The organism is Streptomyces sp. NPDC058671, assembly GCF_042716475.1.
Classification (GTDB): domain Bacteria; phylum Actinomycetota; class Actinomycetes; order Streptomycetales; family Streptomycetaceae; genus Streptomyces.
This window is the reverse complement of sequence record NZ_JBHXSA010000013.1, coordinates 140,903-198,573: the sequence shown is the minus strand read 5'-3', so window position 1 is coordinate 198,573 and position 57,671 is coordinate 140,903. Positions and strand designations below refer to the sequence as shown.

At 72.1% G+C, this 57,671-nt stretch carries 44 protein-coding genes, 1 tRNA gene and 1 pseudogene (2 of these 46 running past the window's edge); 25 read left to right on the top strand and 21 right to left on the bottom strand.

Annotation, left to right across the window (positions count from 1 at the left end; translation table 11 throughout):
• On the bottom strand, positions 1–2,095 hold the 5' portion of the coding sequence (uvrA, locus tag ACFWV2_RS18590) for an excinuclease ABC subunit UvrA (protein ID WP_384406095.1). The gene continues 935 nt to the left of window position 1, outside the view; only the first 2,095 of its 3,030 coding nucleotides appear in the window; its start codon is at positions 2,093–2,095; the stop codon falls past the left edge of the window.
• 168 nt (positions 2,096–2,263) lie between these two features.
• Here uvrA and ACFWV2_RS18585 point away from each other — a divergent pair, with 168 nt between their 5' ends.
• The 3 genes from ACFWV2_RS18585 (at position 2,264) to ACFWV2_RS18575 (ending at position 5,063) form a co-directional block, all read left to right on the top strand.
• Positions 2,264–2,947 carry a maleylpyruvate isomerase family mycothiol-dependent enzyme gene (locus tag ACFWV2_RS18585; RefSeq protein WP_384406094.1) on the top strand — a complete coding sequence of 228 codons (684 nt, stop codon included), beginning with the start codon at positions 2,264–2,266 and terminating at the stop codon, positions 2,945–2,947.
• Between the two features lie 19 nt (positions 2,948–2,966).
• Complete coding sequence (locus ACFWV2_RS18580) at positions 2,967–3,623, top strand: MBL fold metallo-hydrolase (RefSeq protein ID WP_384406093.1); 657 nt, start codon at positions 2,967–2,969, stop codon at positions 3,621–3,623.
• A gap of 150 nt (positions 3,624–3,773) precedes the next feature.
• On the top strand, positions 3,774–5,063 hold the full coding sequence (locus tag ACFWV2_RS18575) for an MFS transporter (RefSeq protein WP_384406108.1): 1,290 nt from the start codon (positions 3,774–3,776) through the stop codon (positions 5,061–5,063).
• A gap of 89 nt (positions 5,064–5,152) precedes the next feature.
• On the opposite strand, the gene ACFWV2_RS18570 is transcribed toward ACFWV2_RS18575, so the two are convergent.
• From ACFWV2_RS18570 to ACFWV2_RS18550, 5 genes are all read right to left on the bottom strand, one after another.
• The gene (locus ACFWV2_RS18570; protein ID WP_360784971.1) at positions 5,153–6,142 is read right to left on the bottom strand and encodes a TerC family protein; all 990 of its coding nucleotides are present in this window, start codon (positions 6,140–6,142) and stop codon (positions 5,153–5,155) included.
• 250 nt (positions 6,143–6,392) lie between these two features.
• Positions 6,393–8,471: a TerD family protein gene (locus ACFWV2_RS18565; RefSeq protein ID WP_384406092.1), complete on the bottom strand. Its 2,079-nt coding sequence runs from the start codon at positions 8,469–8,471 to the stop codon at positions 6,393–6,395.
• A gap of 116 nt (positions 8,472–8,587) precedes the next feature.
• Complete coding sequence (locus tag ACFWV2_RS18560; protein WP_360782813.1) at positions 8,588–9,166, bottom strand: TerD family protein; 579 nt, start codon at positions 9,164–9,166, stop codon at positions 8,588–8,590.
• 141 nt (positions 9,167–9,307) lie between these two features.
• Entirely contained in the window at positions 9,308–11,443 is a 2,136-nt protein-coding gene (gene uvrB / locus ACFWV2_RS18555; RefSeq protein ID WP_384406091.1) for an excinuclease ABC subunit UvrB, read from the bottom strand.
• A gap of 40 nt (positions 11,444–11,483) precedes the next feature.
• A complete protein-coding gene (locus ACFWV2_RS18550) occupies positions 11,484–12,383 on the bottom strand; it encodes an MHYT domain-containing protein (RefSeq protein WP_384406090.1) in 900 nt (299 codons plus the stop codon).
• A gap of 268 nt (positions 12,384–12,651) precedes the next feature.
• On the opposite strand from ACFWV2_RS18550, the gene ACFWV2_RS18545 reads away from it, so the two are divergent.
• Together ACFWV2_RS18545 and ACFWV2_RS18540 are read left to right on the top strand one after the other, a co-directional pair.
• On the top strand, positions 12,652–13,218 hold the full coding sequence (locus ACFWV2_RS18545; RefSeq protein ID WP_384406089.1) for a methylated-DNA--[protein]-cysteine S-methyltransferase: 567 nt from the start codon (positions 12,652–12,654) through the stop codon (positions 13,216–13,218).
• Positions 13,219–13,316: 98 nt separating this feature from the next.
• The gene (locus ACFWV2_RS18540; protein WP_384406088.1) at positions 13,317–14,627 is read left to right on the top strand and encodes an MFS transporter; all 1,311 of its coding nucleotides are present in this window, start codon (positions 13,317–13,319) and stop codon (positions 14,625–14,627) included.
• A 456-nt stretch (positions 14,628–15,083) separates the two neighbouring features.
• Here the strand turns inward: ACFWV2_RS18540 and ACFWV2_RS18535 are convergent, their stop codons facing one another.
• Positions 15,084–15,440, bottom strand: coding sequence for a cupin domain-containing protein (locus ACFWV2_RS18535; RefSeq protein ID WP_384406087.1), 357 nt, complete (start codon positions 15,438–15,440; stop codon positions 15,084–15,086).
• A 274-nt stretch (positions 15,441–15,714) separates the two neighbouring features.
• Here ACFWV2_RS18535 and ACFWV2_RS18530 point away from each other — a divergent pair.
• Positions 15,715–16,617 (top strand): annotated as a pseudogene (locus ACFWV2_RS18530) (pseudouridine-5'-phosphate glycosidase); the annotation flags it as partial.
• A gap of 230 nt (positions 16,618–16,847) precedes the next feature.
• On the top strand, positions 16,848–17,762 hold the full coding sequence (locus tag ACFWV2_RS18525; protein WP_384406086.1) for a carbohydrate kinase family protein: 915 nt from the start codon (positions 16,848–16,850) through the stop codon (positions 17,760–17,762).
• A 91-nt stretch (positions 17,763–17,853) separates the two neighbouring features.
• On the opposite strand, the gene ACFWV2_RS18520 is transcribed toward ACFWV2_RS18525, so the two are convergent.
• Positions 17,854–18,498 (bottom strand): uridine kinase, encoded by a 645-nt coding sequence (locus ACFWV2_RS18520; RefSeq protein WP_384406085.1) that lies wholly within the window; start codon positions 18,496–18,498, stop codon positions 17,854–17,856.
• A 363-nt stretch (positions 18,499–18,861) separates the two neighbouring features.
• Positions 18,862–19,506 carry a winged helix-turn-helix transcriptional regulator gene (locus tag ACFWV2_RS18515; protein WP_384406084.1) on the bottom strand — a complete coding sequence of 215 codons (645 nt, stop codon included), beginning with the start codon at positions 19,504–19,506 and terminating at the stop codon, positions 18,862–18,864.
• 91 nt (positions 19,507–19,597) lie between these two features.
• Here ACFWV2_RS18515 and ACFWV2_RS18510 point away from each other — a divergent pair, with 91 nt between their 5' ends.
• The 3 genes from ACFWV2_RS18510 to ACFWV2_RS18500 all read left to right on the top strand — a co-directional run bounded on the left by ACFWV2_RS18510 (position 19,598) and on the right by ACFWV2_RS18500 (position 22,076).
• Complete coding sequence (locus ACFWV2_RS18510) at positions 19,598–20,809, top strand: pyridoxal phosphate-dependent aminotransferase (protein WP_384406083.1); 1,212 nt, start codon at positions 19,598–19,600, stop codon at positions 20,807–20,809.
• A gap of 106 nt (positions 20,810–20,915) precedes the next feature.
• A complete protein-coding gene (locus ACFWV2_RS18505) occupies positions 20,916–21,374 on the top strand; it encodes a hypothetical protein (RefSeq protein ID WP_384406082.1) in 459 nt (152 codons plus the stop codon).
• A gap of 12 nt (positions 21,375–21,386) precedes the next feature.
• A complete protein-coding gene (locus ACFWV2_RS18500) occupies positions 21,387–22,076 on the top strand; it encodes a DUF2293 domain-containing protein (protein WP_384406081.1) in 690 nt (229 codons plus the stop codon).
• Between the two features lie 47 nt (positions 22,077–22,123).
• On the opposite strand, the gene ACFWV2_RS18495 is transcribed toward ACFWV2_RS18500, so the two are convergent.
• From ACFWV2_RS18495 to ACFWV2_RS18485, 3 genes are all read right to left on the bottom strand, one after another.
• The gene (locus ACFWV2_RS18495) at positions 22,124–22,933 is read right to left on the bottom strand and encodes a chaplin (protein WP_384406080.1); all 810 of its coding nucleotides are present in this window, start codon (positions 22,931–22,933) and stop codon (positions 22,124–22,126) included.
• Positions 22,934–23,059: 126 nt separating this feature from the next.
• Entirely contained in the window at positions 23,060–24,319 is a 1,260-nt protein-coding gene (locus ACFWV2_RS18490; RefSeq protein ID WP_384406079.1) for an SWIM zinc finger family protein, read from the bottom strand.
• 58 nt (positions 24,320–24,377) lie between these two features.
• A complete protein-coding gene (locus tag ACFWV2_RS18485) occupies positions 24,378–27,260 on the bottom strand; it encodes a DEAD/DEAH box helicase (RefSeq protein ID WP_384406078.1) in 2,883 nt (960 codons plus the stop codon).
• Positions 27,261–27,433: 173 nt separating this feature from the next.
• Between ACFWV2_RS18485 and ACFWV2_RS18480 the strand changes: the two genes are divergently transcribed.
• Both ACFWV2_RS18480 and ACFWV2_RS18475 read left to right on the top strand, forming a co-directional pair.
• On the top strand, positions 27,434–27,769 hold the full coding sequence (locus ACFWV2_RS18480) for a hypothetical protein (RefSeq protein WP_384406077.1): 336 nt from the start codon (positions 27,434–27,436) through the stop codon (positions 27,767–27,769).
• Between the two features lie 138 nt (positions 27,770–27,907).
• Entirely contained in the window at positions 27,908–28,177 is a 270-nt protein-coding gene (locus ACFWV2_RS18475) for a DUF6343 family protein (protein WP_384406107.1), read from the top strand.
• A 15-nt stretch (positions 28,178–28,192) separates the two neighbouring features.
• Here ACFWV2_RS18475 and ACFWV2_RS18470 read toward each other — a convergent pair whose 3' ends face one another.
• The 3 genes from ACFWV2_RS18470 to ACFWV2_RS18460 form a co-directional block, all read right to left on the bottom strand.
• Positions 28,193–28,561: a tetratricopeptide repeat protein gene (locus ACFWV2_RS18470; RefSeq protein WP_384406106.1), complete on the bottom strand. Its 369-nt coding sequence runs from the start codon at positions 28,559–28,561 to the stop codon at positions 28,193–28,195.
• Between the two features lie 82 nt (positions 28,562–28,643).
• Entirely contained in the window at positions 28,644–29,249 is a 606-nt protein-coding gene (gene coaE / locus ACFWV2_RS18465; protein WP_384406076.1) for a dephospho-CoA kinase, read from the bottom strand.
• Positions 29,250–29,280: 31 nt separating this feature from the next.
• The gene (locus ACFWV2_RS18460; RefSeq protein ID WP_384406075.1) at positions 29,281–30,219 is read right to left on the bottom strand and encodes a PAC2 family protein; all 939 of its coding nucleotides are present in this window, start codon (positions 30,217–30,219) and stop codon (positions 29,281–29,283) included.
• Positions 30,220–30,447: 228 nt separating this feature from the next.
• Between ACFWV2_RS18460 and ACFWV2_RS18455 the strand changes: the two genes are divergently transcribed.
• Positions 30,448–31,395, top strand: coding sequence for a right-handed parallel beta-helix repeat-containing protein (locus ACFWV2_RS18455; RefSeq protein WP_384406074.1), 948 nt, complete (start codon positions 30,448–30,450; stop codon positions 31,393–31,395).
• Positions 31,396–31,556: 161 nt separating this feature from the next.
• Here ACFWV2_RS18455 and rpsA read toward each other — a convergent pair whose 3' ends face one another.
• Entirely contained in the window at positions 31,557–33,065 is a 1,509-nt protein-coding gene (gene rpsA / locus ACFWV2_RS18450; RefSeq protein WP_360782863.1) for a 30S ribosomal protein S1, read from the bottom strand.
• A 344-nt stretch (positions 33,066–33,409) separates the two neighbouring features.
• Between rpsA and ACFWV2_RS18445 the strand changes: the two genes are divergently transcribed.
• Both ACFWV2_RS18445 and ACFWV2_RS18440 read left to right on the top strand, forming a co-directional pair.
• Positions 33,410–34,249, top strand: coding sequence for a class I SAM-dependent methyltransferase (locus ACFWV2_RS18445; protein WP_384406073.1), 840 nt, complete (start codon positions 33,410–33,412; stop codon positions 34,247–34,249).
• Positions 34,250–34,336: 87 nt separating this feature from the next.
• Entirely contained in the window at positions 34,337–37,066 is a 2,730-nt protein-coding gene (locus ACFWV2_RS18440; RefSeq protein ID WP_384406072.1) for an ATP-dependent RNA helicase, read from the top strand.
• A 233-nt stretch (positions 37,067–37,299) separates the two neighbouring features.
• Here the strand turns inward: ACFWV2_RS18440 and ACFWV2_RS18435 are convergent, their stop codons facing one another.
• On the bottom strand, positions 37,300–39,126 hold the full coding sequence (locus tag ACFWV2_RS18435; protein ID WP_384406071.1) for a lytic transglycosylase domain-containing protein: 1,827 nt from the start codon (positions 39,124–39,126) through the stop codon (positions 37,300–37,302).
• Positions 39,127–39,364: 238 nt separating this feature from the next.
• Here ACFWV2_RS18435 and ACFWV2_RS18430 point away from each other — a divergent pair, with 238 nt between their 5' ends.
• Positions 39,365–40,270, top strand: coding sequence for a DUF4184 family protein (locus tag ACFWV2_RS18430; RefSeq protein WP_384406070.1), 906 nt, complete (start codon positions 39,365–39,367; stop codon positions 40,268–40,270).
• Between the two features lie 152 nt (positions 40,271–40,422).
• Here the strand turns inward: ACFWV2_RS18430 and polA are convergent, their stop codons facing one another.
• Positions 40,423–43,134: a DNA polymerase I gene (gene polA / locus ACFWV2_RS18425; protein WP_384406069.1), complete on the bottom strand. Its 2,712-nt coding sequence runs from the start codon at positions 43,132–43,134 to the stop codon at positions 40,423–40,425.
• A gap of 143 nt (positions 43,135–43,277) precedes the next feature.
• Between polA and ACFWV2_RS18420 the strand changes: the two genes are divergently transcribed.
• The 7 genes from ACFWV2_RS18420 to ACFWV2_RS18390 all read left to right on the top strand — a co-directional run bounded on the left by ACFWV2_RS18420 (position 43,278) and on the right by ACFWV2_RS18390 (position 52,597).
• Positions 43,278–45,560, top strand: a complete 2,283-nt coding sequence (locus ACFWV2_RS18420; RefSeq protein ID WP_384406068.1) for an FdhF/YdeP family oxidoreductase — start codon at positions 43,278–43,280, stop codon at positions 45,558–45,560.
• Positions 45,561–45,641: 81 nt separating this feature from the next.
• Positions 45,642–46,145 carry a PaaI family thioesterase gene (locus tag ACFWV2_RS18415; protein ID WP_384406067.1) on the top strand — a complete coding sequence of 168 codons (504 nt, stop codon included), beginning with the start codon at positions 45,642–45,644 and terminating at the stop codon, positions 46,143–46,145.
• Positions 46,146–46,723: 578 nt separating this feature from the next.
• Positions 46,724–47,965 (top strand): branched-chain amino acid ABC transporter substrate-binding protein, encoded by a 1,242-nt coding sequence (locus ACFWV2_RS18410; RefSeq protein ID WP_384406066.1) that lies wholly within the window; start codon positions 46,724–46,726, stop codon positions 47,963–47,965.
• 98 nt (positions 47,966–48,063) lie between these two features.
• Positions 48,064–48,993 carry a branched-chain amino acid ABC transporter permease gene (locus tag ACFWV2_RS18405; protein WP_360782889.1) on the top strand — a complete coding sequence of 310 codons (930 nt, stop codon included), beginning with the start codon at positions 48,064–48,066 and terminating at the stop codon, positions 48,991–48,993.
• Positions 48,990–50,825 (top strand): branched-chain amino acid ABC transporter permease, encoded by a 1,836-nt coding sequence (locus tag ACFWV2_RS18400; protein WP_384406065.1) that lies wholly within the window; start codon positions 48,990–48,992, stop codon positions 50,823–50,825. The genes ACFWV2_RS18405 and ACFWV2_RS18400 overlap by 4 nt, the downstream gene beginning before the upstream one ends.
• A 3-nt stretch (positions 50,826–50,828) precedes the next feature.
• Positions 50,829–51,884: an ABC transporter ATP-binding protein gene (locus tag ACFWV2_RS18395; RefSeq protein WP_384406064.1), complete on the top strand. Its 1,056-nt coding sequence runs from the start codon at positions 50,829–50,831 to the stop codon at positions 51,882–51,884.
• Complete coding sequence (locus ACFWV2_RS18390) at positions 51,881–52,597, top strand: ABC transporter ATP-binding protein (RefSeq protein WP_360782896.1); 717 nt, start codon at positions 51,881–51,883, stop codon at positions 52,595–52,597. The genes ACFWV2_RS18395 and ACFWV2_RS18390 overlap by 4 nt, the downstream gene beginning before the upstream one ends.
• A 76-nt stretch (positions 52,598–52,673) precedes the next feature.
• Here ACFWV2_RS18390 and ACFWV2_RS18385 read toward each other — a convergent pair whose 3' ends face one another.
• Positions 52,674–53,327 carry a response regulator gene (locus ACFWV2_RS18385; RefSeq protein ID WP_360782899.1) on the bottom strand — a complete coding sequence of 218 codons (654 nt, stop codon included), beginning with the start codon at positions 53,325–53,327 and terminating at the stop codon, positions 52,674–52,676.
• A 115-nt stretch (positions 53,328–53,442) separates the two neighbouring features.
• On the opposite strand from ACFWV2_RS18385, the gene ACFWV2_RS18380 reads away from it, so the two are divergent.
• Positions 53,443–53,515: transfer RNA gene (locus ACFWV2_RS18380), tRNA-Leu, on the top strand.
• 59 nt (positions 53,516–53,574) lie between these two features.
• On the opposite strand, the gene pyk is transcribed toward ACFWV2_RS18380, so the two are convergent.
• Positions 53,575–55,002 carry a pyruvate kinase gene (pyk, locus tag ACFWV2_RS18375; protein ID WP_384406063.1) on the bottom strand — a complete coding sequence of 476 codons (1,428 nt, stop codon included), beginning with the start codon at positions 55,000–55,002 and terminating at the stop codon, positions 53,575–53,577.
• A 145-nt stretch (positions 55,003–55,147) separates the two neighbouring features.
• Positions 55,148–55,831, bottom strand: a complete 684-nt coding sequence (locus tag ACFWV2_RS18370) for an SIMPL domain-containing protein (protein WP_384406062.1) — start codon at positions 55,829–55,831, stop codon at positions 55,148–55,150.
• A 149-nt stretch (positions 55,832–55,980) separates the two neighbouring features.
• Here ACFWV2_RS18370 and ACFWV2_RS18365 point away from each other — a divergent pair, with 149 nt between their 5' ends.
• Positions 55,981–57,671 carry the 5' portion of a bifunctional metallophosphatase/5'-nucleotidase gene (locus tag ACFWV2_RS18365; protein WP_384406061.1) on the top strand. Its footprint extends 106 nt past the window's final position, so the window shows 1,691 of its 1,797 coding nt (coding positions 1–1,691); it begins with the start codon at positions 55,981–55,983; its stop codon lies beyond the right edge, outside the window.

Sequence of the window (57,671 nt, the reverse complement as noted above, 5' to 3'; positions counted from 1 at the left end):
CGATCGGGGACTGGTCGACGTGCACGACCTTGTCGACGAGATCGTCGCCGTCCACGCGCGTGTGCCGTCCGGGCACCGACTTGGCACCGTTCAGCTCGCGCGCCAGGTGGGTGTAGAGGATGTCGTTGACCAGGGTCGACTTGCCGGAGCCGGAGACGCCGGTGACGGCGGTGAGGACACCGAGCGGGAAGGAGACGTCGATGTCCCGCAGATTGTTCTCGCGGGCCCCGTGCACGGTGAGCCGCCGCCCGGGGTCCACCGGGCGGCGGATCTCCGGCGTGGGGATCGCCCGGCGCCCGGACAGGTACTGCCCGGTCATCGACTCCTCGTTGGCGAGGAGCTCCTTCAAGGTGCCGGAGTGGACGACCTTGCCGCCGTGCTCACCGGCGCCGGGGCCGATGTCGACGACCCAGTCCGCGACCTTGATGGTGTCCTCGTCGTGCTCGACGACGATGAGCGTGTTGCCCATGTCCCGGAGCCGGACGAGGGTCTCGATGAGCCGGTGGTTGTCGCGCTGGTGCAGGCCGATGGACGGCTCGTCGAGCACGTACAGCACGCCGACCAGACCCGAGCCGATCTGGGTGGCGAGCCGGATGCGCTGGGCCTCGCCGCCGGAGAGGGTGCCGGCGGCCCGGTTGAGCGAGAGGTAGTCGAGGCCGACGTCGACGAGGAAGCGCAGCCGCTCGTTGACCTCCTTGAGGACCCGCTCGGCGATCTTCTTGTCGCGCGCGCTGAGTGTCAGCCGGCCGAGGAACTCGGCGCAGTCGCTGATCGACATTCCGGAGACCTCGGCGATGGACTTCTCCATCACCGTGACCGCGAGGACGATCGGCTTGAGGCGGGTGCCCTCGCAGGTGGGGCAGGGCACCTCGCGCATGTAGCCCTCGAAGCGCTCCCGGCTGGAGTCGCTCTCGGCCTCGGTGTGACGCCGCTTGACGAAGGAGACCGCGCCCTCGAAGGCCGGGGTGGTGTACGCCCGCTCCCGCCCGTAGCGGTTGCGGTAGCGGACCTCGACCTGGGTCTTGTGGCCGTGCATCAGGGCCTTCTTGGCGCGCTGCGGCAGCCCCGCGTACGGGATGTCCGTGCGGAAGCCGAGCGCCTGGGCGAGCCCGCCGATGAGCCGGCCGAAGTACTCCTTGGTGTGTCCGTGCGACCAGGGATGGATGGCGCCCTCGTCGAGGGACTTGTCCTCGTCGGGGACGATCAGCTCGGGGTCGACCTCCATGCGGGTGCCGATGCCGGTGCAGTCGGGGCAGGCGCCGAAGGGCGAGTTGAAGGAGAAGGAACGCGGCTCCAGCTCCTCGAAGGACAGGTCGTCGTACGGGCAGTAGAGGTGCTCCGAGTACATCCGCTCGCGCTCGGGGTCGTCCTCCGGGAGGTCGACGAAGTCGAGCACGACCATGCCGCCGGAGAGTCCGAGCGCGGTCTCGACCGAGTCGGTGAGGCGGCGCTTGGCGCCTTCCTTCACCGTCAGGCGGTCGACGACCACCTCGATCGTGTGCTTCTCCTGCTTCTTCAGCGTCGGCGGTTCGCTCAGCTGTACGGTCACGCCGTCGACCCGGGCGCGGCTGTAGCCCTTGGTCTGGAGGTCGGCGAAGAGGTCGACGAACTCGCCCTTCCGCTCGCGCACGAGCGGGGAGAGCACCTGGAAGCGGCTGCCCTCGGGCAGCTCCAGGACGCGGTCCACGATGGCCTGCGGCGACTGGCGGGAGATGGGCCGGCGGCACTCGGGGCAGTGCGGCTTGCCGATGCGGGCGAAGAGCAGCCGGAGGTAGTCGTAGACCTCCGTGATGGTGCCGACCGTCGAGCGCGGGTTGCGCGAGGTCGACTTCTGGTCGATGGAGACGGCGGGCGACAGACCTTCGATGAAGTCGACGTCCGGCTTGTCCATCTGACCGAGGAACTGCCGGGCGTAGGAGGAGAGCGACTCGACGTAGCGGCGCTGCCCCTCGGCGAAGATCGTGTCGAACGCGAGGGAGGACTTGCCCGATCCCGAGAGCCCGGTGAAGACGATCAGGGAGTCACGCGGGAGGTCGAGCGAGACGTTCTTGAGGTTGTGCTCACGAGCGCCACGGACGATGAGACGGTCGGCCACGCCGGTCCGCACCTTTCTTCAGAGAGCGGATGTGCCTGACACACCCAACAACCAAGGATGCCGGATGCTTCCTCCGAGCGTATAGCACGCACATTCGATTTCCGGCCTCGTGGAGACCGCTTCACCCGAACGAGTGGCGAGACCCCGGTCGGCACTAGGGTCGGCGCCATGATCGACCACGAACGCGACCTTGCTCACCTCCGCGCAGCGACCGAAAGACTGCTGGACGCGGCCGCCTCCCTGGACAACGCGGCGACGTCCGCGCCGTCACGGCTGCCCGGCTGGACCCGGGGCCACGTGCTCGCCCACGTCGCCCGTAACGCCGACGCCCTGGTGAACGTCCTCCAGGGCCGTCCCATGTATCCCGACGCCGCGACCAGGGACGCCGACATCGAGCGCGACTCCGCCCGGCCGCCGGCCGTCCACCTCGCCGACCTGCGCGAGACCGCCGCCCGCTTCGCCGCCGTGGGCGCCGAGCCCGCCGACTGGAGCCGGACGGTCGAGCTCCGCAACGGCGTCACCGACAGCGCCTCCCGGATCCCCTTCCGCCGCTGGGTGGAGGTGGACCTGCACCACGTCGACCTGGGCGTCGGCTACGAGCTCGAAGACCTGCCCGAGGAGTTCGTCACCCGCGAGATCGCGTTCCTCGCCGACCGCTTCAGCGGCCTGGAGAGCGTGCCCGCGACGGTCCTCAGGTCCGACGACGGCGGGACGTGGACGACCGGCGGCCCGACCGGCGACGTCACCGTCACGGGCCCGGCCCCCGACCTCCTCGGCTGGCTCGCCGGCCGCCGCGACGGCTCCGCGCTCACGACGGAGGGCGGCCCGCTGCCGACGCTCCCGGCGCTCTGAACACCCCTAAGCTGAACACATGACGTACAGCGGAGTGGTGAAGGTCGGCGGACCGGCGGACGTGCACGAGCTGACGGACCTGATGATCTCGAAGGTCGCGGTCGGCCCGATGGACAACAACGCGTATCTGCTGCGCTGCCGGGCCACCGGCGAGCAGCTCCTGATCGACGCGGCCAACGACGCCGACACGCTGCTCACGCTGATCGGTGACGACGGTGTCGGAGCCGTCGTCACCACCCACCGGCACGGCGACCACTGGCAGGCGCTCGCCGAGGTGGTCGCCGCGACCGGCGCCGTGACCTACGCGGGGGCGTACGACGCGGAGGGCATCCCGGTCGCGACCGACGTGCCCGTCGAGGACGGCGACACGATCCGGGTGGGGCGGGTGGAACTGACCGCGCGCCGCCTGGTCGGCCACACCCCGGGCTCGATCGCCCTCGTCTACGACGACCCGCACGGCCACCCGCACGTCTTCACCGGCGACTGCCTGTTCCCCGGCGGCGTGGGCAACACCCGGAAGGACCCGGAGGCCTTCGCGAGCCTCCTCCACGACGTGGAGACCAAACTGTTCGCGGCGCTCCCCGACGAGTCCTGGATCTATCCGGGCCACGGCAAGGACACCACGCTCGGTGACGAGCGCCCGTCCCTGGCGACATGGCGCGAGCGCGGCTGGTGATCCCCGGCGGGACCGAGAGCGCGCGGCCGAGCAGCGTCGCACTCCCGCACGCCCCCGTAACCGGGAGGTCGGCCGGGTAGTTGGCGCCACATGCGCCTCAGTCACTCTCCGTCGCCTCCCGCTCCCCCCGCCGCCCCCGCCGCCCCGTCGATGGCGCGGGTCGCCGCGGCCTCGCTCGTGGGCACCGCCATCGAGTTCTTCGACTTCTTCGTGTACGGGACCGCCGCCGCCCTCGTCCTGGGTCCGCTCTTCTTCCCGACCTTCTCCCCGCTCGCCGGGACCCTCGCCGCCTTCGGCACCTTCGCCGTCGGCTTCGTGGCCCGTCCGCTCGGCTCGATCCTCTTCGGCCACGTCGGCGACCGGTACGGCCGGCGCCCGGTCCTCATGGTCTCCCTGCTCCTGACCGGCTGCGCCACGGTCGCGGTCGGCTGCGTCCCCACGTACGCCACGCTCGGTATCGCCGCCCCCGTGCTGCTGCTCCTCCTGCGCTTCCTCCAGGGCCTGGGGCTCGGCGGCGAGTGGGGCGGGGCGGTGCTGCTCACCGCGGAGCACGCCCCGGCGCACCGGCGGGCGCTCTGGTCGAGCTTCCCTCAGATCGGCCCGGCGATCGGCTTCCTCCTGGCGAACGGGGTGATGCTGGCGCTGTCCGCGGGCCTCAGCGACGCGGAGTTCCGGTCCTGGGGCTGGCGGGTGCCGTTCTGGGCGGCGGGCCTGCTCGCGGCGGCGGGACTGCTACTGCGTTCCTCCCTCGCGGAGACCCCGCAGTTCGAGGAGCTGGCCGCGGCGGGGAAGCGCTCCGGCGCCCCGCTGGCCGAGGTCGCCCGCGACCACTGGCGGCTCGTCCTGCTGACGGCCGGCGCCCTCGCGGTCGGATACGCCACCTTCTACACGGTCTCCACCTGGGCCCTGGCCTACGGCACCGAGCACCTCGGGGTGAGCAGCACGGTGATGCTGACCTGCGTGATGGCGGCGGTGGCGATCAAGGGTGCGGCGACCCCCTTCGTGGCGCTCCTGGCCGACCGCTGGGGCCGCCGTCCGCTCTGTCTCGCGGGGTGCGCGGCCTCCGCGCTCTGGATGTTCCCGCTGGTGGCGCTGTTGCACACGGGACGGCCGTTCCTGATGTTCCTCGGTTTCCTGGGCGCGCTGCTGGCCTTCATCACCATGTTCGCGGTGGTCGCCGCGTACCTCCCGGAGCTGTACGAGCCCCGCGTCCGCTGCACCGGCGCGGCCGTCGGCTACAACCTCGCCGGGGTGCTCGGCGGCGCGCTCACCCCGCTCGTCGCCACCGCCCTCTCCGACGGCGGTTCAGGACCGCCCTGGAGCGTGGCCGCGTATCTGACCGTGGTGGCGCTCGTCAGCCTGGGCTGCTTCGCCCTCCTCCCGGAGACCCTGCCGGCGCGGGCCGTCCCGGAGCCGGTGGCCGATCTGGATCCGGTGTAGACCCGTAGCGGCCCCGTGCGGGGCCGGGGACACGGCGACGGCCGGCCCAGGGAGCTCTCCCCGGGCCGGCCGTCGCCGTGTGCGCCGCGTCAGGCGCCGATGCTGTCCTTCTCGGCTCCGTCGGCGTCGGCCGCGCTCTCGGCGGCTTCCCGCTCCGCCTGCTTCTTGGAGGCGATGAGGCTGGTGATCGTGGTGATGACCAGGACACCGCAGATGACCGCGAGCGAGAACGGGATGGAGATCTCCGGGACGTGCACCCCGGACTCGTGCAGGGCGTGGAGCACGAGCTTGACGCCGATGAAGCCGAGGATCACCGACAGGCCGTAGCTGAGGTGGACCAGCTTCTTGAGCAGGCCGCCGATCAGGAAGTACAGCTGCCGCAGACCCATGAGGGCGAAGGCGTTGGCGGTGAAGACGATGTACGGGTCCTGGGTGAGGCCGAAGATCGCCGGGATGGAGTCGAGGGCGAAGAGGATGTCCGTGGTGCCGATGGCGAGCATGACGACCATCAGCGGGGTCATGATCCGCTTGCCGTTGTTCCGGATGAACAGCTTGGTGCCGTGGTACCGGTCGGCCACGCCGAACTTCTTCTCGACGGTCTTGAGGAGACGGTTCTCCTCAAACTCGTCCTCCTCGTCGTCGGAGCGCGCCTCCTGGATGAGCTTCCAGGCGGTGTAGATCAGGAACGCGCCGAAGATGTAGAAGACCCAGGAGAAGCTGGCGATGATCGCCGCGCCCGCGGCGATGAAGATCGCACGGAGCACCAGGGCGATCAGCACGCCCACGAGGAGCACGCGCTGCTGGAGGTGCGAAGGGACCGAGAACTTCGCCATGATCAGGACGAAGACGAAGAGGTTGTCGACGCTGAGCGACTTCTCGGTGATGTAGCCCGCGAAGAACTCGCCGGACGCCTGGCTGTTGCCCCAGATCAGCAGGCCGATCCCGAAGAGGGCGGCCAGGACGATCCAGACGATGGTCCAGATTCCGGCTTCCTTGACCGACACGTCATGGGGCTTGCGCCCGATGAAGAAGTCGGCACCGATCAGGGCACCCAGACCGAGAATGGTCAGGACCCACATGGTCATTGAAACGTCCACTGCGCCTCCGGCGTCGTACGGCTACTGATCAGCGTCGTCGCTGCCGGAGGTCTCTTCCACCCGGGCGACGGACGAACGCCGCCGGGCCGACGCCCCGGGATCGGATCACCGTGGATCCGTCCGTACTGACGGGTACGCCGCGCTTGGGGAGTACTCCCCTCCGCACCAAGAAGACTACCCGAATACCCAAGAGAAGGTAAAGGGCAGGGTAAAGAGTAGCCAAAAGAGCAGGTCAGGGACGCTTTCCATGGCGAGCATCGGCCACCTGCGCGAGCACCTGACGGAGCACCCCGCTACCCGGCGGAACGAGCGGCGGCTCGTACGACCAGGCGTGGCCCACCCAGGGATCGGCGAGGTGGTCGTCCGGGACGGGGGTGAGCCGCAGCAGCGAACGCCACAGGGGGTCGAGCAGGGGCCCGTACGCCGCCGCGTCCTCCCGGTCCGCGACCATCAGCAGATGGACGCCGACCGACGGTCCCTCGTCGGCGAGATACCGCAGCCGGGTGACCGCCCTGTCGTCGAAGCCGTGCGGGAAGTCGTGCACGAGCAGAAGCTGCCGCGCCGCGTCCAGACCGGGCGGCAGGGCGTCGGCCGCCCCGGCCCGCACCGCCATCTGCAGCAGGTCGACCCGGTCGGTGAGCTGCTCGAGGACCGCGGAGACGCCGGCCGCGCCCCGGGCCGGCGGGGCCGCGAGGACACCCGACTCCACCAGCGGCGCGAGCGAGGTGGCGCCCGCGCCCGCCGGGTCGACGACATGGAGGGCGAACGCCCCTGCCGGGTGCGCCGCGAGCAGCCGGGCCGCGTGCGCGACCGCGCTGTCCAGGGCGAACCGCCGCAGCTCGGTCTCGTCGAGGAGACCGGCGGCTTCCGAGTGCCCACGGCCGCTGTCCACCCAGAGGCCGCGCTCGAGGGGGAGCCGGACGAGCATGGGGATCCGCAGATCCGTCCGCTCGGGGAGGTGGAGGTCGCCGAGCCGGACGGCCATCGGCTCCTCGGCCGGGACGCGGTAGGCCTGCCAGACCGGGTTGTCCCAGCGGGCGTACGCGGCGGGAAGCGCCGGTTCGACGACCTCGGACTCGGCCACGAGCTGCGCGAGGTCCCGGTCCAGGACCGCCTGGGCCCGCTCCACCAGCTCGTCGTGCCGGGCGCGGGCGGCCGCGCGGGCCGCGTCGTTGGCGCTGTCGGCGCGGGCGCGGTAGTCGGAGAGGGTCTGGTCCAGCTCACGGTCGAGCCGGGACTCCGCGAAGTCGCAGGCGCTGCGGTAGGCGGCGGCCGTACGGGCCAGGTCCTCGAACATGCCCCACACCTGGTTGTACAGCCGCTCGTCCATGGACCAGCCCGACGCGTCCCCGGCGACCGGCGCGGGCGGGGCCTGCCGGGGCTCGGTCGTGGGGGCGGTCCGGCGGCGGGGGTGGGCGTAGTCGATGGGGCCGCCGGTGTGGGTGCCCGTCGGGTGCGCGGGCCCGGGCGCGGGAGCCGCCGGGTCGGTGACGGGTGCGGTCGCGTCGGTGCCCGCCGTTGGCACGGGCGGGCCGCTGCCCGTCGTGGGTGCCGCGGGGTGTGCCGCGGGCGTGGGCGCGGCCGTGTGGGTGGCCGGCGCGGTCGCGCCCGTGCGCGTCGTGGGTGCGGTGGTGCCGGTGTCCGGCACGGTGGCGGGCGGTGGCGGTGTCGCCGGGGTGGTCGGGGCCGGGTTCGTGGCCGGCACCGGTGCCGTGTGGCGTACGCGCTCCGTCTCGGGGGCGCGCTGCGGCGGCGCCGGAGCCGGCGCGACCGTCTCCAGGATCGCCGCCGCCAGATCGGCGGCCCGTTCCAGGCCCTGGTCGCCGAGGAGCGCGGCGAGACCGCCCTCGTACCCCTGGCCCATGGCACGGACCTTCCAGGCGCCCTGCCGCCGGTACAGCTCCAGGGCGACGACGGCGGACTCGCTGTCGAGACCGGTGATCGTGTAGCTGGCGATCTCGGCGCCGTCGGCGCCGGCGACGGCGACGAAGGGCGCGGCGACTGCTCCGAACCGAGCGGCTCCCTCGGTGCGCGCCGCCGGCAGGGCCAGGAGCACCGAGACGCGGTGGACGGTGCCGGGGACCGCCTCCAGGTCGACGGTCAGCCGGTGGTCGGCGGCGGCCTCGCGGGAGACGTCGACGCCGGGGAGGGAGGGCGAGCCGGGGTGGGCGATCCACTCCCCGCCCGGGACCCTGCCCCGCTCGTCGCCGAGGGTGGCTCCGGCGAGGACGGGGTGACCGGCCGACACCCGGATCTCAAGGCGGGTGTCGGGCAGGGGGTGGTTCTGCCCCCGGACCAGCTCGGCCGTCATCGACTCTGTCCCCTCAGCGTTACCGGGCTCGGTGTGAAGCGATCGTGTGGTTCATGCGGGACAGCTCCCGGTGGCCTGTCGCCTCCGGGAGCTGTGGTGCGTGCCGCGCGGGCCGTCTACAGGTGCGGCAGGATGGCGGGCATCAGGTCCTGGAAGGTGCGCCCGTTGGCCGGGTTGCCCAGGGCGGTCATCTGCCAGCCGGTGCCGACCCGGTGGACCTTCGCCATGATCTGGGCGGTGTAGTTGCCGCCGCCGTCGAGGGTGTAGCGCGCGAGCTCCTGCCCGTTCGTCTCGTCGACGATGCGGCAGAAGGCGTTCTGCACCTCCTGGAACGTCTGGCCGGTGAAGGAGTTCACCGTGAAGACGATCTGGTCGATGTGGACCGGGACCCGCTCCAGGTCGACGAGGACCGCCTCGTCGTCGCCGCCCTGGCCGGCGCCGCCCACGAGGTTGTCACCGGTGTGCTTGACCGAGCCGTCGTCACTGACCAGGTGACGGAAGAAGACCACGTCGACCGGCTGCTTGTCGGCGAAGAGGACAGCCGAGGCGTCCAGGTCGATCTCCCGGGTCCGCGAACCGAAGAGACCGCGGCGCGGCGCGGCCTGCCAGCCGAGGCCCATCCGCACCTGGGTGAGGTTGCCCCCGCCCTTCTTCTCCAGGCTGATGGCCTGCCCCTTGGTCATGTTGACCGACACGCGTATGCCCCTCTCGTTAGCGTTCCCCGCGCCCGCTGTTCCGGTGCGTGCGGTTGTCCGTCACCCTACGCAGCACCACTGACACCGAGGAGGCGCGGTCCGGTTTCGTGTCGGTCTTGCAACACACCGGACCGCGTCCGGTCAGGCGAGTCCCGCCTCCTTCATCTGGCGCAACTCCTTCTTCAGGTCTCCCACTTCGTCACGGAGCCTGGCGGCCACCTCGAACTGCAGCTCGGCGGCGGCGGCGCGCATCCGGGCGGTCATCTCCTCGATGATCGCGGCCAGTTCCGTGGCGGGCCGGTCTCCGAGCTCCACCGTCGATCCGGCCTTGCCTCTGCCCTTGCCCTTGACGCCGTGGGCGGCGAGCGCGGGGACGGGGGCCTTGGCGCCCTTGCCCTCCTTCGCCTGGCGGTAGCCGCTGCCGAGCAGTTCCTCGGTGTCGATCTCCTCGCGCGCGATGGTCGCGACGATGTCGTTGATCTTCTTGCGGAGCGGCTGCGGGTCGATGCCCCGCTCCGTGTTGTACGCGATCTGCTTCTCGCGGCGCCGGTTGGTCTCGTCGATGGCCTGCTCCATCGCCGGGGTGATCCGGTCCGCGTACATGTGGACCTGGCCCGACACGTTTCGGGCGGCGCGGCCGATCGTCTGGATCAGGGAGGTCCCGGAACGCAGGAAGCCCTGCTTGTCGGCGTCGAGGATCGCCACGAGCGACACCTCGGGGAGGTCGAGGCCCTCCCGGAGGAGGTTGATGCCGACGAGGACGTCGTACTCGCCGGCCCGCAGCTCGCGGAGCAGCTCGATGCGGCGCAGGGTGTCGACGTCGCTGTGCAGGTAGCGGACCTGGATGCCGAGTTCCAGGAAGTAGTCGGTCAGGTCCTCTGCCATCTTCTTGGTGAGGGTGGTGACGAGGACCCGCTCGTCGCGCTCCGTGCGCAGCCGGATCTCGTGGACCAGGTCGTCGATCTGCCCCTCGGTGGGCTTGACGACGACCTCGGGGTCGACGAGGCCGGTGGGGCGGATGATCTGCTCGACGAAACCGTCGCCCCGGGACAGCTCGTACGTCCCCGGGGTCGCGGAGAGGTAGACGGTCTGGCCGATCCGCTCCTGGAACTCCTCCCACTTCAAAGGGCGGTTGTCCAGGGCGGACGGCAGCCGGAAGCCGTGGTCGACCAGGGTCCGCTTGCGGGAGGCGTCGCCCTCGTACATGGCGCCGATCTGCGGCACGGTGACGTGCGACTCGTCGATGACGAGCAGGAAGTCCTCGGGGAAGTAGTCGAGGAGGGTGTTGGGCGCGGTGCCGGGCCCGCGGCCGTCGAAGTGCATCGAGTAGTTCTCGATGCCGGAGCAGGAGCCGATCTGGCGCATCATCTCGATGTCGTACGTGGTCCGCATGCGCAGCCGCTGCGACTCCAGGTGCTTGCCCTGCTTGTCGAGCTCGGCGAGGCGGCCCTCCAGCTCGCGCTCGATGTCGTTGACCGCGCGCTCCATGCGCTCGGGGCCCGCGACGTAGTGGCTGGCGGGGAACACGTACAGCTCGCGGTCCTCGCTGATGACCTCGCCGGTGAGGGGGTGGAGGGTGGAGAGGGCCTCGATCTCGTCGCCGAACATCTCGATGCGGACGGCCAGCTCCTCGTACACCGGGAAGATCTCGATGGTGTCGCCGCGGACGCGGAAGGTGCCGCGGGTGAACGCCAGGTCGTTCCGTGTGTACTGGATGTCGACGAAGCGGCGGAGCAGCTTGTCGCGGTCGAACTCCTCGCCGACCTTCAGCGGGACCATCCGGTCCACGTACTCCTGTGGCGTGCCGAGGCCGTAGATGCAGGAGACGGAGGCGACCACGATGACGTCCCTGCGGGTGAGCAGGGAGTTCGTCGCGGAGTGGCGGAGACGCTCCACCTCCTCGTTGATGGAGGAGTCCTTCTCGATGTACGTGTCCGACTGCGGCACGTACGCCTCGGGCTGGTAGTAGTCGTAGTACGAGACGAAGTACTCCACCGCGTTGTTCGGCAGGAGCTCGCGGAACTCGTTCGCCAGCTGGGCGGCCAGCGTCTTGTTCGGCGCCATCACCAGGGTGGGGCGCTGGAGCTTCTCGATCATCCACGCGGTGGTGGCGGACTTTCCGGTGCCCGTGGCACCGAGGAGCACGACGTCCTTCTCCCCCGCGCGGACACGCCGCTCGAGGTCGGCGATGGCCGCGGGCTGGTCACCGCTGGGCTGGTAGGAGCTGACGACCTCGAAGGGCGCCACCGAACGTTCGATCTTGGAAACGGGCCGCATGCAACCACCGTACGACCCGGCACCGACAGCCGGGCGGTGATCACCAGTCCTGGGAGCGGTGGCCGCCCCGGGCGGCGGTCCTGCGGGCGGCGCGGCCGGCGGGCCGGGACGTCCAGTTGGCGGGCTCGCCGTAGGACGGGACGTGGCGGGGGGCCGGCACGCCGGGGCGGTGCGGGGTCCGGGCCGCGGGCCCCTGCCAGTCCGGGTCGCCCATCACGAGCAGCGGGTCGAACATGACGACGACGGCGGCGAGGATGAGGAAGACCGCCGGGCCGAGCAGCATCGGCAGCAGGAGCGAGGTGGCGGCGTCACCGGTGTTGGTGGCGGGTTCGGTGCTGTGGAGACGGACGCTGACCGCCGCCATGGCGGTGTAGTGCATCCCGCTGACGGCGACGCCCATCACGAGGCTGGCACCGAGGCTGGCCAGGAATCCCCGCACGGAGACGGCCGCCCAGAGGGCCACGGTGGCCGCCACGACGGCGATGACCACGGAGAGGGCGACGGTGGACGTGTCGTACTCGATCCGCCCCTGAAGACGCATTCCGGCCATGCCCAGGTAGTGCATGGTGGCCACACCGAGACCGGTGATGGTGCCGCCGGTGACCAGGGTGAGGGCCGTGGCCCCCCGGTAGCCCACGATGAAGATGCCGATACCGACCATCAGGACGGCGACGCCCAGGCTGGCGAAGGTGATCGGGCGGTCGTAGTTGATGGGTGCCTGGTGGACGGAGAAGCCCATCATGGCGATGAAGTGCATGGTCCAGATGCCGGAGCCGATCGACGTGGCACCGAGCGCGAGCCAGCCCGCCTTGAAGCTGTCACGGTGGCGGAGCGATCTCGTGGTGCACCGGAGGCCGAGAGCGCCGCCGAGGCACGCCATGAGAAAGGCGGCCACCGGCGTGACCAGGCCGTAACTGAATCCGTCGACCGTGCCGTGCATGAGCGTGTGTCCTCCACCCCTGGTGCCACGTCGTCCGAAAACAGTCGGTACCGCTGGGTAGTACTACCGGGCGAGATTATGGCGCGCCGCAGGCCTCCGGACCACGTGACCGGGGAATTACCGGTCGTGAGATCGGAGCGGTGCCGGGCCGTGACCTCCCTGGCGGGCCGAAGCGGCGCGCGTGCGGCGACGGCGGGAAAACGTTCTCCACCGGTCCGGCGAGCCGTTCCCCTCCGGGCTGTCAGTGGCGGGTCGTACCGTGGGCGGCATGGACATCGAAGCGGGGCCGACGGGCGGCGGGCGGGCCGTCCCCGCGGAGTGGACCGTCGTGGAGAGCGCCATCGGGCCGCTCTTCCTCGCCGCCACCGCGCGGGGGCTCGTGCGGGTGGAGTTCCACGCCGACGCGGCGCGCCGGGAGCAGATGCTCGCCCGCCTGGCGGGTCAGCTCGGGGCGGAGCCGGTGGAGCGTGCCTCGGGGCTGCTCGCGGGCGCGATACGTCGGCTGGACCGGTACTTCGCGGGCGAGCCCGGCGATGTGGGACTGCCGCTGGACTGGAGCCTGACGGCCGGGTTCAGCCGGCAGGTGCTGCGTGCGCTGGCGTCGACCGTGCCGTACGGGACGGTCGTCGGGTACGGGGAGCTGGCCCGGCGCGTGGGGCAGCCGGGGGCCGCGCAGGCGGTCGGGGCGGCGATGGGCTCCAATCCGCTGCCCCTGGTGGTGCCGTGCCACCGCGTGGTGGAGAGCGACGGTGGCCTCGGCGGCTTCGGGGGCGGCCTGGAGACCAAGCGACAGCTGCTGGCCCTGGAGGGGGTGCTGCCCGCCCCGCTGTTCTGAACGGGGTGGGCGTCCCGAGAAGCGGGGCGGGCGTCCCGAGAAGCGGGGCGGTCGGTGGACCGGGGACGTTTCCCTCGGGTGGGGTCGCTGGCACACTCATGTCAGTGACCAAGACCCCCGACGCCCCTGACGCTGATGACTCCGTCGCCGCCTCCTCTCCCGAGCGCCTCGCCGTCGTCGGCGCCGCCCTGCCCGCGGTCCGCCGCCGGATCCAGGCCGTGCTCATCGCCACCCAGGTCCTCGGGGGTCTCGGCATCGCCACCGGCGTCGCCCTGTCCGCCGTCCTGGCCAGGGACGTCAGCGGTTCCGAGGCCCTCTCCGGTCTGGCGTCGACGGCGACGGTGGCCGGTCCCGCGCTCCTCGCGATGCCGCTGGCCGCCCTGATGGCCTCGCGGGGCCGCAGAGCCGGGCTCGTCCTCGCGTACCTCATCGGAGCGCTCGGGGCCGGGGTCGCGGTCCTCGGGGCCGTCGTCGACAGCTTCCCCCTGCTTCTCGTCGGGCTCGTGGGCTTCGGCGCCGGGTCCTCGGCGAACCTGGCGGCCCGCTTCGCCGCCGCCGACCTGGCCGAACCGGACCGCAGGGCTCGGGCCATCTCCACGGTGGTGTGGGCGACCACGATCGGGGCGGTGCTCGGACCGAACATCGCCGCGCCGGCCGGGGAGAGCGTCTCGGGCCTCGGGATACCGGCCACCGCCGGGCCCTTCGTCTGGGCCGCCGGTGTCTTCGTCGTCGCGGCGGCCGTGGTGGCGACGCTGCTGCGCCCCGATCCGCTCCTCACCGCCCGCGCGCTGACCGACACCGACGCGCGCGAAGAGGCGGAAGGGCGCTCGCTCCGCGCCGGGATGCGGGTCGTCCGGGAGTCCCCCCGGGCCCGTCTCGCCCTGGTCACCGTCGCCGCCTCGCACACCGCGATGGTGTCGATCATGTCGATGACCCCCGTGGCGCTCACCCACCACGGGGCGGACATCCAGCTGGTGGGGCTGGTGATCAGCGGGCACATCGCCGGCATGTACGCCTTCTCGCCCGTGATGGGCTGGCTGTCCGACCGGCTGGGACGGCTGTCGGTGATCGGGCTCGCGGTCGGGCTGATCGCCGTGGCGGCGCTCGTCGCGGGCACGGCGGGAGCCGACCACGGCCGGACCGCCCTGGGGCTCTTCGTCCTCGGCCTGGGCTGGTCGGCCGGTCTGGTGTCGGGCTCGGCGCTCCTCACGGACTCGGTGCCGCAGGCGGCGCGGGCGGCGGTCCAGGGGCTCTCCGACTTCGTCATGAACACCTGCGCCGGTATCGGCGGCCTGGCGGCGGGCCTGATCGTCGCGAAGGCGGGGTACGGGCCGCTGAACGCGATCGCCGCGTGCCTGCTGCTGCCGATGGCGGCGCTGGCGATCCGCGGCTCGTCGCGAAAGGCCTGACCCGCCGGGTCCGTACGGAACCGGGGGGAGGAGGCCGCGCGGGCGAGGCGACGCGGGGCCGGTCGACTTCTGCCCGCCTCGCGCGCGAGGCGGAGGCCGAGGCGGGAGCAGGCGGAGAGGCTGTACACCGGTGCGGCGCATCGGACCGCGTGCGCGCCGTGGATCGGGCGCCCGCGTCACGGGCGGGGGCACGAGCGACCGGCCGGGTGGCGATTCGGGGCGCCGCGCGGCGGGGTGATAACGGGCGGCTGGGTCCAAGCTCTCACTGAGCGCGTCACGCCGGTGGGGACGGGCGCCGCCCCCCGGCCGCTGCCCGGGAGGCCGGCCGACAGGCAGGTTGCCTCCCGGACCCGGAACCACCCCGGTCCCCCCCCGGGACTTCGAGCGTCTTCCGAGGGGCCTGCAGGGGCGGTCCCGACGAACCGGGGGCGGCCTCGCGGAAGGTTTCGTCAGGCCTCAGAGGCTGATGTGGTACGCCTTGCGGAGGGTCTCGTGGACGGTCCACGTCGTACGGTCGCCCTCGCGCAGCACACAGGCGTCACCCGGGCCGATCTCCAGGGTGTCCCCGCCCTCGACGGCCACGGTCGCCCGGCCGGAGACCACCACGAAGAGCTCGTCGGCCTCGGTGTCGGTGACGACGCCGGGCGTGATCTGCCAGATGCCGCGCAGCTGCTTGCCGTCGGCGGACTCCCACAGCAGCTTGCCCGTCACCTCGGGCGTGCCGGAGACGATCTGGCCGGGGTCGAGCGGCTCCGCTTCGAGCTCCTCGTCGGGGATGTGCACGGCGAAGGAGGGCTGGTCGTGTGTCGTCATGGGCGGTGACTGTAGCGGGGTTCCGAGGCGGCCCCGAGGCCGGGACCGGGTGGATGAACACCCTCCGCTTCGCCTCCCACCAGGCGCGATGCCCGAATCGTGCGACGACGACGAAATCCGTACCGCCCCTTCGGCACGGTACCCGGCGGGTGCGGCGGCCGACTCGGACGACGCCGCCGGGCCCGCCGTGACGGATTCCGAAGGCGCCGGCCTGCGGGTGGCGGGTGCTCGCCGAGGAGGTTTGCGAGGCCCACGGTCGCGCCAGGAATGGGACATGTCCACACAGGTGTCCGAAGAGGTAAGGGAAGCGCTTCACGAGGGGCGTCCCGTCGTCGCGCTGGAATCGACGATCATCGCCCACGGCCTGCCGCGCCCGCGCAACCTCGCCGTCGCCCTGGAACTGGAGGCGCTGGTACGGGCCGGGGGCGCCGTCCCCGCCACCGTCGCCGTGGTCGACGGCACGGCCAGGGTCGGCCTGGACCGGACGGCCCTGACCCGGATCGCCGAGGACCCGGCGGTACGCAAGCTCGGCCACCGCGATCTGGCCCCGGCCCTGGCGTCCGGCGCGACCGGGGCGACGACGGTCTCGGCGACGGCCCGGCTCGCGGACGCGGCCGGCATACGGGTCTTCGCGACCGGCGGCCTCGGCGGCGTGCACCGCGAGTGGGCCGAGACCCAGGACGAGTCCGCCGACCTGCGGCTGCTCGCCCGCGTCGGGATCACGGTCGTGTGCGCCGGGGTCAAGTCGATCCTCGACGTGCCCGCGACGCTCCAGCGCCTGGAGACCCTGGGGGTGACGGTCGTCGGGTACGGCACGGAGCACTTCCCCGGCTTCTACCTCTCCTCCTCGGGCGAGCCGGTCGACTGGACACTGCGGACCCCGGAGGAGGTGGCCGGGGTGATACGGGCGCAGGACCGGCTGGGCGAGCCCCGGGCGGCACTCGTCGTCGCCAATCCCGTGCCGGAGTCGGACCAGCTGGATCCCGCGCTCCACGACCGGGTGCTCGCGGGCGGCCTGGCGGCGGCGAAGGAGAAGGGGATCGTGGGGCAGGGGGTGACGCCGTTCCTGCTGGAGTACCTGACGGTGCACACGGAGGGGGCGTCCCTGGAGGCCAATCTGGCGGCGGTACGGGGCAATGTCCGGCTGGCGGCGAGCATCGCGGGGGCGTACGGAGCGGGGGAGGCGGCGGGCGCCGGGGCGTCAGCGGGCGGGGCGTCGGTCGGCGCGGGGAAGGCGGCCGAGGCGGGGGCGCGAGGCGGCGACGCGGGGGCGAGACCCGCGGCGGGGACGCCGACCGATGCCGCGGTGGGGTCGGGCAAGGCGGGCTCAGGGCCCGGGGACGCCGTGGCGAAGCCCGGCCCGGGGACCGCGCCCGGCGGCGGGACCGTACGCGGTTCGGTCGGTCGGTGAGCGGGGCGCCCGGCGCGCTGCTCGTCGTCGGGGACGTGGTCACGGACGTCGTCGCCCGGCACCGGACCCCGCTCGCCCCCGCCACGGACACGGCGGCGACGATCCGGACCCTTCCGGGGGGCGCGGGGGCCAACGCGGCCTGCTGGGCGGCGCGTTCCGGGCGCGGGGAGGTGCGGCTCCTCGGCCGGGTGGGCGCGGACGCGGCGGCCTGGCACGAGCGGGCACTGCTCCGCGCGGGCGTGCGCCCCCTGCTGGTGCCGGACGCGGAGGCGGCGACGGCCACCGTGATCGCGCTCGTGGACGCCTCGGCGGAGCGCACCTTCCTCACCGACAGCGGCGCCGCCCTGCGCCTCTCCCCCGGCGACTGGTCCGCCGCGCTGCTCGAGGGCGTGACCCGGCTGCATCTGTCGGGTTACCTGTTCTTCGCCGAGCCGAGCCGCGAGACGGCCGTGCGTGCGCTGCGGGACGCACGGAACGCGGGCGTGCCGGTGAGCGTGGACCCGGCCTCGGCGGGATTCCTCACGGAACTGGGGGCGGACCGGTTCCTGACGTCGGTGGAGGGCGCCGAGACCCTGCTGCCCAACGCCGACGAGGCCCGGACGCTCACCGGCCATCGTGCACCGGAGGCGGCGGCAGCCGAGTTGAGCCGCCTCTTCCCGCTGGTCGTCGTCACCCTCGGGGCGGCGGGCGCGCTGGTCGCCGAGGGCGGGGCGGTCACCACGCGGGTGGCGGCGCCCCCGGTGCGGCCGGTGGACTCGACGGGCGCGGGAGACGCGTTCGCCGGGGCGTTCCTGGCCGCGCGACTCGCGGGCGCGGATCCGGCGCAGGCCGCCGAGGCAGGCTGTCGCGCGGGCGCGGAGGCGGTCACCGTGGTCGGCGGCCGCCCACCGGACCGGATGCCCGGCGACTGATGTCTCCAGGCAGCCGGACGACCCCCGGACGTCCCCGCCGCGCGCCCCTCGCCCGAGGACGAGAAACCGGGGGGACGTACCGCCGGAGGACCTACTGCCCGAGGCCCGTCCAGGCCGGGTGGCGGGGGTCGTCGGCGCGTACGACGGCGTCGGCGGTCGCGCCGGGGTCGACCTCCGACTCGTACCGTGCGAAGGCCGGCAGGGTCCAGGCGTCCTCGGTGCGCCGGGCGAGGGCGGCGGCCGAAAGACGCAGGTGCACGGTGAGGTCGAAGGGGAACCAGTGGCCGAGCAGGAAGGGCCCGTGCACCACCAGGATCCCGCCCGGAGGCAGCGTGACGTACGGGCTGCGGGTCGCGCGGTCCCGTACCGGGTCCCACAGGTCGGGCAGCACGCGCCCGGAGCCGCCCGGCTCCAGCGGGCTGAACACCTCCCGCCACAGGGCCCCGATGTCGGTCCACCCGTCGTAGTACGCGTCGGGGTCCCGCTTCCCGTACTCGAACCGGAGGGACGCGGGCCGCAGGAAGCCGACCGTCCCCACGACGTGGACCGCGCGCCCGCGCGCCCGCAGCGCCTCGGCGAGCAGGGCGGCGAGTTCGCCCCCGGGGGCGGCGGCCGGTCCGTCGACGCCGACCTTGAGCCACTCGCCACCGTCGCCGGGGGTGGACGTGTCGAGGTGCCCGGCGAGCGCCTCCGCCAGCCGTTCCCAGGTGATCGCCTCGTATCGTGTCCCGCTCACCCCCTCATCCTGCCCGCAGCGGCCACGGCGCGGGCGCCGGGGCGTACGCAACGGCCCGACCTCGTCACCGGCCTCACGGTTCGACCCTCGGCCCATGCCACTGTCAGCCGCAGGGAGGCGCCGTCACTGGAGGCCGCCGAGGGGTACCCCCGGGGGCCCAGGGCTGGTCGTCACGCGCCGGCGACGATCGGGCGGCGCGGCCGGCCGACTCCTTCCAGCGTGCGACCTGGAGCGCCCTGGCGTCCCTGACCCGTGCGAGCCCGGAAGGCGGCGGGCAGCGACCGGCCCCGGCAGCAGGCGGTCGGCGGCCCGCGACCGGCCCCGGCGGCCGGCGGTCAGCAGCCGACGGCCAGCGGTCGGCGATCAGCGGACCCCGACAGCCGAGGCCCTCCGTACGAAAGTCGCGCGGCCCGCCTCGATCGCCTCGGTGAGCGTCAGTTCTCCGCCCGCGAGGGCCCGGCAGGTCGCCGTGTCGGTCCGGAGCCGCGCGTCCGGCTCCCTCGCCGTGCCGGCGCCGTACACGCCGTCCCCGTACGCGACGCTCCCGTCGTCCCCGACCCGTACGTGGAACTCGCCCTCGTCCAGGGTCACCTGCACGACGCCCTCACCCAGCCCGGCGAGCACCCCGAGGAGCGGAATCGCGTACCAGTGCGCGCGGACGGCGTCGGTGGGCCGGGGTTCGCCGAGTTCCGGCGCCCCCCAGGCGGCGAGGGCGCGCAGCACCGGCTGCAGCTCGCGTCCGCGCGGGGTGAGTTCGTACACGAACGCCGAGGCGGGCGGCGGCAGTCGGCGTCGGGTGACGAGCTCGGCGGCCTCCATGTCCTTGAGGCGGCCGGCGAGCATGTCCGTGCTGACGCCCGGCAGATCGGCGTGGAGGTCGGTGTAACGGCGCGGCCCGGCGAGGAGTTCGCGGACGACGAGCAGGGTCCAGCGGTCGCCGACGAGGTCGAGGGCGCGCGCGGCGGCGCAGTGCTGGTCGTAGCTGCGGCGGCGTGGCTGACGTGGCATGCGACGCAGTCTAGACATGTTGTTGGACTTTCCAAGCTCGAACTTGGTAAAACCAAGCAACACTGTTTCCGGGGACTTGGGGAGGTCGGACATGGAGTTCCGGCAGTCGAGCAAACTCAGCGAGGTCTGTTACGAGATCAGGGGCCCGGTCATCGAGCACGCCAACGCGCTGGAGGAGGCGGGCCACAGCGTCCTGCGCCTCAACACCGGCAATCCGGCGCTGTTCGGGTTCGAGGCGCCCGAGGAGATCGTCCAGGACATGATCAGGATGCTCCCGAAGGCCCACGGGTACACCGATTCCCGCGGCATCCTCTCCGCCCGCCGCGCCGTGGCCCAGCGCTACCAGGCCATGGGGCTGCCGGAGGTCGACGTCGACGACGTCTTTCTCGGCAACGGTGTCTCGGAACTCGTCTCCATGGCCGTGCAGGCCCTCCTGGAGGACGGCGACGAGGTGCTGATCCCGGCCCCGGACTTCCCGCTGTGGACGGCGGTCACCACCCTCGCGGGCGGCAAGGCCGTGCACTACCTGTGCGACGAGTCGGCCGACTGGTACCCGGACCTCGACGACATGGCGTCCAAGATCACCGACCGGACCCGTGCCGTGGTCATCATCAACCCCAACAACCCCACCGGCGCGGTCTATCCGAAGGAGATCGTCGAGGGCATCCTCGATCTCGCCCGACGCCACGGCCTGATGGTCTTCGCCGACGAGATCTACGACCAGATCCTCTACGACGAGGCCGTCCACCACCCGGCCGCCTCCCTCGCCCCCGACCTGGTCGTCCTCACCTTCGGCGGGCTCTCCAAGACGTACCGGGTGGCGGGCTTCCGCTCCGGCTGGCTGGTCGTCACCGGCCCGAAGCAGCACGCCAAGAGCTATCTGGAGGGCCTCACCATGCTGGCCTCCATGCGGCTCTGCCCCAACGCCCCCGCCCAGTACGCCATCCAGGCCGCGCTCGGCGGCCGCCAGTCGATCCACGAGCTGACCGCCCCCGGCGGCAGGCTCCGCGAACAGCGCGACCGGGCCTGGGAGAAGCTCAACGAGATCCCCGGCGTCTCCTGCGTGAAGCCGAAGGGAGCCCTGTACGCCTTCCCACGCCTCGATCCCGCCGTGCACAGGATCCACGACGACGAGAAGTTCGTCCTCGACCTGCTCCTGCGCGAGAAGATCCAGGTCGTCCAGGGAACCGGCTTCAACTGGCCGCGCCCGGACCACTTCCGCATCCTGACCCTGCCGTACGCCGATGACCTGGACGCCGCGATCAGCCGCATCGGCCGCTTCCTGAGCGGCTACCGGCAGTGACGTCCCGCCCCTTGACTGTCATGATCTGAAGGTCCGAAGGATCTTCGGACCCGACGGGGGAACCGGCCGCGGACACGGCCGGAGGAGACGGGAGGGGCGGCCGGTCATGGATGTGGCGCTGATAGCGGTGGCGGGAACCCTGTTGGGTGTCATCGCCACCCACTGGTTCCAGGCCCGGGCCACGGAGCGCACGGCCTCGCTCGCCCGCACCGAACAGCTCCGCCAGGAGCGGATCGCGACCTACAGCGCCTACGCGGGCGCGGTCGTCGACTACCGGCACAGCCAGAACGACCGCTGGTTCCGGGCCGCGGAGGAGCCCGGCTCCGCGGAGGCCGAAGAGTCCCGCCACGCCTCCTACCGGCAGCGGACCAACGCGCGACAGGCGCTCTTCCGCGTCCAGTTGGTGTGCGACGACGCCCACGTCCGCCGCCTGGCCGAGGCCGCCTTCCTGGAGACCCACTGCATGCACGAGGCGGTGGGAGAGACGGAGCGGGCCCGCCGCTCCGAGCAGGCGAAGGAAGCGCTCGCCCGCTTCGTCTCCGCCGCCGCGCCCGGCGTCCGCTGAGCGGGGGCGGCCATGGACCTCGTCGCGCCCGTCGTCGTCGAACCGCTCAGACGCCCCCGCTGCTCGGAGTGCCGGCAGGGGCCGCTGGAACGCATGATCGTCGAGTTCGGTGCGCCGGTCTGCCTGGACTGCGCCGACCTGGGACATCTGGTCTTCCTGCGCCGGGGCGACACGGCGCTGACCCGCCGCGCCCGCGAGGGCAGTGCGCTGTGGGCGGTGGTGGTACGGCACAACCGGCGCCGTACACGGTACGAGCGTCAGGGCCTCCTCGTGGAGGAGGCGGCGCTGGCCGAGGCGGAGTCGGCCTGCCTGGCCGACGCCGAGGCGCGGGCCAGGCGCCGGGCCAGGGACGCGGTGCGGCGCGCGGCACTCGACGAGGAGATCACCGAGGTCCTCCGGGCGGAGATCCTGCGGCTCTTCCCCTCCTGCCCGGCGGACCGGGCCACCGAGGTCGCCGTCCACGCCTCCGCGAAGGGCAGTGGGCGGGTCGGGCGCACGGCCGCGGGCCGCTCGCTCGACCGAGGCGCCGTCACGGCGGCGGTACGCGCCTCCGTACGGCACGTCGACACGCCGTACGACACGCTGCTGATGCGCGGGGTTCCTCGGCACCAGGCCCGGACGAGGGTCGCACCCGCCATCGAGGCGGTGCTCCGGGCCTGGCGTAGCGGCGGCGAGAACGCCGTCGGCAGGGGACGCGGCTGACGGCTCGGGTGTCAGCGCGCCTCGGCCGGACCGCGAGGGCGGGACCTTCAGGCCTGGTCTCCGGCGCGGCGCGCGCGACGGTACAGCAGGGCGCCACCGAGCAGCAGCGCGGCGCTCGCGCCGGCGGCGTAGCCGAGGGTGTCCGCACCGGTGGCGGCCAGCGCGACCGGGCTCGTCTCACCCTGCGGCGCGGGGGCCGGAGCGGGCTTCTCCGCCTCGGGCTCCGTCTCGGTCTCCGTCTGCGGGACCGGCACGTTCCGCACGGGGGTCTGCGGGCGCGGCGTCGGCTTCTCGATCGGCTGCGCCGGCTTCGCGGGGCCGTTGACCGCCGTGTTGCCGAAGACCGGGTTGAGCAGGCCGACGACGTTGACCGAGTTCCCGCTGACGTTCACGGGGAGATCGACCGGCAGCTGGAGCCCGTTCCCGGAGAGGACTCCGGGAGAGCCCGCGGCGACGCCCTCGGCCGTGGATCCGCCGCCGGTGGACGAACCGGCCCCCGGCCCGCCACCGTGGGAGCCGCCGGCCTGCTCGCCACCGCGCGGGGTGCCGGGCAGGTCCTTGTGGGACCGGCCGCCGCCGTCCTCCGACCCGTAGCCCTTGGGCTCGGGCGCGGCGGAGCGGTTGGCGCAGCTGTTGCCGAAGGCCGGGTTGAGCAGACCGACGACGTTGACCGTGTTCCCGCAGACGTTGACCGGCACGTGCACCGGCAGCTGAACCGTGTTGCCTGAGCCGACGCCCGGCGAGCCGACCGCGGCGCCCTGTGCGCCGGAGTCGGCGTGCGCGGCGCCCGCCGAGAGCGCGAGCGCCCCACCCGTGACCAACAGTGTGGCCAGACCACTTCGGCGAATCTGCCTCATGGCTTCCTGCCTTCCGGAGGTGTGCACGGGCAAGTGCCCGTACCCGAATCAACGCGACAAACACACGTGCCGGATCCGGCCGTTGAGTTGATTCACTCCATCGAGTGGGGCCTGTTCGAGTGTCGGTCAGCGTCCCAGCAGGTCGGTGAGGGCCCCGACCGGGTCCGGATCGGGGGCGCCGCGCGGCCACCAGTCCTCGCGGCCGGCGTCCGACTCGTAGCCGTACCAGAGGCCGTCGCGGCCGAGGCGGAGCTGGAGGGACTCGGTGGAGAGCCGGTTGCGCCAGGGTCTGAAGGCGGGGAAGTCGGCTGCGATCAGCGCCGGTCGGGCGCGGTCGAACGGTCCCGCCGGCGGATCCCAGGGCGCTTCGAGGACGGCGAGCCCCGCGGCTCCGCCCTGACGCCAGGCCGCGACGGCGCGGGCGAGGTCCGTGGGGGTGCGGTCGAGCGCGTACGCCAGGTCACGGTAGAGGGCGCGGGTCGAGGCGGTGAGCCCGGAGCCGGGGTGCGCGGCGGCGAGCCGGACGGCGTCCTGCCAGGGGGTGAGCGCGGCGACCGGGTCGCGCCCGGTGCTGAGGAACACGTGGGCGCGGGCGGCGGCTTCGGTGGCGAGGAGGTCGAGGGCGAGCGGGTCGGGGGCGGCGGGGTCGGGCGGGAAGACGGCGGGGCGTCCTGGGCGGTCCGGAAGCGGCAGGGGCGGGGGCAGCGGCGGCGCGGGCCGGTCCGTCGCGTCGAGTACGGCACGGGCGGGGACCGTGGGCATCGGGGGCGCGGCCGCGATCGTCTCGGCGGCGGACCGGGCCGCGTTGCGCCGGGTGAGTTCGGCGAGGAGCTCCTGCTCTCCGCGGCCGCGCATCAGGAAGAGGACGAACGGGTCCTCGTCGAGGAGCCGCGCCGCCTGGTAGCAGAGGGCGGCGGCGTGCTTGCAGGGATAACCGTCGTCCGGGCAGGTGCAGTCGGGGACGAGGTCGCCCGGCGCGGGCAGCAGCCCGGTGATCGCCCCCAGTGCGTGCGGCACGTCCTTGTCGAGGAGGGCGGCGATGTGGTCGGGGCGGGCGGTGGCTTCGTCGAGGAACCGCTCCCAGCCGTCGTCGCCGAGCGTCCGCATCCGGATCTCGGCGCGGTACGGGCGGGCGCGGCTGCCGTGGACGTACGCGACGACCCGGCCGGGGGTGACGGTGATCGCGTCGACGTGGCCGCGTCCCGCGTACGCCTTGCCGCGGGCGAGGCGGGCCGGGTCGAGGGCGGTGTCCTCCAGTGCGTCGACCCATGCGTTGCCCCACCAGGTGGCGGCGAACCGTCCGTCGGGGGTCTCGCGCGGCGCGACCTGCGGGAAGCTGCGGCGGCGCTCGTCGTGGCGGGGGGCGGCTCCCCTGGCGCTGTTCACGCAGGCCTCCTCGGGGACACGAAGGGCCTCCTCAGGCTCAGCGACGGCCTCCTCCGGTTCACGAGGGCCTCCTCAGGGACACCAGGTCGGCGAGCTCCCGGTCGGTCAGCTCGGTGAGGGCCGCCTCGCCGGAGCCGAGGACGGCGTCGGCCAGTGCCCGCTTGGCGCGGAGCATCTCGGCGATCCGGTCCTCGACCGTGCCCTCGGCGACGAGCCGGTGGACCTGCACCGGCTGGGTCTGTCCGATGCGGTAGGCCCGGTCGGTGGCCTGCTCCTCCACGGCCGGGTTCCACCAGCGGTCGTAGTGGACGACATGACCGGCCCGGGTGAGGTTGAGGCCGGTGCCCGCGGCCTTGAGGGAGAGCAGGAACACCGGGACCTCGCCGGCCTGGAAGCGGTCGACCATCCGCTCCCGCTCCGCCACCGGGGTGCCGCCGTGGAGGAGTTGGGCCTGGATGCCGCGCGCGGCCAGATGGTCGGCGAGGAGCCGTGCCATCGACACGTACTGGGTGAAGACGAGCACCGACCCGTCCTCCGCGAGGATCGTGTCGAGGAGCTCGTCGAGCAGTGCGAGCTTCCCCGAGCGGCCGGCGAGCCGTGCGGTGCCCCTGCCGGAGGGCGCCTGTTCCTTCAGGAACTGCGCGGGGTGGTTGCAGATCTGCTTGAGGGAGGTCAGCAGCTTCATGACGAGGCCTCGGCGGGCCATGCCCTCGGCCTCCTCGATCCGCGCCATGGTCTCGCGGACGACCGCCTCATAGAGCGAGGCCTGTTCCCGGGTGAGGGCGACGGGATGGTCGGACTCCGTCTTCGGCGGCAGCTCGGGGACGATGCCGGGGTCGGACTTGCGGCGGCGCAGCAGGAAGGGGCGCACGAGCCGGGCGAGTCGCTCGACCGCCTCCTCGTGCTCGATCTCCTCGTGGTTCTCCACGGCGCGGGCGTGCCGGGAGCGAAAGGCCTTGAGCGGGCCGAGGAGACCGGGTGTGGTCCAGTCGAGGAGCGCCCAGAGTTCGGACAGGTTGTTCTCCACGGGGGTGCCGGTCAGAGCGACCCGGGCGGGGGCGGGGATCTCGCGCAGCGCCCGCGCGGTCGCGGAGAACGGGTTCTTGACGTGCTGGGCCTCGTCGGCGACGACCATCCCCCACTCCTGCTCGGCCAGCCGGGCGGCGCTGGTGCGCAGGGTGCCGTACGTGGTGAGGACGAAACCGCCGTCGACGCCGTCGAGGTCGCGGTCGGCGCCGTGGAAGCGCCGCACGGGCACGCCGGGGGCGAACTTCCCCACCTCCCGCTGCCAGTTGCCCAGCAGGGACGCGGGGCAGACGACGAGGGTCGGGGCGCGGCGGGCACGGCGCAGATGGAGGGCGATGAGGGTGACGGTCTTGCCGAGGCCCATGTCGTCGGCGAGGCAGCCGCCGAGACCGAGCGAGGTCATCAGGTCGAGCCAGGCGAGGCCGCGCAGCTGATAGTCGCGGAGGGTGGCCGTGAGTCCGGGCGGGGCCTGCACGTCCTCGGGCCCGGCGAGCAGCCGGTCGCGGAGCGCGGCGAGCGCGCCGACGGGGACGGCGGGCACGGTCTCGCCGTCCACCTCGGCGGTGCCGGTGAGGGCGACGGCGAGGGCGTCGACCGGTTCGAGCAGGCCCAGTTCCCGCTTGCGCGCCTTGCGGACGAGGTCGGGGTCGACGACGACCCACTGGTCACGGAGGCGCACGATGGGCCGGTGAGCCTCGGCAAGCCGGTCCATCTCGCGCTCGGTGAGCGGGTCGCCGTCGAGGGCCAGCTGCCAGTTGAAGCGGAGGAGTTCCTCGCTGTCGAAGAAGGCCGTGCCGTCGGTCGCGGAGCCGGGTGCGGTCCGGTCGGCCCGGACGACGGCGGAGGCACTGAGCGAGCGGGCAAGCTCACGAGGCCAGTGGACGGCGACTCCGGCGTCGGCGAGCCGGGCGGCGGCGGGGCCGAGCAGCTCGTACAGCTCGTCCTCGGTGACGGCGAGGACGTCGGGCACGTCCCGCTCCAGGAGCCGGCCGAGCGGGGGCCAGACCCGGGCGGCACGGCGCAGCGCGAGGACGGCGTCGATCCGGGCGCGGGGTCCGAAGTGCTCCCCCTCCCCCGCCCACAGGGCGGTGGCGTCGATGACGAGGGTCGGGTCGGCGAGGCTGTGGACCTGGAGGAGCGCGGCGGCCGCGCGGCGCCCACCTCCGCGTTCCGCGCCCTCGCCCTCGCCCTCGCCCTCGCCCTCGGAAGGTTCGGTGCCGGCGGCCGCGTCGAACAGCTCGGACGGCGAGAGGTCCAGGCGGAGCGAGACCCGGACGCCCGCGTCCATCCCCGCCGCCGCCTCGGCGGCCCAGGCACGCGCGCGGGGCAGGTGCTGGGGCGCACGGGAGGCGAACGGCGCTCCCACCGCGTGGGCGGCGGCCGGGGTGCGGGGCAGCACGTCGGCGACCGCGTCGAGGAACGCGCGCACGAGCGCCTCGGGATCGGGCAGACGCAGCGGCCCCGGTCCGGGCACGGGCACGGCGTGCGCCTCGTACGGGAGGGCCGCGGCGACGGCCCGCAGGTGGGCGATGTCGTCGGCGTCCAGGGGCCCCGCCCGCCAGGCGTCCAGGTCGTCGGCGGTCAGGCCCGGCAGCATCCGGCCGCGGGCCGTCAGGTGCAGTGCGTGGAGGGCGGCGGCGCCCCAGCCCGCGGTGGCGGGGTGGGCTGCAGGGTGGCGGCGGGCCGCGACGAGATGGGGCAGGGCGGCGTCGACGGGGAGGGACAGGGCGGGCACGGCACGGCCGCGGGCGCCGCTGCCGTGCCGCCGGGCGACGGTCAGCTCGACACGCTCCGCTCCGCTGTCCGCCGGGTCCGGCAGCGCCCCGCCGTCGGGGGTCCAGAAGGCGACCCGCCCCTCCCGGGGCAGGGCGGCCGGAAGGAACACGGCGGCGCTGGTGATCCAGGTGTGTGTCACTGCTCCGCGCTCCTTCCACCGGTGACGGATGTCGACTGGAACTCCGACCTTACGGGCGGGGTCTGACAACGCCCGTCGGGCACGCTCCCCCGGGCGGCCCAGCAGCGGATGACACCCGGCTCCGGGGGCGGGAGGGTGGCGGGGAACGCCTCCACCACAGAAGAGGATCCGCCATGTCCGTTCGCCGGCGTCTCACGACCGCCACCGGGGCCGTGCTGCTCACTCTCGCCGTCGCGGGTTGCTCGGGCCTGGGGCGCACCGCCGTGGGCACGATCGAGTATGAGACGGAACGTGAGGCGGCGGTCATGGTGACGAGCCCGCTGGTGAAGGGCTGCCACCGCCTGGCGCCGGCCGGCGCCACCAAGGTCGAGAACAACACCCTGGTCGACATCGTGCTGTACCCGACGCGCGACTGCGAGGGCAAGGACTCCACCTACCTCCCGAGCAACAGCGGCGACGGGATCGTGCCCGGCAGCCCGCCGTGGCGCAGTTACAGCGTCGTCCACTAGCCGCGCGTCCGACGGCACGCGCCCGGCCGCTTGTGGTGGACGCACACCCCGGGCGCCCGGTCCGGTTCCCCTCCCCCGTCCCGGGGTCCATCCTGGAAGTGCCTCCAGCTGCTTCGACGGGGAGGGTGGGTGACCGTCATGCGTACCGGGAACGAGCCGGCGACCGCGCGCAGCGCCCTGCGGTTGCGGTTCTGGCTGAGCGTGTGGGGTCTGCTCTGGGCCGCCTTCGGTACGGCCGCGTTCGCGCTGGTGGGCCGCCCCGGCTGGGCCGTGGCGTGCGGCGTGCTGTTCCTGGTGGTCACGTTCGACCTGGTGATGGTGGTGCTCCGTCTTCACCAGGGCCCGCACTGGCAGCCCGGCCGGAACGTCCCCCCGTACGAACCCGATCACGGCGGCACCGGACGATGAGCGCCTCGGTCCGCCTCACTTCTCGGTGTCGAACCCCGCCGCCTGGAGGTACTCCGGCTTCGGGTCGAGAGCGGCGGCGAGGCGGAAGTGCCGGGTGGCCCGGGCCGTCTGGCCCGATCGCTCGTAGGTGCGGGCCAGCGCGAAGTGCGCGAAGGCGTTGTCCGGTTCCCGCTCGAGGACCAGCTCGAACTCGAGCTGCGCCGGACGCAGCTGCGCGGCGGCGAAGAACGCACGGGCCCGCAGCAGACGCGCCGCGGTGTTCTCGGGATGCGCGGCGATCACCGAGTCCAGCAGCTTCACCGCACCCCGGGGGTCCCGCGCGGCCAGCAGGTGTTCGGCGGCGCGGAAGTCGATGACGTGCGTTTCCGGGTTTCTGTCGGCCACCATGACATCCTTCCCACTCGGTCCGGTGGTTGAACACCGGACCCGGCAGCCGCATTCCCCCGCGGGTGCCCGCGGCCAGGCGCTACGCGGCGCCCGCGGCCCTGCGCTCCAGCTCGTCCCAGACCTTCCGCACCTGCGGTTCGAGGGCGTCGAGCGGGCCGTCGTTGTCGATCACGAGATCCGCGACGGCCAGCCGCCGCGCGCGTGTGGCCTGCGCCGCCATCCGGGCCGCCGCCTCGGACTCGGCCATGCCGCGGAGCCGTACGAGCCGGTCGCGCTGTGTCTCCGGGGACGCGTCCACGACCACGACCAGGTCGTACAGAGGGGCGAGCCCGTTCTCGGTGAGCAGGGGTACGTCGTGGACGACCACGTCCCCTGCCTCGGCGCGGCCCTCCAGCTCGGCCGACCGGGCTCCGACGAGGGGGTGGACGATGGCGTTCAAGGTGGCCAGGCGGTCGGCGTCGGCGAACACGATGGATCCGAGCTTCGGCCGGTCGAGCGTGCCCTCCTCGGTGAGGATGCCGTCCCCGAAGGCCTCGACCACGGCCGCGAGACCCGGCGTCCCGGGCTCGACGACTTCACGGGCGATCCGGTCCGCGTCGATCAGCACGGCGCCGTACGAGACGAGCAGCCGTGACACTTCGCTCTTGCCGGCGCCGATCCCGCCGGTCAGGCCCACCTTCAGCATGAGCGGCAGCTTAGGGCCTGGCGAGGAGGGGTCAGGAGTCGCCCTCCCGCTCGGCCAGGAAGCGCTCGAACTCCCGGCCCAGCTCGTCCGCCGACGGCAGGTCGACCGGCTCGGCGACCAGACTGCCGCGGGTCTCGGCTCCGGCCACCGCGTCGTACTGGTGCTCGAGGCCCTGCACGAGGGCGACCAGTTCCTCGTCGCCCTCGCCGATCTGGCGGTCGATCTCGGTCTGGGTGCGCCGTGCCTCCGTCCGCAGGGAGTGGGCGACGGCGGGGAGGACGAGTCCGGTGGCGGCCGTGATGGCCTCCAGGGTGGCCAGAGCCGCGTCCGGGTACGGGGAGCGGGCGACGTAGTGCGGCACGTGCGCGGCGACACCGAGGGTGTCGTGCCCGGACTCCGTGAGCCGGTACTCGACGAGTGCTTCGGCGCTGCCGGGCACCTGGGCCTCGTCGAACGGGCTCCGGTGTCCGGGCATGAGGTCGGTGCGGCTGCCGTGCGGGGTGAGTCCGACGGGGCGGGTGTGGGGCACGCCCATGGGGATGCCGTGGAAGTTGACGGCGAGGCGCACGCCGAGGCGCTCGATGATCTGCCGGACGGCCGCGGCGAACCGCTCCCACTCCACGTCGGGCTCGGGGCCGGACAGGACGAGGAAGGGCGCCCCGGTGGCGTCCTGGACGAGACGGACCTCGATGGAGGGGGTCTCGTACGCGGTCCAGCGGTCGCGCTGGAAGGTCAGCAGGGGGCGGCGGGCGCGGTAGTCCACGAGCCGGTCGTGGTCGAAGCGGGCCACCAGCTGGTGCGGCAGCGTGTCGAGCAGGCGCTCGATGATCTGCTCACCGGTCTCGCCCGCGTCGATGTAGCCGTCGAAGTGGTACAGCATGACCAGCCCGGCCGACTCCTGCGCCAGGGCCAGGTCGACGACGGCCAGGCCCTTCGGGTCCCATTCGTACAAATCCTGGGGCTCAAGCACGATTACCGCTCCTCCTCGTGTTCTCTCTGGGAACGTCTCGGGCGGCACCGCCATTCCCGTGGCATGCGATCTTCCGGTGAGGAAGGGGACGGTTTCGGGGCACTGGTCCAGACCTTGACATGACCATCACCTCTCCCTACCGTCTCGGGACAGCATCGCGTTCAGCATCTCGGCCATCGTGCACATACAGGAACCGCCCTACTCCCCCACCGCACGGAAGGGATCCCCATGCGCACCCGGACGCTGCTCCTCCCCCTCCTCCCGGCGCTCCTCGCCGTCCCCCTCGTCACCACCCCCGCCTCGGCCGCGACCGTCGACGTCTCGACCGCCGCCCAGTTGAAGACGGCGCTCGTCAACGCCCGCCCCGGCGACACGATCCGCCTCGCGGACGGCACGTACACCGGCAACTTCAAGGCCACGACCCCCGGAACCCCCTCCGCCCGGATCACCCTGACCGGCTCCTCGCGCGCGGTCCTGACCGCCGGCGGCGGCTACGGACTTCACCTCAACGGCGCCTCGTACTGGACGGTCGCGGGCATCACCGTGACCGGCGGCCAGAAGGGGATCATGACGGACACCGCGAACGACGTGGTGATCGACGGCGTGACCGTGCACGGCCTGGACATGGAGGGCGTGCACTTCCGCAACTCCAGCAGGAACGCCGTCATCAGGAACTCACGCATCTACGACACGGGGAACGACGGCCGGGGCATGGGCGAAGGCGTGTACGTCGGCACCGCCAACACCCTCAGCGACCGCAGCGACAACGCCCAGATCCTGAACAACGTCATCGGGCCGGACGTCGGCGGCGAGAGCATCGACATCAAGGAGGGCACCACGGGAGCGCGGATCGTCGGCAACACCTTCGACGGGCGGGGGCTGACCGGCGTCCACTACGACGACTCCTGGGTCGACGTGAAGGGCAACGGCGTCCTCGTGGAGAACAACACCGGCGTGAACACGACGAACAACGGTTACGAGACCCACTCCCAGCAGAGCGGCTGGGGTTGCGGGACCGTCTTCCGCGGTAACCGCTCGAACCTCACGGGCGCCACCGGGCCTCAGCGGCTCGCGATCAACGTGACCAACCGGAGCGGCTCCTGTCCGACCACGGTGTACGCCTCGAACACGGTGACCGGCGGGAACGGTCTGACGAACATCCCCGTCACCCCCTGAGCCGGCACCGCCCCGGCGGACGACCGGGGCCGGTCATGACCCGAGCCCGGACATGACCATGGCCCGGACAATGACCGGAGCCCGAACATGACCGAGGCCCGCTCCCCCGAAGGGGAGCGGGCCTCGATTCGCTAGCGGCTAGCGCTCAGCGGAGAGCCTGTTCAGCTCTGGCCGCCGGCCAGCTTCTCGCGCAGGGCGGCAAGCGCCTCGTCCGACGCCAGGGCGCCGGAGTTGTCGTCCGACTCCGAGGAGTACGAACCACCCGAGATGCCCGCACCAGCGGCGTTGCCGGCGGCCGGGGCGGCAGCGCCCTCGGCAGCGGCGGCCTCGTCGGCCTCGCGGGACTTGATGACCTGAGCCTGGTGCTGCTCGAAGCGGGACTGCGCCTCGGCGTACTGGGTCTCCCAGGCCTCGCGCTGGGTCTCGAAGCCCTCGAGCCAGTCGTTGGTCTCGGGGTCGAAGCCCTCGGGGTAGATGTAGTTGCCCTGGTCGTCGTAGGACGCGGCCATGCCGTACAGGGTCGGGTCGAACTCGACCGAGGCCGGGTCGGCACCGAAGGACTCGTTGGCCTGCTTCAGCGAGAGGCTGATGCGACGACGCTCGAGGTCGATGTCGATGACCTTGACGAAGATCTCGTCGTTGACCTGGACGACCTGCTCCGGGATCTCCACGTGGCGCTCGGCCAGCTCGGAGATGTGGACCAGACCCTCGATGCCCTCGTCCACGCGGACGAACGCACCGAACGGAACCAGCTTCGTGACCTTACCCGGGACGACCTGGCCGATCTGGTGCGTACGGGCGAACTGCTGCCACGGGTCCTCCTGCGTCGCCTTCAGCGACAGGGAGACACGCTCGCGGTCCATGTCCACGTCGAGAACCTCGACGGTGACTTCCTGGCCGACCTCGACAACCTCGGAGGGGTGGTCGATGTGCTTCCAGGAGAGCTCGGAGACGTGCACGAGGCCGTCGACGCCACCCAGGTCCACGAAGGCACCGAAGTTGACGATCGAGGAGACGACGCCGGAGCGGACCTGACCCTTCTGCAGGGTGGTGAGGAACGTCTGGCGAACCTCGGACTGGGTCTGCTCGAGCCAGGCACGGCGGGACAGGACCACGTTGTTGCGGTTCTTGTCCAGCTCGATGATCTTCGCCTCGAGCTCCTTGCCCACGTAGGGCTGGAGGTCGCGGACGCGACGCATCTCGACGAGGGAGGCAGGCAGGAAGCCGCGGAGGCCGATGTCGAGGATGAGACCACCCTTGACGACCTCGATGACGGTACCGGTGACGATGCCGTCTTCTTCCTTGATCTTCTCGATGGTGCCCCAGGCGCGCTCGTACTGGGCGCGCTTCTTCGAGAGGATCAGGCGGCCTTCCTTGTCCTCCTTCTGGAGAACCAGGGCCTCGATCTCGTCGCCGACCTTGACGACCTCGTTCGGGTCGACATCGTGCTTGATCGAGAGCTCACGGCTCGGGATCACGCCTTCGGTCTTGTAACCGATGTCGAGCAGGACCTCGTCCCGGTCGACCTTCACGATGACGCCGTCGACGATGTCGCCGTCGTTGAAGTACTTGATCGTCTCGTCGATCGCGGCGAGGAATGCTTCCTCGTCACCGATGTCGTTGACCGCAACCTGCGGGGTGGTGGCGGTGGTCTCGGTGCTGCTCGTCATGTGGGTAAGGGCTCCGGTTACGGACAGAAAGTCGTAGGTACTGCCACGCCGTGAGCCCGTATCGCACCAAGAAGCCGGACAGCCAATGAGGCACCTTCCACGAACGGCAGGAGCCTCGAAAACCGAGGGGACATACAACAGGTACGAGCGCGGCCTACTCCGTCTGAGGCGCGCAGGCCCGCAGCGCAACCTTTAGCATACGGGGGCGGCCGGACAGGGTCAATGCGCGAAGCGCGCACCCGGGGCAGATCCGCTCAACTCCGGCACCACTCATGTCTTTACGCGCCGCAACGGCGGGGTCCGCCGCACGGCGGCACTGAGCGCAAACTACATCGGCGGGCGAGATGAACCAAGAGTACGAACACGAAGTCCCCCAGGACTCGGCCGAGGACGAGGCGGAGGCGACCCGGCGTGACGCGGGGGACGCGGAGAGCAGCCGTGCCAGCCGGGGCTGGTGGGACAGGAACGCCGACGAGTACCAGAGCGATCACGGCTCCTTCCTGGGCGACGACCGGTTCGTGTGGGGGCCCGAGGGACTCGACGAGGCCGAGGCGGGGCTCCTCGGACCGGCCGCCTCCCTCACGGGGCTGGACGTCCTGGAGATCGGCGCCGGCGCGGCGCAGTGTTCGCGGTGGCTGGCGGCGCAGGGGGCGCGGCCGGTGGCCCTCGACCTCTCCCACCGGCAGCTTCAGCACGCGCTGCGGATCGGCGGGGAGGTGCCGCTGGTGGAGGCCGACGCCGGGGCGCTGCCCTTCCGGGACGGTTCCTTCGACCTGGCGTGCTCGGCGTACGGCGCGGTGCCGTTCGTCGCCGACCCGGTGAAGGTGTTCCGGGAGGTGCGGCGGGTGCTGCGGCCCGGTGGCCGGTGGGTCTTCTCCGTGACGCATCCGATCCGCTGGGCGTTTCCCGACGAGCCGGGCCCCGAGGGCCTTTCGATCGCCGCCTCCTATTTCGACCGCACCCCTTATGTGGAGCAGGACGAGCAGGGGCGGGCGGTGTACGTGGAGCATCACCGGACGCTGGGTGACCGGGTGCGGGACGTGGTGGCCGGTGGCTTCCGCCTGCTCGACCTGGTCGAGCCGGAGTGGCCGGAGTGGAACAGCCAGGAGTGGGGCGGCTGGTCCCCGCTACGGGGGAACCTGATCCCCGGGACGGCGATCTTCGTCTGCGAGCGCGGGGAGTAAGACCCCGCCGCTGTGCTTGTCGTACTTATAGGTGGGCCCTGTGGACAACGGGGCCCACCTTTTCGCGTCGCGTACGAGACTGAGTGCGTGATCCGAAACGACGCACTCGACCGTCTCCCCGTCCGCCATGCCGTCCCCGAGCTGCTGGCCGCGCTCGACGGGCGCGGTGCGGCCGTGCTGTCCGCGCCTCCCGGCACCGGCAAGACCACGCTGGTGCCGCTCGCGCTCGCCGGCCTCATAGGGGACGGACCGCGGCGGCGGGTGCTGGTGGCCGAGCCGCGGCGGATGGCGGTGCGCGCCGCGGCCCGGCGGATGGCGTGGCTGCTCGGCGAGGAGGTCGGCGGCGCGGTCGGCTTCTCCGTGCGCGGGGAGCGGCGGGCGGGTCCCTCGACCCGGGTCGAGGTGGTGACCACGGGCATCCTGCTCCAGCGGCTGCAGCGCGACCCGGAGCTGGCGGGTGTGGACGTGGTCCTGCTCGACGAGTGCCATGAGCGGCACCTGGACGCCGACACGGCGATGGCCTTCCTGGTGGACGTGCGGGCGACCCTGCGCCCGGAGCTGAGACTGATCGCCGCGTCGGCGACGAGCGACGCGGCGGCCTGGGCCGGTCTCCTCACGGTCCTGGACGGAGGCGGGCCCGCGCCGGTGGTGTGCAGCGAGGCCGAGGGCCACGGCTGCCGGGTCTTCTTCGCGGCACCGCCGTCGGACATCCGGCCGGCGCACGGCACCTGGGTGGATCCGGCACTGCTGCGACACGTGGCCGCGACGGTCCGGCTCGCGATGGAGCGGCACGAGGGAGACGTCCTCTGCTTCCTGCCGGGCACGGGGGAGATCGCGCGGACGGCCGGACTGCTGGCCGGCGTCGACGCGGAGGTGCTCCAGCTACACGGGCGGGCCCCGGCGGCGGTGCAGGACGCGGTGCTGCGGGGTGCGGAGCCCGGTGGGCGGCGCAGGGTGGTCCTCGCGACATCGGTGGCGGAGTCCAGCCTGACAGTGCCGGGGGTGCGGATCGTGGTGGACTCGGGGCTCGCCCGCGAGCCGCGCACGGACCATGCCCGGGGGCTGGGCTCGCTGGCGACGGTGACGGTCTCCGAGGCGACGGCGACCCAGCGGCTCGGCCGGGCCGGCCGTGAGGCCTTCGGGTTCGTGTACCGCTGCTGGGCGGAGGCGAGCGACGCGGGCAGGCCGCGCTTCCCGTCCCCGGAGATCAAGGTCGCCGACCTGGCGGACTTCGCCCTGCGGGCCGCCTGCTGGGGCGATCCGACGGCGGAGGGGCTCGCGCTGCTCGACGCGCCGCCCGCCGGCGCGATGTCGGCGGCCCGGTCGGTCCTGATGTCGATCGGAGCGGTGGACGCGGCCGGCCGGGCCACGGAGCGGGGGGTACGCATGTCACGGCTCGGGCTGCATCCCCGGCTCGGCCGCGCCCTTCTCGACGGTGCGCCGGAGGTCGGGGCACGGCGGGCGGCGGAGGTGGTGGCGCTGCTCAGCGAGGAGCCGCCGCGTGACTACGGGGACGATCTGGCGGCGGCCTGGCGTGCGGCGCGCCGGGGCTCCGACGGGTACGGCGCCCGGTGGAAGGCGGAGGCACGCCGTCTGGAGCGGTCGGCCGTCGAGGCGGCGGGCCGGGGCGCGTCCGGAGCGGTGGGGCGCGGCGATGACCCGGGGGAGGTCGCGGCGGCGAAGGCGGTCGGGGGTGGTTCGGCGGCCCGGGCCGGCGGTGCGGACGCGGGGGCCGGGGGTGGGTCGGCGGCCCGGGCGGGCGGTGCGCGCGCGGGGACCGGACGGGGTTCGGTGGCTCGGGCGGACGCGGGGGCCGGGGGTGGGTCGGTGGTCGGTGAGGATGCCGTGGCCGGGCTCGTGACGGCGCTGGCCTTTCCCGAGCGGGTGGCGAGGGCCCGGGAGCAGGGCGGCTATCTGATGGTGTCGGGGAGCGGGGCCAGGCTCGCCGAGGGGTCCGCTCTGCGCACCACGCCGTGGCTCGCCGTGGCGGTGGCGGACCGTACGGCGCGGGACGCCACGGCTCGGGTGCGGCTCGCCGCCGTGGTGGACGAGGAGATGGCGCGGCGGGCGGCCGGGCATCTGCGGTCCACGGGCGAGGAGGTCCGCTGGGAGGGCGGGGACGTGGTGGCGCGCTCGGTGGACCGGCTGGGCGCGGTGGAGCTGACGGTCCGGCCGCTCGGGGCGGGGGCAGCACCCGCGTCGGTGCGGGCGGCGTTGCTCGACGGGCTGCGGCGGGAGGGGCTGGGTCTGCTGCGGTGGAGCCGTGACGCCGGGGAGCTGCGCGCGCGGCTCGCCTTCCTGCACCGGGAGCTGGGGGACCCCTGGCCGGACGTGGCGGACGAGGCGCTGGTCGAGCGGGCCGACGAGTGGCTGGAGCCGGAGCTGTCCCGGGCCGCGAGGCGTGCGGATCTGGGGCGGATCGACGCCGGTGAGGCCCTGCGGCGGTTGTTGCCGTGGGCGTCGGGTGAGGCGGGACGGCTGGGAGAGCTGGCGCCCGAGCGGATCGAGGTGCCGAGCGGTTCGCGGATCCGGGTCGAGTACGGGGGTGAGCGGCCGGTTCTCGCGGTGAAGCTCCAGGAGATGTTCGGGCTCGCCGAGACGCCTCGGGTGGCGGGGGTCCCGGTGCTCGTCCACCTCCTCTCCCCCGCCGGGCGGCCGGCGGCCGTGACCGCCGATCTGGCGTCGTTCTGGCGGGACGGCTACCGGGCGGTGCGGGCGGAGCTGAGGGGGCGGTATCCGAAGCACCCGTGGCCGGAGGACCCCTCGGCGGTGGAGGCGACCCGCTCCACGAGCGCGCGGCTCAGACGGGAGGGGTGACCGGGGTGGTGGCTTCCGGCGCGGGCCGCGGGAAGGGGCCTCCGGGCAGAGGCCGTTGTGGGTCTCCTCACGTTGAGGGGGCCTGTGACCGGCTCGCTCCAGAACGTCCGCTCGGTCGTGTACCAGCGAGTGAGGCCGGAGTCGGCGAGGAGTTCCCGGATGCGCCGCCCCTCCGTCCGGTGGGGACGGAGGGGCGGCGCGGGGAGACGCGGCGCCGAGGCGGCGCGGTCGGGTCAGGCCGAAGGGGAGGCCGAGGGAGTGGCCGACGGGCTGGTGGCGGGCGTACCGGTGCCGGAGGGCGTCGGATCCGGGGTCGGCTCCGGCGTCGAGGCGGGCGCGGTCACGGTGAGCTTGACCTCCGTGCTGCCGCCGCCGGGCGCGGTGAGGCGGATCACGTACTCGCCGGCCTGGTCGCCGGCGAAGAGCGCGGGGAGCGAGATCAGACCGCTCGGGTCGGTCTTGAGGACCAGCCTGCGGACAGGGGCGCCCGCGCCGTCCTTGAAGTACGGGCCGTCGGCGCTCGTCTCGGTGGCCGTCGGGGAGGCGACGATCACGGCGGTGACGAGGACCCCGGGGGCGAGCGCGCCCTTGTCGGTGGCCTTCAGCTGCACCTGCTGGGTGAAGACGGTGCCGGTGGCGGCCGTCAGGGGGTCACCGGCGACGCGGGCGAGGGTGTCCGCCTCGCGGGCGGTGACGGTCGCGCCGAATTCGATCGCGGTCAGGGTGCGGCCCACGACGGTGGCCCTGACCTTGAACGTCCCGGTCTTCTCGCCCGCCCGCAGCGTCGGAGCCTTGGCGATGCCGGCGGAACCGACGGTGACGGAGGCCGATGTCGCGCCGCCGGCGAAGTGGGCGTCGGTCGCACCGGAGATCACGAAGCGGACGGTCACACCGGTGACCGGAGCGCCCGAGGCGTCGAGCGCCGCGACCGTCGGGGCGTGGGCGAAAGCGCTCTCGGTGATCGCGGTGAGCTGCCCGGTCGAGACGGGCGCGAGCCGCGCGACCTTGACGGCCGGCGGCACGGTGGGCGGCTTCGTCGGCGGAGTGACCGGCGGCTTGGTCGGGGTGGTCGGCGTCGGCTTCGGCGGCGTGGGGGTGACCTCCGACGGCTTGCCCGGCTCCGTCGGCTTCGGGGCGACCGGCGTGGAGGGCTTCGGGGCGGGCGACGTCGGGAAGGGCAGGAGGGGCGAGGTCGGACGGTTGTCCGGCCTCCGGCCGTCGCTCCGGTCGACCGGCAGCACGCCGGTGCCGTCCGGGACCTGGTGGGTGCCGCGCTGGTAGAACTCGAACCAGGAGAGAACCGTGTTCAGGTACTCCCTGGAGCGGTTGTAGCTGAGGATCGCCCGGTCGAGGTCGGCCTTGAGCGCGAGGTTGCGGCCGTCGGCGCAGAGGTAGAGACCGGCGGCCTGCGCGGCGTCGTAGATGTTGTTGGGGTCCTTCTTCCCGTCGCTGTTGGCGTCCTGGCCCCAGACGGCCCAGGTGGACGGGATGAACTGCATCGGGCCGACGGCGCGGTCGTGGATCTTGTCGCCGTCGTAGGCACCGCCGTCGGTGTCCGAGATGTTGGCGAATCCGACGCCGTTGAGAGCGGGGCCGAGGATCGCCTTGAGGGTGGTGCCGTTGGCGTCGACCCTGCCGCCGCCCGCCTGTCCGGACTCGACCTTGCCGATACCGGCGAGCAGCTGCCAGGGCAGGTTGCAGCCGGGGTCGGTCGAGCGTATCGACTGCTCGGCGCGCTTGTAGGCGGAGGCCACGGACGCGGGTATGCCGGCCTCGGCGGGTCCGGCGATCACCGGCAGAAGGGGAGTCGTCGCCCCGGGCTTGTTCGGCGTGTTCAGCGGCGGGAGTTCGGTGTAGTAGGGCGAATCGCCGGTGGCGGAGCCTTCGCCGGACGGCGACGCCGTGTCCCCGGCGCCGATGGCGCGGTCACCGCCGGCGTTGTCCGTGGGCGGCGGAGTCATCTCCGGTGCCTGCGAGGCGGCGAGCGCGGCGACCGCAGCGGCCACCACCGCACCGCTGGTCGCTCCCTTGCGCAGCCTACGGCCCAAATGCGCTGACATGTCGGTGGTCCCTTCCCCCTCGACTGCGGTCCCACGCTCCCCGCGCCAGACCTCTGGCGACCCTATGCCACCTGCGTGCGGCCCGGCACCGGGGCCTGACCGTGTTTCACGTTTTCGTCACCTCTCGGCCGTCCACCGGCCCGGCGCGGACGGGAACCGGGCGGAGCGCCGGGGCCCTCTTGCACAGCGGCCGATGTCACACTCCGGCCGTCACCACCGGAACCTGGGGGAACACCCGTTGCCGTTCACGCTGAGCCATGCCGCTGCCGTACTGCCCGGATTGCGCCGGAACGGGACCGCCCGCGGCCCCCTGGTCGCGTCCGCTCTCGTCGCGGGCTCCTTCGCGCCCGACATGACCTACTTCGCCGCCACGGCGTTCCCCGCGGCGATGACCCTCGGGGACCTCACCCACTCCCCCGTAGGCATCGTCACCGCCGACGTCCTGATCACCGCCGCGTTGGTGGCCCTGTGGCTGACCGTGCGGGAGCCGCTCGTGGCGCTGCTGCCCGCGCGGTGGCGCGGACGGGTGTACGGGCTCGTGCGCGGCCGCCCCTGGCGCGGCCGGCATCCGGCCGTGCTCGCCGGATGGTTCGGCCTCTCCGCCGCCCTCGGCGCGACGACCCACGTGGTGTGGGACTCCTTCACCCACATCGACCGCTGGGGCACCCGGACGGTCCCGTTCCTCGGTGACGTCGTGGCCGGATTCCCGGTCTACACCTATACCCAGTACGGGAGTTCGGCGCTGGCCCTGGGACTCCTCGGCTGGTTCGTCGTGCGGGCGCTGCGCTCCGCCGACCCGGGCCTGGAGCTCCCGGCCCGGGTGCCGGTCCCGGGACGGCGCGGGCGGCTGCTCGCGGCCTGGGTGATCGGCGGCTGTGTCCTCGCCGGGATCGCCCACCGGGTGCTGCGCTGGGCGGCGTACTGGGGCTGGGGACGGATCGAGACGCCCCTGGACGTCATCCCGACGGCCTGCTTCGGGGCCGGAGCGGGGCTCGCCGTGGGGCTCTTGCTGTACGGGGCGGGGGCGCGGCTGCGGGCCGTGCCGCCCGCTCCGACGGCGGAGGCCCCGGCCACCCCGGCCCCGGAGCGGGACGGGGAGGGCCGGGGTCCTCGGGTCGAGCGCTCCCGTCAGGGATCCCGCTGACGCGCTCCGGCGGCGTGAAGCCACGGGCCACGGCGCCGGTCTCGGGAGTGGGGCGTCGGGCCCGCCCCCTTGACCGGTCCTCTTGCCGCGCAGCCCTCCGCGCGGTGGTGCGAGTCCGGGACTTCAGACCCGGCAGGCACACGGAGGGGCGGTCAGTGGGCGGCGGAGTCCCAGTCGTGGCCGACGCCCACCGAGACGTCCAGGGGGGCGCGCAGGTCGGCCGCCCCGGCCATCTGCTCGCGGACGAGGGCCTCGACCTGCTCGCGCTCGCCGGGGGCGAGTTCCAGCACGATTTCGTCGTGGACCTGGAGGAGCATCCGGGAGGCGAGGCCGGCCTCGGTGAGCGCGCGGTCGACGTTGAGCATGGCGACCTTCACGATGTCGGCGGCCGTGCCCTGGATCGGGGCGTTGAGCGCCATCCGCTCGGCGGACTCGCGGCGCTGCCGGTTGTCGCTGTTGAGGTCGGGGAGGTAGCGGCGGCGGCCCAGCATCGTCTCGGTGTATCCGGTGGCGCGGGCCTCGTCGACGACCCGGCGCAGATAGTCGCGTACGCCGCCGAAGCGCTCGAAGTAGGTGTCCATCAGGCCACGGGCCTCGCCCGGGTCGATGTTCAGCTGCTGCGAGAGGCCGAAGGCGGACAGACCGTAGGCCAGGCCGTACGACATGGCCTTGATCTTGCGGCGCATCTCGGCGTCGACGGCGGACCGCTCGACGCCGAAGACCTGGGAGGCGACGGTGGTGTGCAGGTCCTCGCCGGAGGCGAAGGCCTCGATGAGGCCCGCGTCCTCGGAGAGGTGGGCCATGACGCGCAGCTCGATCTGGCTGTAGTCGGCGGTCATGAGGGCCTCGAAGCCCTCGCCGACGACGAAGCCGTGCCGGATGGCCCGCCCCTCGTCCGTGCGCACCGGCACGTTCTGCAGGTTCGGGTCGGTGGAGGAGAGGCGCCCGGTGGCGGCGACGGTCTGGCTGAAGGTGGTGTGGATGCGGCCGTCGGCGGCGATCGTCTTGATCAGGCCCTCGACCGTGGAACGCAGGCGTGCCTGCTCACGGTGGCGGAGCATGATCACAGGCAGTTCGTGCTGGGTCTGGGCTGCCAGCCAGGCGAGCGCGTCCGCGTCCGTCGTGTAGCCGGTCTTGGTCTTCTTGGTCTTCGGGAGGTTGAGCTCGCCGAAGAAGACCTCCTGGAGCTGCTTGGGCGAGCCGAGGTTGAACTCGTGGCCCACCGACGCGTGGGCCTCCTTCACCGCCTGCTGCACGGCGCCGGCGAACTGCTGCTCCATCGCCTCCAGATGGTCGCGGTCGGCGGCGATGCCGTGCCGCTCCAGGCGGGCGAGGAGCGCGGAGGTGGGCAGCTCGACGTCGTGGAGGAGCTCGCGGGCGCCGACCTCTCCGAGCCGCTCGTCGAAGGCGTCGGCGAGGTCGAGGACGGCCCGGGCCTGGGTCATGAGGGCTTCGGCCTCGGCGGTGTCGTCGGCGCCGAAGGCGAGCTGCCCGTCCGCAGCGGCCGCGGGGGCGAGCTCACGGTGGAGGTACTCCACGGAGAGCGCGTCGAGGGCGAAGGAGCGCCTGCCGGGCTTGACGAGGTAGGCGGCGAGGGCGGTGTCCATGGTGACACCGGCGACGGTCCAGCCGTGCTCCGGGAAGACCCGCAGGGCGCCCTTGGCGTTGTGCATGACCTTCGGGCGGGCGGGGTCGGAGATCCACGCGGACCAGGCCCGCTCGTCGGCCTCGTCGAGGGCGCTGGGGTCGAACCAGGCGGCGGCGCCTCCGGCGGCGGCGAGGGCGACCTCGCTCACGTTCCCCGTGCCGAGGGCCCAGCTGTCGACGGTGGCGATGCCGAGGGGACCGGTGCCGTGCTCGGCGAGCCAGGGGGCGAGCTCGCCGGAGCCGATGACGGTGCCGTCGAGCTCGACGCCGGCGGCGGGGGCCGGGGCGGTCTCGTCCGCGGCGCCCGGGTCGACGGCGAGGAGCCGCTCGCGCAGCGAGGGGTTGCGGATCTCCAGGGTGTCGAGGACGAGCGCGACGGCCCCGCGGTCGTAGGGCTCGCGGGCGAGGTCCGCGACGGTCTTCGGCAGCTCGACGTCCCGGACCATCTCGGTCAGGCGGCGGTTGAGCCTGACCGACTCCAGGTGGTCGCGGAAGTTCTGGCCGGCCTTGCCCTTGACCTCCTCGGCGCGCTCGACGAGCTCGGCGAAGGAGCCGAACTGGTTGATCCACTTGGCGGCGGTCTTCTCGCCGACGCCGGGGATGCCGGGCAGGTTGTCCGACGGGTCGCCGCGCAGGGCGGCGAAGTCGGGGTACTGCGCGGGCGTGAGGCCGTACTTCTCCTGGACCTTCTCCGGGGTGAAGTGGGTCACCTCGGACACGCCCTTGGTGGGGTAGATCACCGTGGTGCGGTCGGAGACGAGCTGGAACGAGTCCCGGTCGCCGGTGAAGATCCGGACGTCGAAGCCCTCGGCCTCGGCCTGGACGGTGAGGGTGGCGATGACGTCGTCCGCCTCGAAGCCGTCGACGGCGAAACGCGGCACGTTCATCGCGTCGAGGAGCTCGCCGATCAGCTCGACCTGCCCCTTGAACTCGTCGGGGGTCTTCGAGCGGTTCGCCTTGTACTCCGGGAACTCCTCGGACCGCCAGGTCTTGCGGGACACGTCGAAGGCGACCGCGAAGTGCGTGGGCGCCTCGTCGCGGAGCGTGTTCGCCAGCATCGAGGCGAACCCGTAGATCGCGTTCGTCGGCTGACCGGTCGCGGTGGTGAAGTTCTCCGCGGGCAGCGCGAAGAACGCCCGGTACGCGAGCGAGTGCCCGTCCATGAGGAGCAGGCGGGGGCGGGTGTCTGCGGGGTTCTTCGATGCTGTCTCGGCCACATGACGATCCTGCCACGGACCGCTGACAATCCCGTCCACACGTCGCGGGCGCGGGCCGCCGGCGCCGTGGGACGGGGGCTGTCGGTGCCGCGTGACAGGATCGGAGATGTACGCCGCAGGATTACCGCTCAAGGGAGAGCGCGATGGTCAGCAAGCCGCCGGTCGGTGACCCGGTCCAGGACGCACCGCAGGTCACGCCGCCGCAGCACTCCGCGGCGGGCCTGCCCGCCATCGGGCACACCCTGCGGATGGCCCGGGAGCAGATGGGGTCGGTGCGGACCGCGCGGACCCTGCTGAAGGTCAACCAGAAGGACGGCTTCGACTGTCCCGGCTGCGCCTGGCCCGAGGCGGACAGGCGGCACGTGGCGGAGTTCTGCGAGAACGGGGCGAAGGCGGTCGCCGAGGAGGCGACGCTGCGCCGGGTGACCCCGGAGTTCTTCGCCGCGCACCCGGTGGCGGACCTGGCGAGCCGCAGCGGGTACTGGCTGGGCCAGCAGGGCCGGATCACGCAGCCGATGCTGCTGCCGGAGGGCGGCGAGCGGTACGAGCCGGTGACCTGGGAGCGGGCCTTCGCGATCATCGCCGAGGAGCTCCGGGCGCTCGGCTCCCCCGACGAGGCGCTCTTCTACACCTCGGGCCGGACGAGCAACGAGGCGGCGTTCCTGCTCCAGCTCTTCGCCCGCGAGTTCGGCACGAACAACCTGCCGGACTGTTCCAACATGTGCCACGAGTCGTCGGGTTCGGCCCTGACGGAGACCATCGGCATCGGCAAGGGCAGCGTCTCCCTGGAGGACCTGCACCGGGCGGACCTGATCATCGTGGCCGGGCAGAACCCGGGCACGAACCATCCGCGGATGCTCTCGGCCTTGGAGAAGGCGAAGGAGGCGGGCGCCCGGATCATCTCGGTGAACCCGCTGCCGGAGGCGGGTCTGGAGCGGTTCAAGAACCCGCAGACGCCGCAGGGCATGGTCAAGGGCACCGCGTTGACCGATCTCTTCCTCCAGATCCGGATCGGCGGCGACCAGGCCCTGTTCCGGCTCCTCAACAGGCTGGTCCTGGAGACGCCCGGCGCGGTCGACGAGGAGTTCGTACGACAGCACACCCACGGCTACGAGGAGTTCGCCGCGGCGGCCGGGGCGGCCGACTGGGACGAGACGCTCGCCGCGACGGGGCTGGACCGGGCCGAGATCGAGCGGGCCCTGGAGATGGTGCTCGCCTCGGAGCGGACCGTCGTCTGCTGGGCGATGGGCCTCACCCAGCACAAGCACGCCGTGCCCACCATCCGCGAGATCGTCAACTTCCTGCTGCTCCGCGGCGCCATCGGCCGGCCGGGCGCCGGGGTGTGCCCGGTGCGCGGTCATTCGAACGTGCAGGGTGACCGCACGATGGGGATCTTCGAGCGGCCCGCGCCGGCCTTCCTCGACGCCCTGGACAAGGAGTTCGGGATCGTCTCGCCGCGGCACCACGGTTTCGACGTGGTCCGTTCCATCCAGGCGCTGCGCGACGGGGAGGCGAAGGTGTTCTTCGCGATGGGCGGCAACTTCGTGGCGGCGACGCCCGACACGGAGGTGACGGAGGCGGCGATGCGCCGGGCCCGGCTGACCGTCCACGTCTCGACGAAGCTGAACCGCTCGCACGCCGTCACGGGCACGCGCGCGCTGATCCTTCCCACGCTCGGCCGCACCGACAAGGACGTCCAGAGGGCGGGCAAGCAGTTCGTGACGGTCGAGGACTCGATGAGTCTGGTGCACGCCTCGCGCGGCAATCTGCCGCCCGCGAGTCCGCACCTGCTGTCCGAGCCGGCGATCGTGGCGCGCATGGCCCGCGCCGTCCTCGGCGCCGGATCGGCCACGCCCTGGGAGGAGTTCGAGGCGGACTACGCCACGATCCGGGACCGCATCGGGCGCGTGGTCCCCGGTTTCCAGGACTTCAACGCGCGTCTCGCGGCGCATCCCGGCGGCTTCGCGCTGCCGCACGGCCCGAGGGACGAGCGCCGCTTCCCCACGAAGACCGGCAAGGCGAACTTCACGGCGGCGCCCGTCGAGTACCCGAGGGTGCCCGAGGGCCGGCTGCTGCTGCAGACTCTGCGCTCGCACGACCAGTACAACACCACGATCTACGGCCTGGACGACCGCTACCGGGGCATCAAGGGCGGCCGTCGGGTCGTCCTGGTCCACCCCGAGGACGCGGCGGAGCTCGGCTTCGCCGACGGGGCGTACACGGACCTGGTGAGCGAGTGGACCGACGGCAGCGAGCGGCGGGCGCCCGGCTTCCGGGTGGTCCACTACCCGACGCCCCGGGGGTGCGCGGCGGCCTACTACCCGGAGACGAACGTCCTCGTGCCGCTGGAGTCGACGGCGGACATCAGCAACACCCCCGCGAGCAAGTCCGTGATCGTCCGTCTGGAACAATCGCACTCCGCCTAAGCGTTCGCTCAGGCGAGTCGATGATCATGCATCGAGTGATCGCGCGATCAGCAGCCGTACGAAGACGAACGGAGCCGGGCCATGGGTGAACAGCAGCATGTGAAGTTCCCGCGGGAAGTCATCGAGGAGTACGCGGCCCTCGGCGTCGACCTCCCGGCACTGTTCTCGGCCGGGCACCTCGGGAACCGGATGGGCGTCCAGATCCTGGAGGCCTCGGCGGAGCGGGTCGTCGGCACGATGCCGGTGGAGGGCAACACCCAGCCGTACGGCCTCCTGCACGGCGGTGCCTCGGCGGTGCTCGCCGAGACGCTGGGCTCCATCGGTTCGATGCTGCACGGCGGGGTCTCGAAGATCGCGGTCGGCGTCGACCTGAACTGCACCCACCACCGCGGGGCGCGCAGCGGCGTGGTGACCGGGGTGGCGACGCCGGTGCACCGCGGACGGTCCACCGCCACGTACGAGATCGTGATCACCGACGAGCAGGACAAGCGGGTCTGCACGGCCCGGCTGACCTGCATGCTGCGCGAGATCACCGCCAAGGACGCGGGCGACCTGCCGGAGGCGGGCCGGGCCGAGGGCGCCTGAGGGGCGACGGGGCCGACCGCACGGCGCGGCGCGGGAGGGGCGACCCTCCCGCGCCGCGCCGTTCGTATGGGAATCCCGTCCGCCTCCCCCGCACGCGGCGCGCTCGGCGACACGACTCACCCCTCCTCGCCGTCACCCTGAGTGACCGCCGCACGGGTGGGGGTGAACCGATCGGGAGAAGCCGTCGCGTCCGCTCAGCTTTCTGCCTCTGTCCGATATCCGGAGAGTCGGCCGAGCGCTCCGACAGGACCAAGATTCACTCAAGCCCCTTAGCGGAACTGCACGTTCTCACTATGTGAACACCGCATTACGGCCAGTTATGCCCCGGTTTGCCCAGTCGCTGCGCACACTCTTTCCCCGTCGGCATAACAAGACAGTCACATCATGACCTCGGCGCTCCCCGACCCTCCCCACCTGCGCCTAGAGTCACCGCCAGTCACCGCGCTGCCGGGCGCGTCCTACTGCACGGCCTTGTCACCACCTCGGTACGGCCCGGCGTTCCAAAACGGCACCCCTCGCTCCGCAGCTTCACGGCACCGCCTCATTCCGAGGGGGCCGCGCCAGGGAAAGGACCCTTCGTGCGAAACCGTTCGTTGCTCATACTCACCACCGCGGTCACCGCGGGAGCACTCACCCTCACCGCCTGTGGTTCGCGCGACGACAAGGGCGGCGCGGCCGAGAACGGTGACAGCGGCAACGTCACCGTGACCATCGGTCTCGACGCGCCCCTCACGGGCGAGCTCTCCGCCCTCGGCCTCGGCATCAAGAACTCGGCCGACCTGGCGGTCAAGACGGCCAACAAGAAGGCCCACGTCAAGGGCGTGACCTTCAAGCTGGAGTCCCTGGACGACCAGGCACAGCCCTCCGCCGGCCAGCAGAACGCGACCAAGTTCGTCGCCGACAAGGGCGTCCTCGGCGTCGTCGGCCCGCTGAACTCCTCCGTCGCCGAGTCGATGCAGAAGGTCTTCGACGACGCCAAGCTGGCCCAGGTCTCCCCGGCCAACACCAACCCGGCGCTGACCCAGGGTGTCAACTGGAGCACGGGCGACAAGAAGCGCGGCTACAAGTCGTACTTCCGTACCGCCACCACGGACGCCATCCAGGGCCCGTTCGCCGCCCAGTACGTCTTCAACGAGGCCAAGAAGACCAAGGCCTTCATCATCGACGACAAGAAGACCTACGGCGCCGGCCTCGCGGGCACCTTCAAGGGCGAGTTCGAGAAGCTCGGCGGCAAGGTCCTCGGCACCGAGCACATCAACCCGGACACCAAGGACTTCTCCGCGGTCGCGACCAAGGTGAAGAGCTCCGGCGCCGACGTCGTCTACTACGGTGGCGAGTACCCGGCCGCCGGCCCGCTGGCCAAGCAGATCAAGGAAGCCGGCGCGAAGGTCACCGTCGTCGGCGGCGACGCGCTGTACAGCCCCGAGTACGTGAAGCTGGCGGGCGCCGCGGCGGCCAACGGCGACATCGCCACCTCCGTCGGTGCGCCGATCGAGTCCCTCGCCTCGGCCAAGGAGTTCCTGGCCGACTACAAGACCGGTGGCTACAAGGAGGCCTACGAGGCCTACGGCGGCTACGCGTACGACTCGACCTGGTCGATCATCGAGGCCGTCAAGAAGGTCGTGGACGGCAACGGCGGCAAGCTCCCCGAGGACGCCCGCGCCAAGGTCGTCGAGGCCCTGCAGGGCGTCTCCTTCGAGGGTGTGACCGGCAAGGTCTCCTTCGACGAGTTCGGTGACACCACCAACAAGCAGCTGACGGTCTACAAGGTCGAGGGCGGCGCGTTCAAGCCGGTCAAGTCCGGCACCTTCGGCGGCTGATCCACCCCACCACTCACGCACCACCTTCACCGCGCGGGGGGCCGCACCAGGCTCCCCGCGCGGTGTCACATCCGTCGAAAGTCTCGGAGGACAATGCGGTGAACGAACTGCCGCAGCAGCTGGTCAACGGCCTGCTACTGGGATCCATGTACGGGCTGGTCGCCGTCGGCTACACGATGGTCTACGGCATCGTCCAGCTCATCAACTTCGCCCATGGCGAGATCTTCATGACCGGCGGCTTCGGGGCCCTCACGGTCTGGCTCATCCTGCCCGGCGGCACCACCATGTGGGTGGCTCTGCCCCTCATGATCATCGGTGCCGTGCTCGTCGCGACGACCATAGCCATCGGGGCGGAACGGTTCGCCTACCGTCCGCTCCGCGGCGGCCCCCGGCTGGCCCCGCTCATCACGGCCATCGGTCTCTCGCTCGCCCTGCAGTACGCCGTCTGGGTCTGGTACCCGGAGGCGAAGTCCGCCCGGACCTTCCCGCAGATCCCCGGCGGCTCGATCGAGCTCGGCCCGATCACCATCCAGACCGGTGACGTCTTCCTGCTGATCGCCGCCCCCATCTGCATGGCCTTCCTCGCCTTCTTCGTCATGCGCACCCGCACCGGTCGCGGCATGCAGGCCACGGCGCAGGACCCGGACACCGCGAAGCTCATGGGCGTCAACACCGACCGGATCATCGTGATCGCGTTCGCCCTCGGTGCCGCGATGGCAGCGGTCGGCGCCGTCGCGTACGGCCTGAAGTACGGCGTCGTCGACTACAAGATGGGCTTCCTCCTCGGCCTCAAGGCCTTCACGGCGGCGGTCCTCGGCGGTATCGGCAACATCTACGGAGCCATGATCGGCGGAGTCGTCCTCGGTGTCGCCGAGACCATGGCGACGGCGTACATCAGCCACATCCCCGGTATGGAGCAGCTCGGCGGCCAGTCCTGGGCCGACGTCTGGGCCTTCGTACTCCTCATCGTCGTACTCCTCGCCCGGCCACAAGGCCTCCTCGGCGAGCGCGTCGCGGACAGGGCGTGAGCACCATGACCACCATCTCCGAGAACCCCAAGGCAGCCACGGCCCCCGCGGCCGGGGCGACCGGCCTCATCGGCTTCGTGCCGGCCAAGGCCGCCCGCGCCCTCGCCCTGGGCGGCGGCGTCCTCACCGTCGCCAGCTGCTTCCTCGCCTGGACCTGGACCCCCCGCTTCCCCGGCGACCTCACCTTCTACGGCTCCCCCGCCGGCCTCCAGATGCAGGTCCTGGTCACGGGCCTGCTCACCACCCTCTTCGCCCTCTCCTCGTACGGCGTCAAGGGCACCCGCTGGCTCACCCCGGCCGGCGGTGACGCGGCCCTCAAGCTCGCCGCGCTCGCCAACTTCGGCATCGCCTGGTTCACCGTCGCCGCCATCAGCATCCAGCTCGGCGGTCCGGTCAACCTGGAGCCGGGCGGCGCGGTCGTCGCGCTCGCCACCCTGCTCGCCCTCCTCGGTGCCCTCGCCCTCCCCTTCGAGCGGCCGAAGCTGCTGCCGGTCGACCCCGAGGACACCGGCTGGGACCAGTTCAAGCACAAGGCCGGCAACGGCTGGGCCACCTTCACGTCGGCCTTCGCCACCGGCACCGCGCGCAAGCTGCCCCCGATGCACTCCTCCGTCGAGATCCTGATCATCACGGGCGTCCTCGCCGTGGCGCTCGGCGTCTTCACCTACGGTGTCGGCACGGAGTACGACGAGCTGTTCCTCGGCTTCCTGATCACCGCCGGAATCGGCTTCGCGGCGGTCAACAAGTCGGGCCTCATGGCGCAGGCCACGCAGCTCACCAAGAAGCACCAGAACCTCTCCATCGCGGGCGCGTTCATCGCCGCGGCGCTCTTCCCCTTCACCCAGACCGACGACCAGTACGCGACGCTCGGCGTCTACATCCTGATCTTCGCCACGGTCGCCCTCGGTCTGAACATCGTCGTCGGCCTCGCCGGTCTCCTCGACCTCGGTTACGTCGCCTTCCTCGGCGTCGGCGCCTATGCGGCCGCCCTCGTCTCGGGCGCCCCGACGTCGCCGTTCGGCGTCCACCTCCCCTTCTGGGCCGCCATCCTGGTCGGCGCCGGAGCCTCCCTGGTCTTCGGTGTCCTCATCGGCGCCCCGACCCTGCGGCTGCGCGGCGACTACCTCGCCATCGTGACGCTCGGCTTCGGTGAGATCTTCCGTATCGCCGTGATGAACACCGACGGCACCTCGGGACCGGACATCACCAACGGCTCCAACGGCATCGCGTCCATCCCGAACCTCAACATGTTCGGGTTCGACTTCGGCGCCGAGCACTCGATCGCCGGCTTCACCATCGGACGCTTCGCCAACTACTTCTTCCTGATGCTGCTGATCATGGCGGTCGTCGTGCTGGTCTTCCGGCGCAGCGGCGACTCCCGCATCGGCCGCGCCTGGGTCGCCATCCGCGAGGACGAGACCGCCGCGCTCGCCATGGGCATCAACGGCTTCCGGGTCAAGCTCATCGCCTTCGCGCTCGGCGCCTCGCTCGCCGGCCTCGCCGGCACCGTGCAGGCCCACGTCACCTACACGGTGACCCCGGAGCAGTACCTCTTCGCCGGTCCCATCCCGCCCAACTCCGCCTTCCTGCTCGCGGCCGTCGTCCTCGGCGGCATGGGCACGATGAGCGGTCCCCTGGTCGGTGCCTCGCTGCTCTTCCTCATCCCCAACAAGCTCCAGTTCATGGGCGAGTACCAGCTCTTCGCCTTCGGCGTCGCGCTGATCCTCCTCATGCGCTTCCGCCCGGAGGGCATCATCGCCAACCGGCGCAACCAGCTGGAGTTCCACGAGAAGGACGAGACGCCCGCCACGCTCGCCAAGGCAGGTGCCTGAACCATGACGACCACCACGAAGTCCGCCGACGCCACCACCGCGCCGGCCGCCGGCGAGACCGTCCTCGACGCGCGCGGGGTCACCATGCGCTTCGGCGGCCTCACCGCCGTACGCGATGTGAACCTGACCGTGAACAGCGGCGAGATCGTCGGTCTCATCGGCCCCAACGGCGCCGGCAAGACCACCTTCTTCAACTGCCTCACCGGTCTCTACGTGCCCACCGAGGGTGAGGTCCGGTACAAGGGCACGGTCCTGCCGCCCACGTCGTACAAGGTCACCGACGCCGGCATCGCCCGTACCTTCCAGAACATCCGCCTCTTCCACAACATGACCGTCCTGGAGAACGTCCTCGTCGGACGCCACACCCGGATGAAGCAGGGCCTCTGGTCCGCGCTGCTGCGCCTCCCCGCCTTCAAGAAGGCCGAGGCGGAGGCGTCGAAGCGGGCGATGGAGCTCCTGGAGTTCATCGGCCTCCAGGACAAGGCGCAGCACCTCGCCAAGAACCTCCCGTACGGCGAGCAGCGCAAGCTGGAGATCGCCCGCGCCCTCGCGAGCGACCCCGGTCTGATCCTGCTCGACGAGCCCACCGCCGGCATGAACCCGCAGGAGACGCGGGCGGCGGAGGAACTCATCTTCGCCATCCGGGACATGGGCATCGCCGTGCTCGTCATCGAGCACGACATGCGGTTCATCTTCAACCTCTGCGACCGGGTCGCCGTGCTCGTCCAGGGCCAGAAGCTGATCGAGGGCGACAGCCAGACGGTCCAGAGCGACGAGCGGGTCATCGCCGCGTACCTGGGCGAGCCCGTGGCGGACGAGCCCGCGGCGGCGGCCGACGACACCCCGGAGACCCCGGCGGCTCCGGCGGCTCCGGCCGCCGAGAAGACCCCGGCCGCCGGGACGGCTCCGTCTTCCGAGGAGACCCCCGCCACCGAGGCGGCTCCGGCTTCCGAGGCGGCCCCGGCTTCCGACGAGGCTCCGGCGAAGGCCCCGGAGAAGGCCCCGGCCTCGAAGGACACCCCGCACGACCCTGCTTCGGGCAAGGAGAACGACGCATGACCGCACTGCTCGAAGTCGAGGACCTGCGCGTCGCCTACGGAAAGATCGAGGCCGTCAAGGGCATCTCCTTCTCCGTCGACGCCGGTGAGGTCGTCACCCTCATCGGCACCAACGGCGCCGGGAAGACCACCACCCTGCGGACCCTCTCCGGTCTCCTCAAGCCGGTCGGCGGCCAGATCAAGTTCGAGGGCAAGTCCCTCCGCAAGATCCCCGCGCACAAGATCGTCTCGCTGGGCCTGGCGCACTCCCCCGAGGGCCGGCACATCTTCCCCCGGATGACGATCGAGGAGAACCTGCTCCTCGGCGCCTTCCTCCGGAAGGACACCGCGGGCATCGCCAAGGACGTCCAGCGCGCCTACGACCTCTTCCCCATCCTGGGCGAACGTCGCAGGCAGGCGGCCGGCACCCTCTCCGGCGGTGAGCAGCAGATGCTCGCCATGGGCAGGGCGCTGATGTCGCAGCCGAAGCTGCTCATGCTCGACGAGCCCTCCATGGGTCTCTCGCCGATCATGATGCAGAAGATCATGGCGACGATCGCCGAGCTGAAGGCCCAGGGCACCACCATCCTGCTCGTCGAGCAGAACGCCCAGGCCGCGCTCGCCCTGGCGGACCACGGTCACGTCATGGAGATCGGCAAGGTCGTCCTGTCCGGCACCGGCCGGGACCTGCTCCACGACGAGTCCGTCCGCAAGGCGTACCTCGGCGAGGACTGAGCCGCTCGCAGACGGAAGGCCCGCCCCACGACGACGTGGGGCGGGCCTTCTTCGCGTCCTCGGTACGCAGGGGCTCCTACTGGCCCTTGGCCGCCTTCTTCTCCTCGGCGTCCTCGATGACGGCCTCGGCGACCTGCTGCATCGACATGCGGCGGTCCATCGACGTCTTCTGGATCCAGCGGAACGCGGCCGGCTCCGTCAGCCCGTACTGGGTCTGCAGGATCGACTTGGCGCGGTCCACCAGCTTGCGGGTCTCCAGGCGGAGGGAGAGGTCGGCGACCTCCTTCTCCAGGGCGCGCAGCTCGGCGAACCGGGAGACGGCCATCTCGATGGCCGGCACCACGTCGCTCTTGCTGAAGGGCTTCACCAGGTACGCCATGGCGCCGGCGTCCCTGGCCCGCTCGACCAGCTCGCGCTGCGAGAAGGCGGTGAGCATGAGGACCGGGGCGATGGACTCGCCGGCGATCTTCTCGGCGGCCGAGATCCCGTCGAGGACGGGCATCTTCACGTCCAGGATGACGAGGTCGGGCCGGTGCTCACGGGCGAGTTCGACGGCCTTGGCACCGTCTCCGGCCTCGCCGACGACCGTGTAGCCCTCTTCCTCCAGCATCTCTTTGAGGTCGAGGCGGATGAGGGCCTCGTCCTCGGCGATGACGACTCGGGTCGTCAGCGGAGGAACGTGCGACGCCTCGGCGTCGTCGGCGGGCTGGGGCGACTCGGGGGCGGTCACGCGGGCTCCTCGTTCGATGGCCTCGTTCCGAGGCGGATACAGCTCCCCATGAGCCTACCCACCTCCTGTAAGGTAGGGACACGGCGGGTGATCACCCACCTTCGTTTCGAAGGATGCCCCGGTAGCCCAGCGGTAGAGGCAGTGGTCTCAAACACCATCCAGCGTGGGTTCGAATCCCACCCGGGGCACTTACCTGCGATTCCAAGGTATGAGATGGACGGTCCGATCGAGGACCGCCCCGCCTCCCCTACGTCAGGGCCTCTCCGATGTGGTGGACCCGGACCAGGTTCGTCGAGCCCGCGACTCCCGGCGGGGAGCCCGCCGTGATGACCACGATGTCGCCCTTCCTGCAGCGGCCGATGCGCAGCAGTTCCTCGTCGACCTGGGCCACCATCGCGTCCGTCGAGTCCACGTGCGGGCCGAGGAAGGTCTCGACGCCCCAGGTGAGGTTGAGCTGGGAGCGGGTGGCCGGGTCCGGGGTGAAGGCCAGGAGGGGGATCGGGGAGCGGTAGCGGGAGAGGCGCTTGACCGTGTCGCCGGACTGGGTGAAGGCGACGAGGAACTTGGCGCCGAGGAAGTCGCCCATCTCGGCGGCCGCGCGGGCCACGGCGCCGCCCTGGGTGCGGGGCTTGTTGCGGTCGGTCAGCGGGGGCAGGCCCTTGGCGAGGACGTCCTCCTCCGCGGCCTCGACGATGCGGCTCATGGTGCGGACCGTCTCGATCGGGTAGCGGCCGACGCTGGTCTCGCCGGAGAGCATCACGGCGTCGGTGCCGTCGATGACCGCGTTCGCCACGTCGCTCGCCTCGGCGCGGGTGGGGCGGGAGTTGTCGATCATCGAGTCGAGCATCTGGGTGGCGACGATGACCGGCTTGGCGTTGCGCTTGGCGAGCTTGACGGCGCGCTTCTGGACGATCGGGACCTGCTCCAGGGGCATCTCGACGCCCAGGTCGCCGCGGGCCACCATGATGCCGTCGAAGGCGGCGACGATCTCGTCGATGTTCTCGACGGCCTGCGGCTTCTCGATCTTGGCGATGACGGGCAGCCGGCGCCCCTCCTCGTCCATGATCCGGTGGACGTCCACGATGTCGCGGGCGCTGCGGACGAAGGAGAGGGCGATGACGTCGGCGCCGATGCGCAGCGCCCAGCGGAGGTCCTCGATGTCCTTCTCGGAGAGGGCGGGGACGGAGACGGCGACGCCGGGGAGGTTGAGGCCCTTGTGGTCGGAGACCATTCCGCCCTCGATGACGAGGGTGTTCACCCGGGGTCCTTCGACGGAGACGACCTCCAGGGTGACACGGCCGTCGTCGACGAGGATGCGCTCACCGGGGGTGACGTCTTCGGCGAGACCGGAGTAGGTCGTCCCGCAGCCGTGGCGGTCGCCTTCCATCGGTTCGACGGTGATGGCGAACTCGTCGCCGCGTTCAAGGAGTACGGGACCTTCGCGGAAGCGGCCGAGGCGGATCTTCGGGCCTTGAAGGTCGGCGAGGACGCCGACGCTCCGGCCGGTCTCGTCGGAGGCCTTGCGCACGTGGCGGTAGCGCTCCTCGTGCTCGGCGTACGTGCCGTGGCTGAGGTTGAGGCGGGCCACGTCCATTCCGGCCTCGATCAACGACTTGATCTGGTCGTATGTTTCGGTGGCGGGTCCAAGGGTACAAACGATTTTCGCTCGGCGCATGGGTCGAGCCTAGGCCTTACCCACCAGTAGCGAGTTGGTGGGACATGACTACCCAACAACCTTTCCGTGAAAGGCTGTTGACAAGTCTTGAATATGTGCACCGGGGTGCTCCGATGAGCGATTCACACCTCCCGGCGCCCCCTTCTCAGAGGGTCGGCGGCCGCATCGTGAACCGCGCCACGACCTCGGCGGTGACCGTCTGCCGCTGCGGTTCGAGGTCCAGCGGAGGCGCCTCGCCGACCCCCTCGGCCGCGAAGGCCGTCGGCGCCCCGGCGAAGGGCGGCGGCATCGGCGCTCCGGGGCCCGCGAGCCCGGCGTCCGAGAGTTCGAGGAGTGACGCGAGCGAGGTGCCGAGCGCCTCCGCGTACGCCCGCGCCCGCTGGACCGCCTCCGTCACGGCGAGCCGCCGCGCCTCGGCATACGCCGGGGAGTCGGGCCGCAGTGCCCACCAGGGGCCGTCCACGCTCGTCAGCTCCAGGTCGGCGAGCCGGGTCACCAGCTCCCCGAGCACGGTGAAGTCGGTCAGCTCGGCGGTCACCCGGACCCGGCCCCGGTAGGCCTGCACCCGCTCGCCCCGGCCGCGCCGGCCGAGCTCGGGGGCGATGGAGAGGCTTCCGGTCTCCAGTGCCCCGAGGGCGTCGCCCTGAGCCTTGAGCAGGTCGAGCACCCGGGCGTTGCGCCGGGTGAGGTCCGCGAGCGCCGCCGCCCGGTCCGTCCCGCGCGCCGAGACGGTCACGCCGATCCGGGCGAGCTCCGGGTCGACGTCGAGGCGTCCCTCGCCACGGACCGTCACCTGGGGTGCCCCGGGGGTCGCGTGTTCCTGTGTCACGTCCTGACTCCTCCGCGTACGACGACAGCGTCACCGAACACTTTCCCACTCCGTAACCCGAAAGGGCTGTTGCCCACGGGGAGGCCTGGGCCAGAATCTACGCGCGTTGTGCGCCCGTGCGCCGACGCCGGACGAACCAAGGAGAGCACATGCCGTTGAACCGCCGGACGTTCCTGGAGGGCTCCGTCGCCGTCGGGGCCGGAGCCGCCCTCACCGCCGGGGCCGTGGCCCCCGCCGAGGCACACGAGCGTCGTCCCAAGCCGGCCAAGCGGTACTCCTTCACCGTGATGGGCACCACCGACCTGCACGGCAACGTCTTCAACTGGGACTACTTCACGGACAGGGAGTTCGACGACAAGGCGCACAACGACGTCGGCCTCGCCAAGATCTCCACCCTGGTCGACCAGGTCCGCGCCGCGAAGGGCCGCCGCAACACCCTCCTCATCGACGCCGGCGACACCATCCAGGGCACCCAGCTGTCCTACTACTACGCCAAGGTCGACCCGATCACGAAGACCGGCGGCCCGGTCCACCCGATGGCCCAGGCCATGAACGCCATCGGCTACGACGCCGCCGCCCTCGGCAACCACGAGTTCAACTACGGCATCCCGGTGCTGCGGAAGTTCGAGGAGCAGTGCGACTTCCCGCTGCTCGGTGCCAACGCGCTCGACGCGAAGACGCTGCGCCCGGCCTTCCCGCCGTACAGCATGCACCGGATGCGCACCCCGCACGGCAGGGACGTCAAGGTCGCGGTGCTGGGCCTGACCAACCCGGGCATCGCCATCTGGGACAAGGCGAACGTCAGCGGCAGGATGGTCTTCCCCGGGCTCGAGGAGCAGGCCGCGAAGTGGGTGCCGAAGCTGCGCTCGATGGGCGCGGACGTGGTCGTCGTCTCGGCGCACTCCGGTTCCAGCGGCACGTCCTCGTACGGTGACCAGCTCCCCCACGTCGAGAACGCGGCCGGGCTCGTCGCCGAGCAGGTGCCGGGCATCGACGCGATCCTCGTCGGTCACGCGCACACCGAGATCCCGGAGTACCGGGTGAGGAACAAGGAGACGGGCAAGGACGTCGTCCTGTCCGAGCCGCTGAAGTGGGGCCAGCGGCTCACCCTGTTCGACTTCGACCTGGTGTGGGAGAAGGGCCGCTGGGTCGTCGAGAAGGTCGGCGCGCAGGTCCTCAACTCCAACACGGTGGCGGAGGACCCGGAGATCACGGGGCTGCTCGCGGACGAGCACACGAAGGTCGTCGCGTACGTCAACCAGGTCATCGGCACCTCCACCGCCGTCATGACCACGGCCGACGCGCCGTGGAAGGACGAGCCGATCATCGACCTGATCAACGTGGTCCAGGCGGAGACGGTGAAGGCGGCCCTCGCGGGCGGCGCGTACGCGGACCTGCCGGTGCTCTCGCAGGCGTCCTGCTTCTCCCGGACGGCCCGGATACCGGCCGGCCGGATCACCATCAAGGACGCCGCCGGGCTCTACCCCTTCGAGAACACCATGGAGGCCCGGCTGATGACGGGCGCCCAGCTGAAGGAGTACCTGGAGTACTCGGCGAAGTACTACGTCCGGACCCCGGCGGGCGCGCCCGTCGACACCGCGAAGCTGACCAACGCGGACGGCACGCCGGACTACAACTACGACGCCGTGTCGGGTGTCACGTACGAGATCGACATCGCGAAGCCGGCCGGTGAGCGGATCGTGAACCTGGCCTTCGAGGGTGCGCCGGTCGACCCGGCGGCGAGGTTCGTCCTCGCGGTCAACAACTACCGGGCGAGCGGCGGCGGCGCGTTCCCGCACGTCGCGAACGCTCCGCAGCTGTGGGCGAACTCGGACGAGAT

What these genes read in the sequence shown, in the direction of transcription:
- uvrB (WP_384406091.1), bottom strand. Translation starts at nt 11,443, where the DNA reads ATGCGGCCCGTTTCCAAGATCGAACGTTCGGTGGCGCCCTTCGAGGTC.
- ACFWV2_RS18575 (WP_384406108.1), top strand. Translation starts at nt 3,774, where the DNA reads ATGGCGCGGGTCGCCGCGGCCTCGCTCGTGGGCACCGCCATCGAGTTC.
- ACFWV2_RS18580 (WP_384406093.1), top strand. Translation starts at nt 2,967, where the DNA reads ATGACGTACAGCGGAGTGGTGAAGGTCGGCGGACCGGCGGACGTGCAC.
- ACFWV2_RS18545 (WP_384406089.1), top strand. Translation starts at nt 12,652, where the DNA reads ATGGACATCGAAGCGGGGCCGACGGGCGGCGGGCGGGCCGTCCCCGCG.
- coaE (WP_384406076.1), bottom strand. Translation starts at nt 29,249, where the DNA reads ATGCTGAAGGTGGGCCTGACCGGCGGGATCGGCGCCGGCAAGAGCGAA.
- pyk (WP_384406063.1), bottom strand. Translation starts at nt 55,002, where the DNA reads ATGCGCCGAGCGAAAATCGTTTGTACCCTTGGACCCGCCACCGAAACA.
- ACFWV2_RS18475 (WP_384406107.1), top strand. Translation starts at nt 27,908, where the DNA reads ATGCGTACCGGGAACGAGCCGGCGACCGCGCGCAGCGCCCTGCGGTTG.
- ACFWV2_RS18480 (WP_384406077.1), top strand. Translation starts at nt 27,434, where the DNA reads ATGTCCGTTCGCCGGCGTCTCACGACCGCCACCGGGGCCGTGCTGCTC.
- ACFWV2_RS18540 (WP_384406088.1), top strand. Translation starts at nt 13,317, where the DNA reads ATGTCAGTGACCAAGACCCCCGACGCCCCTGACGCTGATGACTCCGTC.
- ACFWV2_RS18395 (WP_384406064.1), top strand. Translation starts at nt 50,829, where the DNA reads ATGACGACCACCACGAAGTCCGCCGACGCCACCACCGCGCCGGCCGCC.
- ACFWV2_RS18455 (WP_384406074.1), top strand. Translation starts at nt 30,448, where the DNA reads ATGCGCACCCGGACGCTGCTCCTCCCCCTCCTCCCGGCGCTCCTCGCC.
- ACFWV2_RS18510 (WP_384406083.1), top strand. Translation starts at nt 19,598, where the DNA reads ATGGAGTTCCGGCAGTCGAGCAAACTCAGCGAGGTCTGTTACGAGATC.
- ACFWV2_RS18585 (WP_384406094.1), top strand. Translation starts at nt 2,264, where the DNA reads ATGATCGACCACGAACGCGACCTTGCTCACCTCCGCGCAGCGACCGAA.
- ACFWV2_RS18505 (WP_384406082.1), top strand. Translation starts at nt 20,916, where the DNA reads ATGGATGTGGCGCTGATAGCGGTGGCGGGAACCCTGTTGGGTGTCATC.
- ACFWV2_RS18415 (WP_384406067.1), top strand. Translation starts at nt 45,642, where the DNA reads ATGGGTGAACAGCAGCATGTGAAGTTCCCGCGGGAAGTCATCGAGGAG.
- ACFWV2_RS18565 (WP_384406092.1), bottom strand. Translation starts at nt 8,471, where the DNA reads ATGACGGCCGAGCTGGTCCGGGGGCAGAACCACCCCCTGCCCGACACC.
- ACFWV2_RS18420 (WP_384406068.1), top strand. Translation starts at nt 43,278, where the DNA reads ATGGTCAGCAAGCCGCCGGTCGGTGACCCGGTCCAGGACGCACCGCAG.
- ACFWV2_RS18435 (WP_384406071.1), bottom strand. Translation starts at nt 39,126, where the DNA reads ATGTCAGCGCATTTGGGCCGTAGGCTGCGCAAGGGAGCGACCAGCGGT.
- ACFWV2_RS18495 (WP_384406080.1), bottom strand. Translation starts at nt 22,933, where the DNA reads ATGAGGCAGATTCGCCGAAGTGGTCTGGCCACACTGTTGGTCACGGGT.
- ACFWV2_RS18515 (WP_384406084.1), bottom strand. Translation starts at nt 19,506, where the DNA reads ATGCCACGTCAGCCACGCCGCCGCAGCTACGACCAGCACTGCGCCGCC.
- ACFWV2_RS18390 (WP_360782896.1), top strand. Translation starts at nt 51,881, where the DNA reads ATGACCGCACTGCTCGAAGTCGAGGACCTGCGCGTCGCCTACGGAAAG.
- rpsA (WP_360782863.1), bottom strand. Translation starts at nt 33,065, where the DNA reads ATGACGAGCAGCACCGAGACCACCGCCACCACCCCGCAGGTTGCGGTC.
- ACFWV2_RS18550 (WP_384406090.1), bottom strand. Translation starts at nt 12,383, where the DNA reads ATGCACGGCACGGTCGACGGATTCAGTTACGGCCTGGTCACGCCGGTG.
- ACFWV2_RS18535 (WP_384406087.1), bottom strand. Translation starts at nt 15,440, where the DNA reads ATGACGACACACGACCAGCCCTCCTTCGCCGTGCACATCCCCGACGAG.
- ACFWV2_RS18570 (WP_360784971.1), bottom strand. Translation starts at nt 6,142, where the DNA reads ATGTGGGTCCTGACCATTCTCGGTCTGGGTGCCCTGATCGGTGCCGAC.
- ACFWV2_RS18445 (WP_384406073.1), top strand. Translation starts at nt 33,410, where the DNA reads ATGAACCAAGAGTACGAACACGAAGTCCCCCAGGACTCGGCCGAGGAC.
- ACFWV2_RS18500 (WP_384406081.1), top strand. Translation starts at nt 21,387, where the DNA reads ATGGACCTCGTCGCGCCCGTCGTCGTCGAACCGCTCAGACGCCCCCGC.